Origin of the sequence: Kitasatospora sp. NPDC087315 (assembly GCF_044744345.1) — a bacterium.
In the GTDB taxonomy this organism is placed as follows: Bacteria; Actinomycetota; Actinomycetes; order Streptomycetales; family Streptomycetaceae; genus Kitasatospora.
In genome coordinates this window covers 81,383-137,407 of record NZ_JBIUYD010000024.1, presented here as the reverse complement: position 1 = coordinate 137,407, position 56,025 = coordinate 81,383, and the positions used below count along the sequence as shown (strand labels likewise).

Genomic DNA, 56,025 nt, shown 5'->3' with positions numbered 1-56,025 from the left:
TACTCGGTGGTGGTGATGCCGCCGCCGGGGGTGGCGGTGTTGACCTCGCGCCCGGAGGCGTTGGTGTAGGTCAGCGAGGCGCGGGTGTACGCGTTGGTGCCGAGCGCCTTGCCGTCGTGGCTCGCCGGAACGGCGTCCGGCGGCAGCACGGCGGTGGCGTCGGTCGGGGCGTCGCTCTGGCCCCAGGCCGCGACGTCGGACGGGCCCAGCGGGTACGGCGCGTTGGCACCGCTCAGCGGGACGTCGTAGACGACGGAGGTGGTGGCGGTGCCGCTGGTGACGTCCTTGCTGCCCTGCTTGAGGGCGGGCCGGGAGGCCGCGAGCAGCATGCCGTCGCCGGCCGTGGCGGCGTTGCCGGCCTTGCCGTACTCCAGCGTCCACGGCAGCTCGCCGGGCCCGGTCGTGGTGGTGACCCGGCCGGCCGCGTCGTAGCCGTACGCGGTCTTCAGCGCCGGGCTGATCCGCGGGTCCCAGACCTCGCGCAGCCGGCCCGCGTCGTCGTACGCGTACTGGGTGACCACGACGGGGGTCGCCGCGGCGGCGCCCGGGTCGGTGGACCAGAGCCGGATCTGCTTCACCTGGCCGGTGACGTCGCCGAGCGTGGCGGAGGTGGCGGTGGTGGCGGTGGCGTAGACGTACTCCAGCACCCGGCAGCCGGCCGTGGCGGGCACGGCGGCGCAGGTGGCGGAGGCGGCCGCCGAGGTCGGCGCGACCACGTACTTCGGGCGGGCCAGGGTCTTGCCGCCGGTGACGACCTTCTCCGAGACCACGCTGGTGGTGGAGTTCTCGCTGGGCAGCGAGGAGCCGGTGGCCTGCCAGGTGGTGGCGGCCGGGTCGACCTTGGCGAAGGTGACGGTGGTGCCGGCGGTGTCCTTCAGGGTGAAGGAGCCGGTCAGCGCGCCGGTGAGGGTGAGGTCCTCGGCGCCGGGCTCGGGCTTCCAGCCGCCGGCGCCGGTGGCGGTGAAGCCGGTCTCGGCGCCGTCGGCGGAGACCACCGCGAGCGAGGTCGGCGACGTCTGACGGACGTACCGGTAGGCGACGTCGGTGATGTCGGCGGTGGTGCCGGAGCTCCACTGCGGGCCGAAGATCGCGGCCTGGCCCTCCTGTGCCGAGCCGTTGGCGGGGCGGCGGGAGGAGTAGGAGCGCTCGGCGGAGAGGCCGAAGCCCGCGGCGTCGGTGGCGGCGAGGGCGAGGTCACCGGTGAGGGTGTTGACCTTGCCCGGGCCGACGGTCGTCTCGGGCGCCGTGCCCGCGTTGCGGTCCACCGTGACGGTGTTGGGCTCGGTGGCGTCGGTGGCCGTGCCGTCGGTGAACACCGCGCGGACGTCCACCGGACCGTTCTCGGCCAGGGTGTCGGTGATGTTCCAGGTCAGCGCGGCCGGCTTGCCCGCGGGGGCGGCGAACGGCCAGCCGGTGACGGCCTTGCCGTCGGTGGTGGTGACGTTGGCGGCCGGCACGTCCTTCCAGGCGTCCGTCTCACCGCGCCGGTACTGGTAGCGCACGCCGGTGTAGGTGCTGTTGCCCTCCGCCTGGAGGGAGGTGCGGCGGGCCGGGCGCTCGCCGGCGCCGGGGGCGACCAGGGCCGAGCCCTTGCCCGCGTAGAAGGTGTACGTCTTGTCGGCGGAGACGTTGCCCGCCGCGTCCCGGGTGTGCGCGGTGACGGTGTGCGCGCCCGCCTTGAAGCCGAGCGTGGCCTTCACCGGGGCGCCGGTGGTGGCGACGGTGACCCAGGCGCCGCCGTCCAGCCGGTACTGGATGTCCTTCACGTCGCTGGTCGGCGGGGTGAAGGTGAAGGAGCCGCTGTAGCCGCCGTTCGCGTCCGGGGTGCCCGCCCACTGGCCGGCCGGGAAGTCCCCGGAGGAGACGGTGGTCGTGCCCGGCGCGGTGGTGTCCACGGTGAACGAGCGGAAGCCGGACCAGGCGCTGTTGGCGGTGCCGTCCCAGGAGCGCGAGCGCCACTTGTAACCACCGGGCGCCAGCGCGGTGGTGGGCGACCAGGTGAAGGTCGAGCCGGAGGCCGCGTACGGGGTGTTGCCGGCCTGGAGGGCCGCGGTGCCGTTGGCGGCCCAGACCTCGAAGTCCAGCTTGATGTTGCCGCCGTCGGGGTCGGTCGCCTTGGCGGACAGGGTCGGCTTGGCGTCGCCGGTGAGCGCGCCGTCGGCCGGGCTGAGCAGGGTGGAGACGGCCGGCGGGGTGTTGTAGGTGACCGACAGGTACGGCGTGTTGGAGGACGCGTTGCCGGAGTTGAACTTCTTCCAGCCGTACGGGTCGCTCTCGTCGGTGGCCCGGATGCCCAGGGTGTTGCTGGCGTTGCCGTTGCCGGCCCAGGCCTGGACGAGGGCGGTGATGTCCTGGTTCACCCAGCCGTCGTTGCAGGAGCTGGAGTAGCCCTTGGTGGCCGTGGAGGTGGCCCACTTGCGGTTCCAGCCGGGCTGCGCCGTCCAGCGGGTGCTGGTGCTCGCGCTGCCGGTGTCCCAGACCTCCCAGCCCTTGGCGGTGCAGGACCAGGAGTGGAAGTTCCACAGGTTGAGCTTGCCGCTGGTGATCTGCTTGCCGCTGATCTTCGCCATCGGGAACTGCAGGAACGAACGGGCCTTCTGGCCGGAGCCGTTGTTGCCCAGCTTCAGCTCGGTCTGGGAGGAGACGTCGGTGCCGTACCCCTCCTGGACGAAGGTGTCGAAGCCGACGCCGATGTTGACCGCCGGGTCGATGGTGACGGGGTACTTGGTGTTCGGGTCGTTCAGGAAGGCCGCGTCGGGGGTGAGCGTCAGGTCGACGTCGTCGCCCCGCTGGGTCACCTTCAGGGTGACCGGCGCGGTGCGGGTGTGGTCGCCGCTGCGCTCGTCGACCTGGGCGTCCCACATCACCGGCGCGGGCAGCTGGCCGGCCTCCTGACCGGTCTTCGGGTCGAGGAAGGAGACCGAGTTGTCGGCGTTGTGCCGGGCCTGGAGGCCGGCCGCGTTCAGGGTGAGCGTGACGCTGCCGTTGGCGGCGACCGCCGAGCGGTCCTTGAGCTCCAGGAACTGCTCGAAGCCGGTCCGGGTGGACTCGATGACCAGGTCGGTGGCGGTGAGCGCGTTCTCGTACCGGGCCTTGGCGCCGTCCACGGTGGGCGCGGGCAGGGTGCCGCGCCAGGACAGCGACATCGCGGTGCCGGCGCCGTTGTCCAGCGAGAGCAGCGGAGTCGCCGGGGCCTGCTGGTCGCCGGCCGGGGCGCCGGCCGCCTTGAACCCGGACACGGCGGCGGGCGGGGTGGCGCCGGCCAGGGCGAGGTTCAGCGGGTGGCCCTTGGCCTTGACGCTGCCGTCCGCCTGCCGGGCGAGGTTCACGTCGATCGGCTGGAGCTTTCCGGACTTGTCCTTGTAGCGGACCGGCCCGGTGGCCATGTCGAGCGTGGTGGTGCCGTCCGGGTTGATCCAGGTGGTGGTGGACTCGGTGCGCTCGTCCGTCACCTCGATCCGGCGGTTCTCCAGCCGGGCCTTGAGGTGGGCGGTGGCGAGGTCCGGTGCCTCGGCCGGGCCGAGTGCCTGGGCCTGCCGGGGGGTCGGGGCCTGCGGGGTGACGGCGACGGCCTGGCCGGTCGCCATGATGACGGCGGCGGACTCGGCGGCCAGGACGACGGCGAGCGCGACGGCGGTCTTGCGCAGGACGCCGTTGTGGCGGCGCCGGGCGGTCGGGGGCGGTGCGGCGTCTCCGGCTCCTGGGCGGGGGAGTGCGCCGTGGGGGTGTGGCATCGGGCTCCTTTGAGGGTCTTGACGGCTTCGACGGGCTTGTTTCCGGCGGGCTCGACGGCTCGGCTCCGGCGGTCGGCTCCGACGGCTGGCGGAGCATGCCGACGGAGCTGCGCACAGCTCACGTGATGTGGCCATGCCAGTCATGAGGGGGTAAAGCGATCGATATGAATCGGCCAAAATGGCGGGGGACCGGGATGGGGGGAAACCCGCCCGGAAGATCAGAAAGCGCGCACGGTCGCGGAGTTACCCCAGCGGCAGTGCGAAGCGACCGGACGGCCCGGCCGCCAGGGCCCGGTCGAGCAGGGCCTTCGCCCGCAGCTCGGCCACGGCCTCGTCCGGCGCCCGGACGTACAGCACCAGACCGACGCCCTCCGGGACGGCGCGGGCACGCACGTGTTCCAGGCCGTCGCCCGGGCCTGCGGACCCCCACAGGGCGGCCTGGATGTCGGCGGCCCCGGCCTCGCCCGGCGGGGTGGCGGAGACGTCCAGGAGGGTCAGGTGGACGGCGAACACCGGGAGGTCAGTCCCACCCGATGGTGCCGCCGTCGACGGGGGCGCCGTCCCAGCCGACCGGTCCGGCCGGCGGGGTGTCCCAGCCGATGCCGCCGTCGTCGGCGCCGCCGGCGGCGGTCACGGTGACGGCGGCGGTGGCGGGCGCGGCGGGGGAGGGCTGGGCGACGAAGGCGGGTGCGGCGGCCGCGGCGAGGGCGAGGGCGAGAACGGTGACGGCGAGCGGGCGGACGGTCTTGGGCACGACGGTTCCTGTTCTGTGCAGGGGAGGTGCGGGGCTGTTCGGGCTCAGGGCTGTTCGGGCCCGGGACCCGGCCGGGTTCAGGGCTCGGCCGGGCTCTGGGACGAACGGAGGCGAACGGGGCTGAACGGAGGTGAGGGTGGGTCACGAGGATGGCTGCGCGCAGGGTGAATCCTCCCGGCGTCCGCCCGGCGGCGGGAGGGGCAACCGCGGGCAGCATCAGGACAGGCAGCTTGCTGCAACCCCCGCCGGGCGCACCCCGCCGGGCGGCCGCGCGGGGCCGCCCGGGCGCTTGACCGGATCATGTCTTGTGGCGGCGCCGCGGCGGCGGAAAGATCGAACCGGTGGGCCGACCGGACATCCGTTCGACTGATCAGGGGTCGCTGAAGTGCTGGAGCTGCTGGGGCTGGACGCGACCGCCGAGGCCGTCTACCGGGAGATGCTGACCGACCCCGAGGGTGGCGTCGCCGAACTCTGCGAGCGGCTCCGACTCCCCGAGGCCGCCGTCCGCGAGGCCCTGGACCGGCTCGCCGACCTCACCCTGCTGCGGGCCTCCCGTGACCGCCCCGGCGCGTTCTGGCCGGTCAGCCCGGAGCGCGGCCTGGAGCTGCTGCTGCGCCGGCAGGAGGAGGAACTCGCGCGCCGCCAGCAGGAGCTGGCCGTCTCCAAGGCGGCCGTCGCGCGGGCCGTCGCCGAGTACGCCATGCTGCGCACCAGCACCCTGGTGGACGGTGGCGAGCGGCTGGTGGGCCTGGACGCGATCCAGGCCAAGCTGGAGGTGCTGACGGCCCGGCTGGCCGGCGAGTGCCTGGCGGTGATGCCCGGCGGCGCGCAGTCCGCGGCCAGCCTGGCCGCCTCCCGGCCGCTGGACGAGGACGCCCTGCGGCGCGGGATGAGTCTGCGGACCATCTATCAGGACAGCGTCCGCAACGACCCGGAGACCTTCGCCTACGCCCGCTGGATGACCGGCCTCGGCGGCAAGGTGCGCACCGCACCCGTGCTGCCGCCCCGGATGCTGGTGTTCGACCGGCGCGCGGCCGTGGTGCCGATCGACCCGGAGAACACCCGGCTCGGCGCGCTGTGCACGGAGGAGCCGGGCATCGTCGCCTCGCTGGTCGCCCTCTTCGAGCAGACCTGGGAGACCGCCGTCCCGCTCGGCGACGACCAGCCCGAGGACGTCGGCACGGGCCTGAGCGCCGGCGAGCGCGAGCTGCTGCGGCTGCTCTCCACCGGGCTCACCGACGACGCGGCGGCCAAGCGGCTCGGCGTCTCGGTGCGGACGGTGCGCCGGCAGATGGCCGCGCTGATGGAGCGGCTGGACGCGGCGAGCCGGTTCGAGGCGGGTCTGAAGGCGGCTCAGCGGGGCTGGCTGTAGGGCTTCGTGCGGGCCGGAGACCTGGGCGGCGGTACCGAAAGTTCACCACCGGGGTCTTGTCGCGTCATTTTCTACGCGCGTATCTTGAGCGCTGCGGGGGACGGCCGTCCGGCTCCCGCGGCTGTCTTCTACGCGGGTAGCGCGCTGTCCGCGCCTGCCTGACCCACCCTCACGGCCCGGCGGTCCCACCTGCGCCGGGCGAACGTGCCACCCCCGTCCGCCGTGTCCCGACCGTGCCGCACGGCTGAGCAAGGAGTCCTGCCCCGGTGACCACGCCCCCCGCTCCCCGCCCCCGCTCCCGCCGGGCCCTGCTGCGCGCCACCCTCCTCCCGGCCGGGCTGGCCGTCTCGCTGGTGCTCGTCCCGCTGCCGGCCGCCGTGGCCGCGCCCTCCGCCGACGCGGTGATCTCCGAGGTGTACGGCGGTGGCGGCAACTCCGGTGCCACCCTGAAGAACGACTTCGTCGAGCTGGCCAACAAGGGCGGTGCGGCCTTCGGCCTGGACGGCTGGAGCGTCCAGTACATATCCGGGACCCCGGGCCCGGCCTCCCAGTGGGGCGTCACCCCGCTGACCGGCTCGATCGCCCCCGGCGGCCGCTACCTGGTCGGCGAGGCGGCCGGCGCCGGCGGCACCGTCGACCTGCCGACCCCGGACGCGGCCGGCTCGCTGGCGCTGTCCGGCACCAGCGGCACCGTCGCCCTCGTCCGCGGCACCGACCCGCTGACCTGCAAGACCGCCGCCGACTGCGCCGCCGACCCGCGCGTGCGCGACCTGGCCGGCTTCGGCACCGCCGTGATCCACGAGGGCTCGGCCGCCGCCGCCGGGGCCTCCAACACCGCCTCGGTGGCCCGCCGGGCCGACCTCGCCGACACCGACGACAACGCGGCCGACTTCACCGCCGGCGCCCCGACGCCGACCAACAGCAAGGGAGAGGTCGCCGAGGGCTCCACCCCGACCGGCCCGGCCGAGCCGGGCAGCGTCCGGATCCATGACATCCAGGGCAGCACCCGCCTCTCGACCCGCACCGGTGCGACCATCGCGGGCGTGCCCGGCATCGTCACCGGCGTCCGCGGCTACGGCTCCAAGGGCTTCTGGATCCAGGACCCGAACCCGGACGCCGACCCGGCCACCAGCGAGGGCATCTTCGTCTACACCGGCAGCGCCACCCCGACCGTCAAGGTCGGCGACTCGGTGCTGGTCACCGGCAAGGTGACGGAGTACTACCCGAACTTCAACAGCGGCTCGCAGTCGCTCACCCAGCTCACCAACCCGGCCGTCACCGTGGTCTCCTCCGGCAACCCGCTGCCGGCGCCGGTCGTCGTGGACACCCGCAACATCCCCGGCACCTACACCCCGCAGGCCCCGGCGGGCGGCACCATCGAGTCGCTCCCGCTCCAGCGGGAGAAGTACACCCTGGACTTCTTCGAGTCCCTGGAGGGCATGCTCGTCCAGGTCAAGGACGTCCGGGTGATCCAGGCGACGGACAAGTACAACGAGCTCTGGGTCGCCGCCGACAAGCAGGACCAGAAGAGCGCGCGCGGCGGCGTGCTGTACGAGTCGTACGCCGAGCCCAACGTCGGCCGCCTGATGGTGCAGCAGCAGGCGCCGGTCTCCCAGCAGCCGTTCCCGGTCGCCAACGTCGGCGACGTGCTGACCGGCACCACCACCGGCCCGCTGGACTACAACGCCTTCGGCGGCTACACCCTCGTCGCGGGCACCCTCGGCGCGCTCCAGGACAACCACCTCCAGCGCGAGGTGACGGCCCCGACCGCCGACCGCGAACTCTCCATCGCCACCTACAACGTGGAGAACCTCGCCCCCGGCAACCCGGACGCCAAGTTCGCCGAGCTGGCCCAGGGCGTCGTCACCAACCTGCGCTCGCCCGACATCGTCGCCCTGGAGGAGATCCAGGACAACAACGGCGCCACCAACGACGGCACGGTGGACGCGAGCGAGACCGTCGCCAAGTTCATCGCCGCGATCAAGGCGGCCGGCGGCCCGGCCTACGAGTGGCGCTCGGTGGACCCGGAGAACAACAAGGACGGTGGCGAGCCCGGCGGCAACATCCGCCAGGTCTTCCTGTTCAACCCGCAGCGGGTCTCCTTCACCGACATCCCCGGCGGCTCCGCGACCTCCGCCGTGGACGTGGCCGGCAAGGGCTCCGCCGCCTCGCTGACCGCCTCGCCCGGCCGGATCTCGCCCACCGACGAGGCCTGGGCCAACAGCCGCAAGCCGCTGGTCGGCCAGTTCGACTTCCGCGGCAAGAAGGTCTTCGTCATCGCCAACCACTTCAACAGCAAGGGCGGCGACCAGGGCATCGACAGCCGCTTCCAGGCCCCGGTCCGCAGCTCCGAGGTGCAGCGGATCAAGCAGGCCACCGTCGAGCAGGCCTTCGTCGCCAAGCTGCTGGCCGCGGACAGGAACGCGAAGATCGTCTCGCTGGGCGACTTCAACGACTACCAGTTCTCGCCCGCGCTGGCCGCGCTCACCAAGGACCGGGTGCTGCGCGACCTGGTGAACGAGCTGCCGGAGAAGGAGCAGTACTCCTACGTCTACCAGGGCAACTCGCAGGTGCTGGACCACATCCTGGTCAGCCCCGAGGTCGGGTACGCCAAGTACGACGTGGTGCACATCAACAGCGAGTTCGCCCAGCAGGCGAGCGACCACGACCCGCAGGTGGTCCGCATCAAGCCGTAGTGTGCGAGACCGAGGGGGCGCGACCGGGGTTCGGTCGCGCCCCCTCGGGCGCTTTCCGGGTCGGCTGTCCGGGCCGGCCGGCCGCCCGGGCCGGCGTCAGCGCAGGGCGGCGAGCACCGCGTCCGCCATCACCTTCTCGCCGGTCGCGTTCGGGTGGAACGGCACGGCGGGGGAGCCCGGCAGCGCGCCCTCGATCCAGCGGTCGGCGGAGCAGACGTCGTGGCCGGCGGTCGGGGCCGCGGTGTCCACGTAGGTGGCGCCGCCCGCGGCGGCGGTCGACCGGAGCATGGTGTTCAGCCGGCCGAGCACGCCGTGCAGGTACTCGACGTCCCCCGGGGTGATGGGCTGGCGCAGTACGCAGGCCGCCCCGTCGGCGGGCAGCACGGACGGGTAACCGACCACCAGCACACGGGCGTTCGGCGCCTTGGCGTGGATCCGCCGCAGTGCGTCGGCGATCTTCGGCCCGGCGGCGGCGATCCGGTCGGCGAGGTCGTCGTTGCCGTACTGCCAGGACCAGCTGCTCCAGTCCCAGTGGCCGTGGTTGTAGACGTCCCGGCAGGGCGTGCCCAGCGGGTTGACCACCGCGCCGGCGAGGCAGGTGGCGATCACGTCGCCGACCCCGAGGTCACTGGTGCCGAGGTCGTTGCCGCCGATGCCGAGGGTCACCAGGTCGGTGTCGGCGGTGACGGCGTCCAGTTGCGGGTCGTTGACCCGGAGGAAGGCGTCGTACTGGGGCTGCGTCATCGCCTTCACCTTGGCCGCGGCGCAGGTGACATCGGTGTACGCGCCCGCCTTGAGGGCGGCGGCCACCAGGTGGCCGTAGTTGCGGTCGGAGCGCAGGCAGAGGCCGGCCGACTGACCGGGCACACCGGCGCCGGCGGCGTACGAGTCGCCCAGCGCGACGTAGTGCCGGGGGGTGGCGGTGGCGGCCTGCGCGCTGGTGGAGGTCAGGGCGAGCGCGGCGCCCAGGGCGACGGCGCCGAGCAGGGCGGACTTCTCGGCCGAACGGGATTTCCGGGCAGGGCGGAGCACGGTTCCTCCTGGGGGGAGAGAAACGGGTGGGGGGCGTGCGAGCCGGGCCACAGCTACTGCTACTGGCAGGTAAGTTACTGCCAGGTTTCGCCTCCGTCCATGCACCGGGCGGAATTTCCCGAAAAACCGTCAGGGATATTCCCGAATAACGCTCCACCGGGTATCGGCGGTATTTCCGGTACACCGCGGAGCGGAATTCCCGCCGCGGCTTGTTACCGACCGGTTGACTGGCCCCGCCGCAGGCCGCAGTATCGGGCGCACAGCGGCGGCGCCCCCTCGCCGCCCGGACGGCCGATGGAGGACCCGCATGGCCCTGGACGCCGACGTCATCGTCATCGGAGCCGGACTCGCGGGGCTCGTCGCGACCGCCGAACTCGCCGACGCCGGACGGAAGGTGATCCTGCTCGACCAGGAGCCCGCGGCCTCGCTCGGCGGTCAGGCGCACTGGTCCTTCGGCGGCCTCTTCCTGGTCGACTCGCCCGAGCAGCGCCGGATGCGCATCCGCGACTCGCCCGCGCTCGCCTGGCAGGACTGGCTCGGCAGCGCCGGCTTCGACCGCCCCGAGGACGCCTGGCCGCGCCGCTGGGCCGAGGCCTACGTCGACTTCGCGGCGGGGGAGAAGCGGGCCTGGCTGCGCGCGCAGGGGGTGCGGTTCTTCCCGGTCGTCGGCTGGGCCGAGCGCGGCGGGCTGCTCGCCGACGGCCCCGGCAACTCCGTCCCCCGGTTCCACATCACCTGGGGCACCGGGCCCGGGCTGCTCGAACCCTTCGTCCGCCGGGTCCGGGCCGCCGCCGGGCGCGGCCTGGTGGACCTGCGTTTCCGCCACCGGGTCACCGGCCTGTCCGCGCACGCCGGGGCGGTCGACACCGTCAGCGGCGAGGTGCTGGTGCCCAGCGGCGCCGTGCGCGGCGCGGCGAGCTCCCGGGAGGTGGCCGGCGCCTTCGAACTGCGCGCCCAGGCCGTGATCGTCACCTCCGGCGGCATCGGCGGCAACCACGACCTCGTCCGCAAGGCCTGGCCCGCCCGGCTCGGCACCCCGCCCGCCCGGCTGCTCTCCGGTGTCCCCGCGCACGTGGACGGTCTGATGCTGGAGATCACCGGCGGGGCCGGCGGCAACCTGATCAACGGTGACCGGATGTGGCACTACACCGAGGGCATCGAGAACTGGGACCCGGTCTGGGCCCGGCACGGCATCCGCATCCTGCCCGGCCCCTCCTCGCTCTGGCTGGACGCCCGCGGGCGGCGGCTGCCCGTGCCGCTCTTCCCCGGCTTCGACACCCTCGGCACGCTCGACCACATCATGTCCACCGGGCACGACCACACCTGGTTCGTGCTCAACCAGAAGATCGTCGAGAAGGAGTTCACCCTCTCCGGCTCCGAGCAGAACCCCGACCTCACCGGCCGCTCCCTGCGCGGCGTCCTCGGCCGCGCGCTGCCCGGCGCGCCCGGTCCGGTCCGGGCGCACCTGCGGCACGGCCCCGACTTCGTGGTCGCGGGCAACCTGTCCGACCTGGCCCGCGGCATGAACGCCAGGACCCGTCAGGCGCTGATCGACCCGGACGAACTGCGCCGGGTCGTCGAGGCCCGGGACCGCCAGCTGGCCAACCCCTTCGCCAAGGACCTCCAGGTCACCGCCATCCACGGCGCCCGCCGCTACCTCGGCGACAAGCTGATCCGCACCGCCGCGCCGCACCGCCTCCTCGACCCGGCCGCCGCCCCGCTGATCGCCGTCCGGCTCCGCGTCCTCACCCGCAAGTCGCTCGGCGGCCTGGAGACCGACCTCTCCGGCCGCGTCCTGCGGCCCGGCGGCGAGGTCCTGGAAGGCGTGTACGCGGCTGGCGAGGCGGCCGGCTTCGGCGGCGGCGGTGTGCACGGCTACCGCTCCCTGGAGGGGACCTTCCTCGGCGGCTGCCTCTTCTCCGGCCGCACGGCGGGCCGCGCGGCGGCGGCCGCGACGGCGTAGCGGCGAGGCGTGTCGGCCGGCATCGACATGGCACTCCACCTGGTCGAACGCCTCGCGGGGGAGCAACTGGCCCGCACCGTCCAGCTCTTCATCGAGTACGGCCCGCAGCCGCCCCTGGGCGGTATCGACGGGAGCCCGGCCGACCTGGACTCCTTCAGGCCCCAGGCACGCGCCATGCTCGATTCGGCGCCGGCGGACCACCCCGAACTCCTGGCCCGCCTGACGGACCGACACCGCGGCCCCGCCGCCGGGCCGGTGTCAGCCGGTGAACGCGCCGGCCCGGCGGCGGGAGCGGAGCACGGCGGCGGCGACGAAGCCGATCACCCCGGCGACGAGCAGCAGCCCGCCCCCGCCGACCGCGGCCAGCGGGGCGACCAGGCCGACCGGCAGCGGCTCCGAGCCGCCGCTGTGCCAGACCACCCGCTCGCGGACGTCCGCGGCGGCGACGGTGCCCTGCTGGTCGTCGAGGAACATCCGGGAGTCGACCGATTCGGCGCGGTAGTCGCCGAGCAGGAAGACCCGCCCCGGCGGCACGGTCGCGGTGTACGCGGGGAAGTTCCCGTTGGGCGAGCCGTCGTAGGTGTAAGGCTCGGTCAGTGGCTGCCCGTTGACGGTGACCGGCCCGTCGGCGCGGCAGGTCACCCGGTCACCGCCGAGGCCGACGACCCGCTTGACGATCAGGCCCGACATGGTCCACGGCGACTCCACGAGGACGACGTCGCCCCGCCGTACCTCGGAGGCCCGCACCGTCTCGGTGAGGATCCGGCCGCCCGGCTTCAGCGTCGGGCTCATCCCCCCGCTCTGCAGGGTGCGCGGCGAGTAGTCGAACGCCACCAGCACCAGCCCCAGCACCGCGGTCAGCAGCCCCGCCGCCGCCACCCCGGCCGATGTCCAGAGCGGCCACCGCTTCGGCCGTCCGGATCCCGGTCCCGTGACCAGCGCCATGCGTCGCTCCTCTCGCACCGCGCGGACACCCCGCGCGATCGCGGGACACCTTAGCGGTCGTGATCGCGGGACGCCTCAGCGCTCGTCGGTCAGGCCGAGCCGCAGGTGGTCCACGTGGTAGACGGCCTGGTCGAGGAGGGCGGCGACATGATCGTCGTGGAGGGAGTAGACGACCGAGCGGCCGCGGCGTTCGCCGACCACGAGGCCGAGGTTGCGCAGCAGGCGCAGCTGGTGGGAGCAGGCGGACTGCTCCATGCCGACGGCGTCGGCGAGTTCGGTGGCGGCGCGCGGGCCCTCGCGGAGTTCGGCGAGTATCAGCAGCCGGGAGGGGGTGGCGAGGGCCTGGAGGGTGCTCGCCACCTTGGCCGCGTTGGACGCGTCCAGACGCATCCGCGGCACGGCGTTCTCGGCGGTGGCGTGTCCCATGGGGGCATCCTACGGTGGCCGTGATGAATGAAAGCTTGTTCATGTGTTCCTGTATCGTGACGCCCATGTCCGCCACCGTGCTCACCCGTCCGGCCCCCGCCGCCCCCGCGGCACCGCAGCCGCGCCGCACCCGCGTGCTGGCCCTGCCCGAGGCGCGCTGGGCGGCCGCCGCCACCGTCGCCTTCCTGGCCGCGCTCGCCGTCCACCTGCCCGGCGGGCCCGCCTGGGCGTACGGCCCGCTGTACGCCGTCGCCTACCTCGCGGGCGGCTGGGAACCGGCCTGGGCCGGACTGCGGGCGCTGCGCGGGAGGACCCTGGACGTGGACCTGCTGATGGTGGTCGCCGCGCTCGGCGCCGCCGCCATCGGACAGGTGCTGGACGGTGCGCTGCTGATCGTGATCTTCGCGACCAGCGGCGCCCTGGAGGCACTGGCCACCGCCCGCACCGCCGACTCCGTCCGCGGCCTGCTCGACCTCGCCCCGGCCACCGCCTGCCGGTTCACCGCCGACGGCCGGGAGGAGACCGTCCCCACCGCCGAACTCGCCGTCGGCGACACCGTGCTGATCCGCCCCGGCGAGCGGATCGGCGCCGACGGCCTGGTGCTGGACGGCCGTAGCGACGTCGACCAGGCCACCATCACCGGTGAACCGCTGCCCGCGGCCAAGGCCCCCGGCGACGAGGTGTACGCCGGCACGCTGAACGGCGCCGGCGCGCTGCGCGTCCGCGTCGGGCGCGACGCCGCCGACACCGTGATCGCCCGGATCGTCGCCCTGGTCGAGGAGGCCTCCGAGACCAAGGCGCCCACCCAGCTCTTCATCGAGAAGGTCGAACAGCGCTACGCCGCCGGCCTGGTGGCGGCCACCCTGCTGCTGTTCGCCGTCCCGCTCGCGTTCGGCGCGGAGCTGACCGGCACCCTGCTGCGCGCCATGACCTTCATGATCGTCGCCTCGCCGTGCGCCGTGGTGCTCGCCACCATGCCGCCGCTGCTCTCCGCCATCGCCAACGCCGGACGGCACGGCGTGCTGGTCAAGTCGGCGGTGGTGATGGAGCGCCTCGGCCAGGTGGACGCGGCCGCCCTGGACAAGACCGGCACCCTCACCGAGGGCACCCCCCGGGTCACCGAACTGCGCCCGTCGGCCGGCCTCACCGAGGACGAACTGCTGGCCCTCGCGGCCGCCGCCGAGCACCCCAGCGAGCACCCGCTGGCCCGCGCGGTGGTCGCCGCCGCCCGCGAGCGCGGCCTCGCCGTCCCGGCCGCCGCCGACTTCGTCTCCACCCCGGGCGTCGGCGTCCGCGCGGTGGTCGGCGACGCGGTGATCGCGGTCGGCGCGCCGGGCCCGCACCGCGCCCACCCGCAGGTCGTCGAACTGGAGGAGGCCGGCCGCACCGCCGCCGTGGTGCTGCGCGACGGCGAACCCGTCGGCGTCCTCGGTCTCGCCGACCGCCCGCGCGAGCAGGCCGCGGCCGCCGTACGGGGCCTGGCCGCGCTGACCGGGCGGCCCCCGGTCCTGCTCACCGGGGACAACCCGCGCGCCGCCGCCCGGCTGGCCCGGGAGGTCGGCCTCACCGACGTCCGGGGCGGGCTGCTGCCGCAGGACAAGGTGGCCGCCGTCCGTCAACTGGCCGACGGGGGCCGCCGGGTGCTGATGGTGGGCGACGGCGTCAACGACGCGCCCGCGCTGGCGGCCGCGCACAGCGGCATCGCGCTCGGCCGGGCGGGCTCGGACCTCGCGCTGGAGACCGCCGACGCGGTGGTGGTGCGCGACGAACTGACCGCCGTCCCGGCCGTGGTGGCGCTCTCCCGGCGGGCCCGCCGGCTGGTGGTGCAGAACCTGGTGATCGCCGGGGCGTTCATCACCGCCCTGGTGGTCTGGGACCTGGCGGGTACGCTGCCACTGCCGCTCGGTGTCGCCGGGCACGAGGGCTCCACCGTGCTGGTCGGCCTCAACGGCCTGCGGCTGCTGCGCGAACGGGCCTGGCAGCGGGCCCTGGAGAACGAGTAGGGCCCTGGACCACGAGGAGAGCTGATCCGATGAGCCGTCGAGACCGCGAGCGCAGGCCGGCGCCCGCAGCCCCGGTGACCGTCACCGTCTGCCGGGGCTGCTGCTGCGGCACCCAGGAGAAGCACCCGGGCGTCGACCACGCCGGCCAGTACGAGCGGCTGCGCGAGGCGGTCGGCGCCGCCGGCAAGGTCCGGGCGGTGAAGTGCCTGGACGCCTGCGCGCAGTCCAACGTCGTGGTGGTCGGCCCCTCCGGCGAGGGCCGGCTGGCGGGCGGCCGCCCGGTCTGGCTCGGCTGGGTGCTGGCCGAGGACATGATCGACGAGATAGCCGAGTGGGTGCACGCCGGTGGCCCCGGCCTGGCCGACCCGCCCGGTCTGCTGGACCTCCAGCAGATCACCGTCTCCCGCCGGGTCCGCGACGGTCTCCCGGGCTGATCCGGACCGCGCCGCCGGGCACTACCATTTCCAGCAGTGCCGGCATGGGAGGAATGACGACGTGACCACGGTCTGCCGCATCTGTGCGGGCACCGGCCGCACCGCCGGCCTCAGCTGCCGCACCTGTCAGGGCACCGGCACCACCGAGGTCGGCGGCGGTGGCGGCAACTGCTTCCTCTGCGACGGCACCGGCGTCTACGTCCGTTACCGCGTCGACGCCACCGGCGCCAAGCACGCCTACCGCGACGAGATCTGCCGCACCTGCGACGGCACCGGCAACCGGGCCCCCTCCACCTGGGACGACCCGGCCTCGTAGACGCCTGCCCGTGCCACGGCCGCGAGCCGGCGCGCCCGGCGGCGCACCGCGGCAGGGGGAACGGGCGGTCCTGGTGCGTCGGCAGCGGTCAGGGCGAGATCCCCAGGTGCCGCAGGCCGCCCAGGAGGTGGGTGCGGAAGGCGGGGTCGGCGTAGGCCTCGGGGGAGTGGCCGAGGGAGGTGTAGAAGGTGGGGGCGCCGTCGTGTTCGCCGCACCAGGCGAGCGGGTGGGCCGGGCCCCGGCCCATGGTGGCGCCCCGGTAGTCGGCCTCGTCGACGGTGAGCAGGACGCGGGCGCCGTTCTCGCGCGGGTCGGAGCGGAAGTCGTACCACTCGTCGGTCCACTCCCAGCGGGCCGGCAGATGGGCGGTGGCCGGGTGGCCGGGGTCGGCGACGCGGACGGGGGCGGCCTGGATCGGCGGGTGGCCGGCGAAGCGGGCGCCGACCAGGCCCTCGAACCAGGGCCAGTCGTACGCGGTGGTGGACGCCGCGTGCACGCCCAGCCAGCCGTGACCGGCGGTCAGGTGGGCGCGCAGCGCGTCCTGGCCGGCCTCGTCGAGGACGTCGCCGCCGGTGGAGAGGAAGACCACGGCCGCGTACCGGCGCAGCGCGTCCGGCCGGAAGGCCGCCGGGTCCTCGGTGGCGTCGGCCGTGAAGCCGTGCCGCTCGCCGAGTTCGCGGAAGGCCCGGGCGCCGTCGACGGCCGAGGCGTGCCAGAAGCGCAGGTTGCGACTGTAGATCAGGATCCGGGTCATGACGGATGATCCTGCCAGGTACGCATACGCACCGGCCCTTTACCGAAGCATGGTCGAACGTTGGCGTTCGACTGACCGGCGCGCTGCGGCTCGTTCACCGCGCGTCCGCGTGCGGTCAACGCGTCGCTGGAAGAGTCCCGCCCATGGATATTCCGAACATGGGCGTGCCCGCGAAGCTCGCCGACCGCATGAGCATGGCCGAGCAGCACGAGTACCTGCGGGCCCGTCACTCCCGCCGCCGGATGCTGCGGGCCGGCGCCGTCACCGTCGGCGCGCTGGCGGTGGGCGGTGCGCTGGGCACCGGCACCGCGACCGCGGCGCCGGCCGGCCCCCAGCTGCTGACGGGCGGTGTGGCGGACGGCATCGACGGTTCGCTGGTCGCCCCGATCGGGCGTCACCTCTCCTTCGGGCCGGAGCCGGACACCCAGTTCCGGGTCTCCTGGCAGGTCCCGGCCCCGGTGAAGAAGCCGTACCTGCGCTTCGGCAAGCAGCCGTGGGACCTCAGCCACAAGGTCCAGGCCGAGGTGCGCGCCCTGCACACCCCCGCGCTGACCCCGACCGGCCAGCCGGTGGACCAGTACTACCTGCACGTCGCGCTGGAGGACCTGCAGCCCGACACCACCTACTACTACGGTGTCGGCCACCAGGGCTTCGACCCGGCCTCGCAGCAGGCGATCTCCACCCTGAGCACCTTCCGCACCGCGCCCTCGCGCGACCACCGCTGGGGCAAGGTGTACGAGCCGTTCACCTTCACCGCCTTCGGCGACCAGGGCGTCAGCTCGCACGCGGCCGGCAACGACCACATCATCCTGGCCCAGAACCCGGCCTTCCACCTGCACGCCGGCGACATCTGCTACGCCGACCCGGCCGGCTCCGGCCAGGACTCGGACAAGACCTCCTACAACGCCCGTACCTGGGACGCCTTCCTGGCCCAGACCGAGACGGTGGCGTCCAAGGTGCCGTGGATGGTCTCCTACGGCAACCACGACATGGAGGCCTGGTACTCGCACAACGGCTACGGCGGCGAGAACACCCGCTTCTTCCTGCCGGACAACGGCCCGGACCCGCGCACCGTCCCCGGCGTCTACACCTTCCGTTACAAGAACGTCGGCGTCATCTCGCTGGACGCCAACGACGTCTCCTACGAGATCCCGGCCAACCTGGGCATCTCGGCGGGCAAGCAGACCAAGTGGCTGCAGCGCACCCTGAAGGACCTGCGCAACGACGAGACCATCGACTTCGTCGTGGTCTTCTTCCACCACTGCGCCTTCTCCACCACCCACCAGCACGCCTCCGAGGGCGGTGTCCGCGAGGCGTGGGTGCCGCTGTTCGAGAAGTACCGGGTGGACCTGGTGATCAACGGCCACAACCACGTCTACGAGCGCACCGACGCGATCCTCGGCAACAAGGTCTCCAAGGCGGTGCCGAGCGGCGCCACCATCGAGCCGGCCACCGACGGCGTGGTGTACGTGACGGCGGGCGCGGCCGGCCGCAGCCTGTACTACTTCGACGCGCCGGACACCTACGAGGGCCACGAGAAGCGGCTCGACTCGGTGAACACCTACCACTTCGCCAAGGGCGGCGTGAAGGTGACCGAGACGGTCGAGTGGTCCCGGGTGCGCTACACCGGTTACTCCTTCATCAAGGTCGACGTCACCCCGGCCCACCTGGGTCAGAAGTCGGCCATGAAGGTGACCGCGCTGGCCGAGGACGGCACGCAGGTCGACCACTACACGATCCTGCGCAAGGTCGGCGAGGGCTGGGACAGCACCACCGACGACGACGGCCACGGCGGTGGCTGGGGCTGGTAACCGGCCCGGCGGGGAAGCGTGTTGACGGGCCCCGGCGCCGAAGGGGAGCCCCCGGTGCCGGGGCCTCAGCGCCGGGGCCCGTACATGATGACGGCGACCCCGGCCAGGCAGATCAGTGCCCCGGCGACGTCGTAGCGGGTGGGCCGGAAGCCGTCCACCGCCATGCCCCAGAGCAGTGAGCCGGCCACGAACACCCCGCCGTACGCGGCCAGTACCCGGCCGAAGTGGCTGTCCGGCTGGAGCGCGGCGACGAAGCCGTAGCCGCCGAGCACCACCACGCCGACCCCGGCCAGCCACCACGGCCGGGCCTCGCGCACGCTCTGCCAGATCAGCCAGCAGCCGCCGATCTCGGCGAGCGCGGCGAGGGCGAACAGGGCGACGGAACGCAGCACGGTCATGGACGCCGAGCCTACGTCGTCGGTCCCGGGCCGCCGGAACCGCGCCGGCCGGGCCGGTCCGCTCAGACCTGCCGGTACGTGGTGAGGAAGCGGCCGATCCGGTTGATCGCCGTCTCCAGGTCGTCGGCCCGGGGGAGGGTGACGAAGCGGAAGTGGTCCGGGCGCGGCCAGTTGAAGCCGGTGCCCTGGACGACGTGGATCTTCTCGCGGAGCAGCAGGTCCAGCACGAACTGCTCGTCGTCGACGATCCGGTGCACCGCCGGGTCGAGCCTGGCGAAGGCGTACAGCGCGCCCTTGGGCTTGACGCAGCTGACGCCGGGGATCTCGTTCAGCGCCTTGAACGCGACGTCCCGCTGTTCGGCCAGCCGGCCGGTGGGCAGCACCAGGTCGTTGATGGACTGGTGGCCGCCGAGCGCGGCCTGCACCGCGTACTGGGCGGGGACGTTGGGGCAGAGCCGCATGCCGGAGAGCATGGTCAGGCCCTCCAGGTAGTCGGAGGCGTGCTGCTTCGGCCCGGAGACGACCAGCCAGCCGCTGCGGAAGCCCGCCACCCGGTAGGACTTGGAGAGTCCGTTGAAGGTGAGGGTGAGCACGTCGTCGGCGAGCGCGGCCAGGCAGTGGTGCTCGGTGCCGTCGTAGAGGATCTTGTCGTAGATCTCGTCGGCCAGCACCATCAGCTGATGGCGGCGGGCGAGGTCGAGGATGCCCTCCAGCAGCTCCTTCGGATAGACCGCGCCGGTGGGGTTGTTGGGGTTGATGACGACGATGGCCTTGGTGCGGGCCGTGATCCTGGACGCGATGTCGTCGAGGTCGGGGTACCACTCCGCCTCCTCGTCGCAGGCGTAGTGCACCGCCTTGCCGCCGGCGAGCCGGATCACCGCCGTCCAGAGCGGGTAGTCGGGCATCGGGACGAGCACCTCGTCGCCGTCGTCCACCAGGGCGGTGACGGCCATCTGGATCAGCTCGGAGACGCCGTTGCCGAGGTAGACGTCGTTGACGGTGACCCCGTCGACGCCGCGCTGCTGGTAGTACTGCACCACCGCGCGCCGGGCCGGCAGGATGCCGCGCGAGTCGCTGTAGCCGTGCGCGTTGGGCAGGTTGCGGATGATGTCCTGGAGGATCTCTTCGGGCGCCTCGAAGCCGAACGTGGCCGGGTTGCCGGTGTTCAGCCGCAGCACGCTGTGCCCGGCCTCCTCCAGCGCGTTGGCCCGGTCGACCACCGGGCCCCGGATCTCGTAGCACACGCCTGTCAGCTTGCTGGACTGCCGAAACTCCATCTGCGGCCTCCCGACCCGTCACCCGCCGTGGCCGTACGCGCCACCGGCGCGCCGTCCTGGTTGCTTTGTTCTACCAAGTAAGCACTTGGAAAGTCCAACCTTTTGGCTATGCTGATCCACATGTCACGCCGAAGCTACGACCAGTACTGCGCCGTCGCCCGCGCCCTGGACGCGGTGGGGGAGCGCTGGAGCCTCCTGATCGTCCGTGAACTCCTCGCCGGCCCGCGCCGCTACACCGACCTGCACGCCGACCTGCCCGGCGTCTCCACCGACATCCTCGCCGCCCGCCTCAAGCAGCTGGAGGGCGAGGGCCTGGTGACCCGCCGTCGGCTCGAACGACCCGCCAACGCCACCGTCTACGAGCTCACCGGGCGCGGCGCGGCACTGCGCCAGGTCGTCGACGCGCTCGGCACCTGGGGCCTCGACGCGCTCGGCGAGCAGCGGCCGACCGACGCCGTCCGGGCGCACTGGGTCACCCCGCCCGCCGACGACCGGGCGGCGCAGCGGAATTCGGCGGACACCGCGGTGCCGGCCGGTTAGGGTCCTGCCGGTGACGTCCCACGAACTCGCCCAGGTCAACATCTCCCGGATGCTCGAACCCATCGACAGCCCCCTGCTCGCGGGCTTCGTCGCCGCCCTCGGGCCCGTCAACGCGCTCGCCGACGAGGCCGACGGCTTCGTCTGGCGACTCACGAGCGACGAGGGGTACGCGACCGGCTTCCGGATCTTCGACGACGAGTGGCTGCTGGTCAACCTCTCGGTCTGGCGCGACCCCGAGGCCCTGGACGCCTTCGTCCACCACTCCGAACACCGGGCCGTGATGCGCCGGCGCCGGGAGTGGTTCGCCCGGCCCGCCGAGGCGATGACCGCGCTCTGGTGGGTCCCGGCCGGCCACCGTCCCACCCCGCAGGAGGCCCAGCACCGCCTCACCCTGCTGCGCACGGACGGCCCGACCCCGGCGGCCTTCACCATGCGCCGGCCCTTCGCCCCACCGGCGGGGTGACCCCGCCTCCGCCCCGCCTCCGCCCAGGAGTTCAGGAACGCCTGGTCCGGAACGACGACGTCCCGCCCGCGCGGGTGCGTGGGCGGGGCGGAGCGTGTCGGGCCGGTGGGTCAGCCGCGGGCGTTCTTACGGCGGCGGGCGACGAGGACCGCCACGCCACCGAGGGCGATGGCGGCGGCGCCGGTGACGGCGAGCGGCACAGTGCTGGAGCTGCTGCCGGTTTCGGCGAGGCGGCCGCCGGTGGCGGTCGTGGTGCCGGTGCCGGTGCTGCGGGCACCGGCCGGGACGACGGCGCCGGTGGCGGTCGAGGTCGCGGACGGCGAGGCGGACGGGGAGGCGGACGGGGAGGCGCTCGCGGTGGGCGAGGTGCTCGCCGACGGGGAGGCCGTGGCGGTCGGCTCGTCGCGGAAGGTGACGAGACTGGTGGACGATCCGGTCAGCCGGTTGCAGGTGTACTTCACGTTGGTGGGGCCGGCCCCGTACGGGAGCACCTCGGAGGCGCCTGAGACGGAGAGGGTGTAGCCCTGGGCCTTCGCCGCCGGGTCGGCGGAGATCCGGAGCACCACGGTGAACATCTCTTGCGACGGGATCTTGTGGTGACCGAGGGACACCGACCCGGTGGCGGAGTCCGGTGTGACCGGGGCCCAGACGGTGTCGCCCTGGAACTTCACCCCGATCTCGGGCGGGACGGCCCCCGTCGCGCTCCTGATCACGGCGGTGATCCGGAAGTCGGTGAGCGTCGTCGAGCTGCTGTTGAAGAAGGAGACGGCCATGTCCCGGGTGGATCCGTCGGTGCCGAGGGTGACGCCGTGGACCGGCATGCCCTCCTCGCGCACGTACATGCAGCCCTGGGGCAGGGTGGGGGTGGCCGTCGGGGTGGCCGTGGCGGACGGCGTGGTGGTGTCCGAGGGCGTGGCGGTGGCGGTGGCGGACGGGGTGTCCGTCGCCTCGGCGGACGGCGTGGTGGTGACAGGCGCCGACGCCGTCGCAGAGGGGCTCGGTGTGGCGTCGTCGGCGAAGGCGCCGGTGGTCCCGGAGACCATCGCGCTCGCAGTGAGCACGAACAGGGCGGCGGTGGCCGTCAGACGGGAGGTGCGCACGATCACGGCTCCGGCTGTGAGAAGTGATGGGGATGAAGGTCTGATGAGAGGACGTACGAATGATGCGAACGGTTGTACGTGCTCGTCACCCGATCCCCGGAGCAGTCGTCAGCTGTGCGCGCCGATGGGTGCGGGATCGGGCGGCGATCTGCGCGAAGGTGTGGTCGCGCTCATCGTCTCCTGGGCGGTGGTCGCGGCCGCGTTCGCCGTCCACGTCCACCACTTCGTCCACAGCTGCACAGCGGAGGAGGAGGTGCCCGCCGAGCATCTGCGGCGCCGCGGCCGGCACCCCCGTGGCCTGCCGTCGCGGACGCCACCGGCGTGGTGGGGTGGCAGGGCGCGGGCCGAAGCGAGCCGCCGGGAGGGGCGCGCGTACCATCGTCGGGTCATGGAGAACGCCACCCACACCGCGCCCGCCAAGCCCACCGCGCCCACCGCGTACGCCAGTTACGTCGCCATCGGGGACTCCTTCACCGAGGGCATGTGCGACGACCTGCTGCCCGACGGCCACTACCGGGGCTGGGCCGACCGCGTCGCCGCCCGGCTCGCCGCCGAGCGGCCCGCCGAGGAGTTCCGGTACGCCAACCTCGCCGTCCGGGGCAAGCTCATCGGCCAGATCCACGACGAGCAGCTGGCCCCCGCCACCGCGCTGCGCGCCGACCTCGTCACCCTGGCCGGCGGCCTCAACGACGTCCTGCGGCCGCGCTGCGACATCGACCGGATCGAGGACCTGCTCGGCCGCTCCGCCACCGCGCTGCGCGCCACCGGCGCCACCGTGGTCCTGTTCACCAGCACCGACCCCACCCGCCGGATGGCCGGCAGCGCCCGGCTGCTCCCCGCCATCCTGCGGATGAAGGCCTTCGTGCACGAGCTGGGCCAGGACCGGGGCATCGCCGTGGTCGACCTGTTCGCCGCGCCCTGCTTCGACGACCGCCGCCTCTGGGCCGAGGACCGCCTGCACCTCTCGCCCGAAGGCCACCGCCGGGTCGCCGAGGGCGTGCTGGAGGCCCTCGGCCGCCCCGCCGCCTTCGACTGGCGCGCCCCGCTGCCGGCCGCCGCCCCGCCCGGCCGTACCGAGAAGCTGGCCGCCGACGCCCGCTGGCTGCGCACCCACGTCGGCCCCTGGATCGGCCGCCGTCTCACCGGCCGCTCCTCCGGCGACGGCCGGCCCCCGAAGCGCGCGGAGCTGCTGCCGTACGAGCCGTCCGAGCCGTCCGAGCCGTCCGAGTCGTACAAGTCGTCCGAGCCGTACGGGGGCTGAACCGGAGGGTCACCGCCCGGGATCCGGCAGCCGCCGGCCGAAGGGCATCAGGTCCCGCTCCCAGCCGGGTGGCCCGGCCGGCGCGGCGGCGGCCTCCGGGGCTCGCAGCAGACCGCGGTGGCGCAGCAGCTCACGCCGTTCGGCGGGTGTCAGCAGCCGCTCCTCCGGGCTGAGGTTCGCCGGGTGGTCCGGGTGGAGGTCCGGGCTGCCGTCGATCGGGCGGTCCTCCGCCACGTTGAGCAGATCGCCGGCCGGGGTCCGGTAGTCGAGGCGGAGGTCGGTGCACCACTGCGAGTTGCTGCCCCACCCGTGGGAGAGGTCGACCGTCGGCCGGTGGCGCCGCCGGAAGGCCCAGTAGAGCGGCGGGCGGTCGGCGACGCCGCGCTGGGTGTGCTCCACTCCGGCGCGGACCCGGACGCCGGCCCGGCCGAACAGCAGTCGGCCCAGCCGAAGGCCGGGCCGGACCACCCCGGTGAGCTCGATCGGCGTGCCCGGGTCGTCGGCCTGCTCGACCTCGCCGATCTCGTGCCGGAACGGGTCGAAGCCGCCGTCCTTGAACGAGGTCATGCCGAGCGCGGTGAACAGGCCGAGGTACTCGTCCTCCGAGAACCCGAGCCACGGGCCCGGGGCATCGACCCCGTCGCCGGGCGGCTGGAAGGAGAGCAGCAGCAGGTCGCTGACCGCCTCGTACGCCTCCGGCCCCTCGTACGCCGTCAGGGCCTCGTACAGCCCGCGCGCTCCCACCTCGATCGCCATGCCCGGAGCCTGGGGTCTGTGGTCGGCGCGCAGGCGGGAGTTCGACGACGGCCCCAGGACGCGGACGTCCGAACGGGCCGGCCGCTCAGCCGCGGAAGAGGTTGTGGCCGACGTCGCTCGGCACCTCGTCCTGGTAGCCGGTGCTGTCCGGGCCGGGGACGTGCTCGCCCGGGACCGGTTCGGTGCTCTCGTGGTGCAGCAGCACCACGCCGTCCTCGGCCCAGATCTGCCGGTAGCCGTGCGCCAGCAGCAGCTCGATCCGGGCGGCCTGCTCGCGGTCGGTCTTGAACGGGAACGCCCGCTTGTCGGAGCGGATCAGCACGTACTCCCGGCCGCGCGGGGTGCCGTCCACCAGGACCACGTCGGTCCGGGCGGTCAGCCGCGGGGCGGCCTGGTTGTCGGCCTCGACCGTCGCGCCGTCCGGGATCTGCGCGGCGCCCCGGATCAGCGCCGCCTCGCTCGGCTTCGGCTGCCAGTAGGCGGGGACGAACAGGTTCGCCACCCCGAGCGGCAGCGCGGCCGCGACCGTCACGGCGGCGGCCGCCACCCCGAGCCGCCGGGTGCGCACGCTGCCGTGGCAGCGGCCCAGTACCTCCAGCGCCGCGACCAGCAGGATCGGCCAGAGGAACGCGTCGTAGTGCCGGGCGATCGACCAGTGGTTGGGGTTGCTGGAGAGTACCCGCTCCGCCAGCAGCGGCACCGCGCACAGCACCGTCGCGGAGCGCAGCGGCAGGGCGAACAGCGTGCCGAAGAGCCAGAGCAGCAGTAGCGGCTTCAGCGGCGCGTCGAACATCGACGAGACGAGGATCGTCGGGTTGGACAGCACATGGGAGACGGCCGAGCCGCCGTCCTCGCCGAGCGAATCGTAGTTCCAGTAGTAGCCCGGCACCCCGCCCATCGCGGGCACCAGCCAGGCGATCGCGACCACCGAGGCGAGCGGCCCGCCGAGCAGGAAACCGGCACCCCAGCGGACCGTCCGCCGGCGCCGCGCGGTGTCCTCGTCCCTGCGGCCGCGCAGGATCAGCACCAGCCCGTAGGCGCCGACCGCCAGTCCGAGGTCCTCCTTGGTGCAGCAGAGCAGCAGGGCGGCCAGTGCGGCCGTGCCGTACCGGCGGGCCAGGCCGCGCTCCAGCATCAGCAGGGTCAGCGGCACCGCGAAGGCCACCTCGTGGAAGCCGCCGCGCGAGGCCACCAGCAGCGGCCAGCCCAGCCCGTACGCCAGCGCCGCCAGGTCGGCGGCGCGGCGGGCGGTGCGCGGGTCGGCGTCCGCGAAGCAGTGGTCGGCGACCCGGCGGATCAGCGGGACGCCGGCCGCGAAGAGCAGCGCCTGGCCGATCAGCAGCGAGCGCGGGTCGTCCCAGATCCAGTAGAGCGGCGCCATCAGCGCGATCACGGGGGAGAAGTGGTCGCCGAGGAGGGAGAAGCCCGGGGGGAACTCGTGGTGGAAGCTCTTCAGCGTCGACACCGGCAGGCCGAGGTTCGTGTAGCCGCGCACACCCTGGTCGAAGATGCCGAGGTCGAAGCCGCCCAGCTGGGCGGTGGTCCACTGCTGCGCGCCGATGGCGAGGCAGACGGCGAAGCAGAGCAGGGTGAACCCGAGGGTGCGGGTGCGCGCCGAGAGGCGCGGGGCCGAGGCCGTCACGGGCGCGGCGGGCGGGTCGTCCCTGGTGCCCTCGGCGTCCGGGTGTGCCGTGACGTCGTGCCGGGACATTCCTGCTCTCCTCCTGCGTCCGGGGCGGGATCGGCGGACCGAACCGACACCGGCCGACCACACTAACGGACTACGGCCGGGACTCCGCCGGTTCCCGGCCGCCCCTGCGGCCCCGGCCGCCCAGGGCCCGCGAGCGGGATCGGCACGCTCCACATCGGTACGCTCTACTGCGGACCCGGGCCGGCCGGGCGCCGCAGTACGGAGGACTCACAGGTGACCGACAGCACGAGCACTGGCACGAGCGGTGGCACCGGCGCGAGCCCGGGCGTGGCCCTGGCGGCGGACTGCGGGAGCTGCTTCGGGCTGTGCTGCGTGGCGCTGCCCTTCGCGGCCTCCACCGACTTCGCGGTCAACAAGGCCGCCGGCACCCCGTGCCGCAATCTGCGGACCGACTTCAGCTGCGGCATCCACGTCCAGCTGCGGGACCGCGGCTTCCAGGGCTGCACGGTGTACGACTGCTTCGGAGCCGGTCAGCGCGTCTCCCAGGTGACCTTCGGCGGCCGGAGCTGGCGCGAGGCGCCGGAGGACGCGCAGGGGATGTTCGACGTGTTCCCGGTGGTGCGGCAGCTGCACGAGCTGCTCTGGTACCTCACCGAGGCGCTGACCTTCGCCCCCGCCCGACCCGTGCACGCCGAGCTGCGCCGGGTGCTGGAGGAGACCGACCGGCTCGCCCAGGGCAGCCCGGCCGAGATCCTCGCGGTGGACGTGCCGGCCCACCGGCAGCGGGTGAGCGAGCTGCTGCTGCGGGCCGGCGAACTCGTCCGGGCCGCCGTCCCGCGCCGCCGTGAGCACCGGGGGGCCGACCTGTTCGGCGCCCGCCTGCGCGGCGCGGACCTGCGGGGCGCCAACCTGCGTGGCGCCCTGCTCGTCGCCGCCGACCTCGGCGGTGCGGACCTGCGGCTCGCGGATCTGATCGGGGCCGACCTGCGGGACGCCAACCTGGCGGGTGCCGACCTCACCGAGGCCCTCTTCCTCACCCAGGCCCAGCTCAACGCGGCGCGCGGCGACGCCTCCACCCGGCTTCCGTCCGCCCTCACCCGGCCCGCCCACTGGCCGGACACGGCTGCCGGGGCCGCCCCGGCGGCCGAGCGCAGCCGGCCCGGCAAGCCCCAGAGCGGCCGTCCGGCCGGGCGCACCGGCAGGCCGCGCCGCCGCTGAGCGACCGCCGTTGAGGGACTGCGGCTGAGTGACTACCGGGAGCGCTTGCTGCCCGTGCCGTTGTCCGTGCCGTCGGGGATGCTGTTCGCGCAGGGGGCGACGGCGGACAAGGAGCGGGCGATGCGGTTCGACGACGAGGCCGTGCGGGTGGCGGGCGGAGGAGCGCCCGATCAGCCGGCGATGCCCTGGGAGCGGTTCTGGCAGCTGATCGACGGGCTCGGCGGCGCGGCCGGGACCGCGGACTGCCAGGGTTTCGATGACGCCTGCGCCCGGCTGACCGAAGTCCTGGCAGAGCGGCCGCTGGAGGAGATCATCGGCTTCGGCGAGCGGCTCGCCGAGGCCCTGTACCGGCTGGACCGGGAGGACTTCGGCAGGCTGCCCGTGCTCGGGATGGAGCTGCCCGACGGCTCGCCGTTCCCCCAGTCGGACGACGGCTTCCTGTACGCGCGGGCCGCCGTGGTGGCCGCCGGCCGAGAGGTGTACGAGGACGTCCTCGGCCATCCCGAGCGGTTCGCGCCGTTCACCGCGAGCTCGTGCGAGTCGCTGCTGTACGTGCACGAGGAGGCGTTCGAGCTGGTGACCGGGGCGGAGTGGGACCGCCCGACCCGCTACGACTACGAGTCCTGCTCGAACCGGGAGGGCTGGCCCGGGCGCTGACCCCGGGGCCCGGCGGGAGGACCGGAATGGGAAGTCGGCCCCGTCGACTTCCCATTCCGGGGTAGGGGGCCTGCTCAGGCGAGGACGCGCAGTTCCACCGCCGGGCGGCGGCGCAGCAGGGCGCAGGCCGCGCCCGCGAGCAGGGTGAGCGCCACCAGGGTGAGCGCCTGCGGGGAGTCCCCGGGGTGGAGCGGCCAGGCCCAGGGCTGCGGTCCGCCGCCCCGGCGCCAGCCCGCGGCGGAGCAGAGCAGCGGGACGACGGCGACGGCCGCGGCGGCCGGGCGGTGGCCGATCAGCGGGTGCAGCAGCAGCGCCAGACCGGTGTACCCGGCGATGTTGCGGCCGAGGACGAGTGCGAGGTCGCCCTGTCCGGCCGCGCAGACGAGCACGCCCGCCAGTGCGCCGACGGCCGCGACCGCGAGGGCGAGCCCGGTGTCCAGCCCGCGCAGGAACCGTCCGGCCACCGCCTCTGTCCGCAGGTCGCCCCGGCCTAGCCCGTGCAGCAGGTAGACCGCCGGGAACAGGGTGACGAGGTGCGCGACCAGGAAGTGCCCGGCCTGGCCGCGCAGCGCGGGCACCGGCAGCTCGCCGTCGCCGATGAGCAGGCCCACCGCGAACGTCCCGGCCAGTGCGGCGGCGATGGCCGGCACCGAGCGGGCCTTGCTCCACCAGATCACCGGTCACCGCCGTCGGCGAGCGCGGCCGGTGCGGGCGGGGTCAGCGCGGGTGGCGCGTCGCAGCGGCGCATGGCTTCCGCATTCCGTTGGTACCAGTCGAGTTGGGCCTCCGGAGGGAGCCGCAGTACCTGTTCGGCGAGGGCCACGTCCGCCTCCCCGAACCGTCCGCCCGCGGGGTGCGGCGCGCTGCCGGGTGCTGCCTTCGCGGTGAGCCAGGCGGTCACCGGTCCGGCGGCCACGCCGGCCGGGTACGAGTCCCCGTGCAGGGCGCACGCGGGGACGCGGGGGACCAGCCCGCCGACCACGCCCGGCATCACGTCCGCCGCCCTGGCGGTGGTCGGGATGCCGAACTTGGCCTCGCCAGGGCCTGGTTGGGCCGCCATGGTGAGCACGCCAGGCACCGGTACGCCCCCGGAGGCCAGGGTGGTGACGACCCGCCGGGCCTCCTCGCGGACCGCGCCCGAGCGGGCCCCGCCCAGTTCGGGCCAGAGGCAGATCCTCGGCCGTTCGCCGTCGCAGACCAGCGCACTGGCGGGCCGGGCGAGGACGGGCGTCGGGCCGAGGTCCTGGGCCAGGTGCGCGGCGAGGCCGATCCCGCCGGCCGTCACCGCCAGCCCGGTGGCGAGCGCGATCGGGGCACCGCGCCGACGGATCACCAGGACGGCCGCCGCGGACACCGCGCCGGAGAACGCCAGCGCGCTCAACACGGCACGTTCGTCCAGGACCTGATCCACCGAGCAGCAGTCGGAGAGGCCGCCGCCGACCAGGTGCCGCAGCCAGAACTCGTCGAAGGAGGCCGGATAGGCGTTCAGGACGAAGCTGCTGATCAGCGCGAGCGGCACGGCGAGGACGGACGCCAGGACCCGCCCGACGATCGACCCGACCAGGGTGTTCGCGACGAGGAGCCCGGCCCAGACCGCGAGGACGCCGGGCTGCGGCACCCCGGAGGCCGTGCCGCCGGCCAGCGCCGTGCTGCCGAGCGCGGCGGCCATGCCGAGCGCGCCCATCACGGCCACCGGCAGCAGGACGGGCGCGGTGATGGTCAGGGGGGACCGCACCGGCGAGTGGTCGAAGACCCGCCCCCGGTGCAGCCGGCCCGCCTCCCAGGCGCCCGCGGCCGCGCAGGCCGCGCAGACGAAGGGCAGGGCGAAGGTCGCGTGCCCGGCGGCGGAGAGCCCGTAGGCCGGGGTGACCCAGGCGGTGAGGTCGTCGCCGAGGGCGACCAGGACGAAGCCGACGAGGAACGGCAGCGCGCGGGTGGCGGCGGAGGTGCGCAGAACGGTGCGCAGCAGCATGGTCAGGCCTCCCGTTCGACCAGCCGCGTGTACGCGGCCTCGGCCCGCTCGCGCGGCGAACCGCTCGCCCCGGCGGCGAGCGCGTGGAACTCCTCGGTGCCGCCCTGGAAGCGGACTTCACCCTGGTCCAGCACCACCACGTGCCGGTAGGTGTCGGCGAGGTCCTCGGTCTGGTGGGTGGAGACGATCACATGGACCTCGTCGGCCAGGTCCTCGACCAGGCTGCGGAACATCCCGCGCTGGGCCGGGTCGAGCCCGGCGGTCGGCTCGTCCATCAGGATCAGTTCGCTGTGGTGGGCCAGGCACCCCGCGATGCCCATCCGGCGCAGCTGGCCGCCGGACAGCTGGTGACCGCCGCGGTCGGCGAGCTGGGCGAGCCCGACCCGCTCCAGCGCGCCCGCCGAGGCGTGCCAGGCGGCCCCGCGCGACATGCCCTTGAGCCAGCCGGAGTACGCGACCTGCTCGCGCACGCTGAGCCCGGGCACCGGGGTCACCTGTTGCGGCAGCCAGGCCACCGCCCGCCGGTAGGCGGCCAGTTCGCCGCGCCCGGTGGCGGTCCGGCCGCGCCAGGAGACCGAGCCGTGGCCCGGCGTCAGCTGGGTGGCGGCCAGGGCCATGAGAGTGGACTTTCCGGCGCCGTTCGGCCCGAGCAGGACCGTGGCCGGATTGTCGATCCGTAAGGCGAGGCCGGTGAACAACTGGGCCTTCTGGGTGTACTGGAAGTCGACGCGGTGGAATTCAAGGGTCATGGCGGGGGCTCGACGCATTTCGCTCGGTGAGGTGGCGGGTCCGGGATCCGGGGTTCGGGGTCCGGAGCCGGGATCCCGGTCCGGGATCCGTGAGGGGAGAGCGGAGGAGCGGGGAGCGTCCGGGGTGTTCCGGCGGGAGGGGGCTTCCGCCGGAACACCCCGGACGCCCGTCGCGGGCGGTGGCCGGGGTCAGTACCGGACGCTCACCGAATCCACCCAGAGCTTGCCGCCGGAGCGCACCCCCTCCAGTGCGAAGTAGTAGTCGCCGGCGCTCTGGTCCCCCCAGGCGGACAGATCGCAGTGGTTCAGCCGGTAGCCGTAGGCCTTGTCGGGGCCGAAGACGTCCTTGTACAGCTGGAGATCGGCGTTCTTGAAGTCGTTGTTGTCGGTGGTGCAGCCCTGGAACGCCACGGTGGTGACGGTGTCGTCCCGGTCGCTGTCCCCCCAGCGGCGGGACTCCGAGCCGGGCCCCCAGTTGCTGATGTGGGACGTCCAGGAACCCTCCGCCAGGGCCGGCGTGGCCCCCGCGAACCCGAGCATCGCGGCGGCCACCAGAATGCCGCGAACGAGCTTGCGATTCTTTGCGTGCATATTCGTCCGATCTTTTCGGTGACGCCGTGCGGGCGCCATGCAGGCAAAAAGAAATGACCGGCGGTTCGACTACCGAGCTCACCCCGGTCGGACGATCCCCCCGCCGGGGAAGACATTAGCGTGCACGAACCGGCGGGGAGCACCATTTATTTCGGCCATTCGGCAGGCCTTGCCGCAGGATCGTTCGCGCGCAAGAGGGCGGACGAAAATGATCGCAGATTTAGCGTGTTCGATTGATTGCAGCATGACGGGTCGGAAAATGTCGCTGTTTGATCGAAATGGCTGACTGCTTGTGTCCGTTCGAGCTGGGCGCCGAGCGCCGGTCTGGCTGGTTCCCGACCCCCGGTCGGCTATCCGGTCAGCAGTCGGGCGCGCAGCTCGCCGATCAGGTCGTCACCGAGGCCGAGTGTGTCGGTGACATAGGCGTGGACGGAGCCGTGCGCGGCGGTGAGGTCGGCGAGAGCCAGCCGGATCACGGTCTCGGGGGCGCGCCCGAACCCGGGCCAGCGGAGCTCGCGGCCGGGGTTGGCGGCGTGCCACCGCGCGACCAGCCGGGGCGTGGCGAGTTCGGTGAGCGCGAAGTCGGCGGCTATGTCGTCCTCGGAGACGCCGAGGAGGGAGAGGACCAGCGCGGCGATCAGGCCGGTGCGGTCCTTGCCGGAGGCGCAGTGGAAGACCAGCGGTTCGTCGGCGCCGGCGATCAGTTCCAGCACTCGGCGGATCTCCGCCCCCCCGTCCTCGGCGACCTCGGCGAAGCGGTCGGCGAGATAGCGCCAGGGATCGAGGGCCGGGTCGATCTCGGCCTGGTCGTACGGGCGGTGCTCGATGGAGAGGTTGTGGTAGCTCAGGCCGTCCAGCTCCGGCACGCGGCCCGTGCGGGCCGTCTCCCACGGGTAGCGGAGGTCGATGACGGTGCGGACGCCGAGCGCCCGGAACCGTTCGAGATCGGCGGGCGAGCCGAGCCGGCCGAGCGAGTCGGCGCGGTAGAGGCGCCCCCAGCGGACCGACCGGCCGTCGGAGGCGGAGTAGCCGCCCAGGTCACGGAAGTTGTGCAACTGGTCGAAGACGATGTGTCGTGTCATGCGCGCACTCTAGGGCGTCGCCGTGGCCGCCCGGCGGCATGCGGCTGCCCCGGACCGGGTGGTGGTCCGGGGCAGCCGGGGGCGGGCCGGGTCAGCCCACGTGGCCGGGGCTGATGCCGGTCTCGGTGAAGTTGCCGCCGACGCCGTTGGCGCCGATCGCCAGGGCGGCGCTGAGGAAGGAGGCACCGCCGGGGCCGAAGTCGACGTCGGTGAGCTGGGCGGCGCTGCCGTTCGGGCCGACGGCGAACGCGCCCTGGTCGAAGTTGGCGTTGGGGACGGGGGAACCGTCGTGAGCCGAGGCGATGGTCGCCCCGCCGATGACCAGCGGGAGCGCGATGGCGGAGACGGCCAGGACGCGGTGCACAGTGCGCATGAGGAAAAGCCCTTCCAGGCATTGAAGGTGATGGTTCGGTCGGCCGCCGTGACGAAGCGGCCCTTCACCATCAACACACGCGCGCTCACGCACTGCCACCGGAGGCGGGCGTCCGGGGGGCAAGGTCACCCGGACGGCCACACGGCGCGGGGGCGCCCCCGCGCCGTGTGGCCGCGGTGTCACTCGGGCAGGCCCTTGAAGCTCGGCAGGATCGCCTTCATGGCCGTGTCGGTGTCCTCCTCGGCGTCGGCCTCACCGTAGACGGCGTTCCACGGTCGTGAGACCTCCAGGGCCTCGACCAGGATCCGGCCGTTGATGCCGTACCGGATGACCTGGGTGTAGGTCGGCGTGGAGGCGCCGGCCGTGGTCAGGTCGGCCGTGCTGGTCACCGCGAGTCCTTCGCCCCCTTCGCCCAGGGTGGGGCGGGCGGTGGTCCCGACCGGAGTGTCCTTGGCCCCGGAGGCCGTGACGGTACGGGTCTCGCAGGCCCGGGCGGCCGCCGCCAGCTCGGCGAACACCTTCTGGGCGTCCGGCTTCGGCGGCAGCAGGTACGCCCGCACCTGGAGGCCGTTCGTGTATTCGCGGATCAGCGCCGAGTAGCGCACGCCCAGGCCCACGGTCGGCCGACCGGTCTGACCGCCTCCGGTCGGGGTGAGGCTGCCGCTCTTCTCCGGCACCTCCAGACGGCACGGCGACACTTGCACCGGCTTTGTCCGGGAGGTGTAGTCGATGCCCGCGCCGTGCAGGCCGGCCAGCCCGGGCACGTAACCGGACTGCAGGATCTGCGCGATGTGCCGGGCGTTCAGGTCCGGGTGGTCCGAGGCCGGATCGTCCGCGGGGGCGGTGGTGCTGGACGACGAGGCGGAGCCGCCCGCCGAGCAGGCCGCCAGGAGAAGCGCTCCGGCGGCCAACACCACTGGAATCAAACGGCGTTCGGTCGTCTGCATGGCTCGCACCGTACCGTCCCGGCGGGCCCGGAGGGAGGCGATCGGCCGCACTGGCCGGCGGCGGCCCGTGCGGGGGCGGTGCAGGTGTCGTGGACGGCCGGGCGCGGCCGGTGTGTCAGGACCGGCCGGCGGTCTCGTCCGCCGTCATCCAGACATAGCCGAACCCGTTCGCCCACACCGCCGGTGGCCGGGCCGGACCGTACCCGCCGTCCCCGGTGGGCGAGTTGTGGCGCCGACGGCGCAGTCCGTGCAGGAAGGACGGCAGATTCGCCGCCCACAGCACCGCCGTCGTGATCAGGCCGGCCCACAGGAAGGTGCCGAAGCCCTCGATGCCGAGGGTGGGTCGCATGGCCGTGCTCAACCAGGACAGCAGCCAGAGCGTCAGCGCGATGGCGCAGACGCCGAAGGCGGCGACGAAGGGCAGGCCCGCGAGCAGGAGCGAGCGCAGGTGCGGCCAGCCGAAGTCGCTGTACACCGTGGCGCCGAGGCCGGCCAGGGCGAGGAGGAGGACGGCCAGCGCCGCCATGGTCGCCGTCGACCGCCACCACTCGTCGGCACCGAGACGGCCGATGCCGAGCCCCGAGGTCAGGAGCCACAGCGCCCCGAAGCACGCGACCAGGCGCGTGAACCGCCCCACCGACCCGGTGGCCCGCCCCTTGCGGGTGAGGCACGCGCCCGGCATCGCCAGGGCCACCGACAGGAGGAGATCGACCAGGGGGGCCACCACGAACGGCCAGAAGCCGGAGATGTGCAGGGGGAGACCGAGGTGGTCGCAGAGGACTTCCGTCAGCCACCACTGCACGGGCCCCAGTGTCACCGCGCCGATCAGCATGCCCAGGGCGGCGATACAGGAGACGGCCGCAGCGGCACCCTCGCTCCACCGGACGCGCCTCAGCAGTCGCTTCGCCAATCGGCCAGCCCGGATGGGGAGTTGGGACAGTACGAGGAAGACCAGCGCGACCGCCGCCTGCCGCCCCGCCGGTCCGTTCAGTTCGACGCCGCCGGTGATCTGTGCGGCGGTCCAGGCGGTGAGACCTCCCGCGCCGGCCCGGAGGACCTGTGTCGTTGCCGCGCCGGCCCGCCCTGCGGCTGTGGCGGTCCCGGCTTCCTCCGCGCTGCCTGCCGTCATCCGCGCATCGCCGCCCTTCACCCCCGGCCACCGCTCTGCCTGGCGCGGTGGGCCGCTTGTGAACTTGTACCCCGGGGCCGTGATGGTCACTCGGCCCGCCCCGGCCCCGCGAGTTCAGGGTCCGCGGCACGTCCGCCCGGTCGAGTGGGGGGCGGCTGGTTCGCCGGAACTCCCGGCGGCCGGGGCGATGGCAGAATGGACAAATGACGACGGACTATGGGAATTCCTCGCACCCCGACGCGGACTCCGAGCCGTGGTCCGCCGGAGACGTGGTCCATGAGGACCTCCTCGCGGCGAAGGCGCTGGTGTACGACCCGAACGGGTTCAGGTGCTCACGGCCGGTGGCCGAGGCCGAAAGCGCCGATTACGGGGCGTTCGGCTTCGTTCTGGACGGCTACTCCGTCAGGTTCCGCGCGGCCAGGACGACCCCGACCAAGGTCGGCCAGTTCGTCACGGTGTGGAAGAGGTCCGGCGACGGCCCGATCCAGCCCTTCGACGCCGAGGACGCCGATGACCTCTTCGTCATCAGTACCCGTGACGGCCGGGACTTCGGACAGTTCGTCTTCCCCCGTGAGGTGCTCTGCGAGCGGGACATCGTCGCGAGGAACGGCACGGGCGGGAAGCGGGGGTTCCGCGTCTACCCGCCGTGGGTCACCACGACGAACCGCCAGGCCCGCGGTACGCAGACCTGGCAGCTGAACCACTTCCTGCCCATCGGCGAGGACGGGCCGATCGACGCAGCCCGCGCCCGGGCGCTCTATCACCCGTGAGCCACTGACCCCGGCGTCGCACGCGTACCTCGCCCAACTCTGCCGGCGCGACCTCACCGCGCCGGGGACCACGCACGTCCCGGTCCCGCAGGAGCTCTCCCGGGAACATCCCGGGAATGTGGGATGTCGCCGCACCGACCGCCACTGCGAGGATGCGGCACGCGGAGCCGCACCACCGACCGGGTGCCGAACCACGCAAGCCGTCTAGGAACCCAGGACACGGGGCCTGGTGTCCCGCCTGCCGTTCCGCGCGTGCGCACTGGCTCCGGGAAAACTGCCATGCTTCTAAGGAGAGTCGACGCTCTATGAGAATCCGCCGAATGGCCACCGCAGCGGCCACCGTAGCTGTGCTGGCGCCCCTGCTGGTCCTGACCGCCGGGACCCAGGCGAACGCCGCGCCGACGGCCGTGGTCTACACGTCGCTCGACCCCGGGGTTGATCAGCCGTCGAAGACCGACCAGTGCCTGGCGGCCTACAACGTCAACTACTGGGCGGGGGGCGCCTCCTTCGCTCTCGGCCAGCTGCACGCCTGCCTGGGCGACTGACCACCCCCGCGGGGCGTCAGCCGTTCAGCTGCCGCAGCACCAGGTCGCGGTACGGGATCGCGACCGTCGGGTTCCCGATGATGCCGAGAGCCTTCTCGGTCTCCTCGATGAGCTCGGCGGCCCCGGCAGCCGTGGCCCGGTTCACTTCGGTCTCGATGAAGGTGCCGACCCCGGCCACCGTGTCGATGCTGACTGTCACACCGGCGGTATCCGGATGCCGGTAGCTGGTGCGTGTCTTCTCGACCCTGACCAGCTCCCGCATTCCGATGCAGTCGGGCAGCCGTTCCGCCGTGGAGGCCTGCCCGCCGTCGCGGAGAACGACGTTCGTCTCGACCTTGGACACCACGTCGTCACTCCCGTGCGTCGTCGGGTTGGACGCGGGCTTGTACGTGATTTCTGCGAAGTCGCCCCGGTGCCGCACCCGTAGGCACTCCACGGTCGCCAGGTAGTCCACATCGGGGCGGCTGTAGTACGTGTCGATCTCGGTCACCGGCGCGCTGCCCACACAACCGAGTTCGGCAAGCAGGGGCCGAACGCCCGCACCGCCGTCCGGAAGCTCCCGCTTCCGCTCCACCTCGATCGTGCCGTCTTCCATGTCACCCTCCCGTGTTGACCGCCGAGTACACGCGGGCCGGATTGCTGAATGGAAATGCACAGCCGACCCCAGGGCGGCCCGACGATCCTCCGTATGGGAGGGAGTTCGGGGCTCTTGGGTCAGTGTGGGTGACTGTGGACGTGCCCGAGGCCGGCCGTGGAGCAAGGCCCGGCCTCGGTGGGGTGGGCTGAGGTGGAGTCAGCAGTTGGGGGTGGGGAATTCGTTGGCGCGGATGGCGTCGACGAAGGACTGCCAGGAGTTGGGGGAGAAGGTGAGGACGGGGCCTTCGGGGTCCTTGGAGTCGCGGACCAGCTGGCCGGGGTGGCCGTCGGCCACCTCGACGCAGAGACCGCCGTTGTTGTCGCTGTAGCTCGACTTGCGCCATGGAGCCTTGGAGGCATTGGCCTTGATGGGTGCCATGTTGAGAAGTCCTTCCCTCACACTGCGGATCAGGGCGGCGCTTTCTCGGGGAGACAGCGCGTTCGCCTGGAGGAGATCATAAGTCCGCTGCGTGCGTTGGACCTCCCTTGGATCCTCGATGAAGTGTCCATAATCCAGGCTTTCGGAGTAGATCCGCGTCTTGCCGTCAGGCGACGTGATCAGCGACATGGGAGTGCCGAACGGGGCGCGTGCACCGAGAGTGAATGGCGCGATCTGGTGCACGATGTCGGGGAGTTCCCCCATCCGCAGCAAGTGTCCGAGTTGCTCGTACATGACCTCGGGGCCGCCTACCAGCGAGCGGATGGCTGCCTCGGAGTGCACAACCATGAAGAGAGGCCCGTCGTCAGGACTGGTCAGCCGGTGTTGACGAGCGAGCCGGGACGTCACCCGCTCCTCGATCAACTCGGGGTTGCCTGCTGCGCTTCCCGACTCGAACAGAGCTCGGGCATAGGCCTCTGTCTGGAGGAGACCTGAGATACGTGCGATCTGGAACTCGCAGATCGTCGAGGCCTTCTCCTCGAAGCCCGCGTAGCGCCGGAACCAGTCCGGGTGATCCACCCGCGCGTACCAGTCGATCTCCTTCCACAGCGCCATCAGCTGACCGCCTGTCTCCAGCAACTCGTCGGCGGTGATGACGAAGTCCTCCGGCGGGGTGCGCGTGCCGGCCTCGATCCGGGAGACGTGGGGGCGGCTGCACGGGACGAGCGCGGCCAGTTCGCCCTGGGAGACGCCCTTGGCCTCCCGGAGGCGGCGCAGGACGGCGCCGAACACGGCGCCCGCGCTCGATCGCAGGTTCGGGTTCGTGGACTTCTTGCGGGTCATGGTGCGAGCCCCCTGTGTCATGGCGTGCCTTGGAACTGGCTGATCCCTCGTCACCCGATCCGGAACAGCCGATGCTTAATCATGGAACTGCCGGACGTACTTGCACTAGTGAGTGCACGAAGCGCCACGCCCGCGCGCGGAAACCCCCATGCATCCAGAAGGTGGCACATCCATGCCCGAAGCCCTTGACAGAATCCTCGGTGACCAGTTCTGCTCGCTGCCCCGCCACCCGACCTCGGCTGCGGCGGCGCGCATACTCCTCCGAGGGTTCCTGTCCGACTTCAAGGGCGGCGAACACTACATCGAGGACGCAGAGTTGATCATCACCGAGCTGATCACCGCCGCCGTGCTGCGGCCCTGGAGACCCGAACACCTGCCCATTGACGTGGTGTTCGACCACTCCGCCTTCACCGGGCTGCGGATCGAGGTGTGCGACACCGGCCTGCCGGTCCGTGAACGCCTCCCGGTCGGCGGCGGGGGATCCCCGGGCCTGCGGCTGGTCCGCGAGCTGTCCGCCGACTGGGGCCACGAGTTGGTCGAGTGCGGCACGGTGACCAGCCGCTTCTGGGCGCACCTCGCACCGCCGCCACCCCTCTGACGCGGACGGGCCCACACCCGAAGGGGCGGCGGCGCCATCCGCGCCGCCGCCGCTCTCAGATGCCCAGGGACTCCAGCACCCGGCGGACCGCCTCGATCACCGGGACGCCCGCCGTGACCATCGACGCGACGCCGTTGATGTTCCTGAGCGCCTGCCGCAGGGTGCCCGGCGGCACGTTCTCGCCGGTCCCGATGGCCTCCAGGGACTCGTCGATGACCTGCTGGTCCTCGGCCGGCACCTGGTTGCGCAGGAACTGGACGGCGGTGATCATCTCCCGCATCGCGGCCCGGGGGTCGGCCGGGGCCTGGTTCTTGATGATGCCGACGTTGTGGTCGCCGTGCTGGGTGACCGAGTCGCCGATGTGGAAGCTTCCGCTCACCAGTTGACCTTCTTTCCGGTGTTGTTGTCGCCGAACTGGTTGATCTGGTCGCCGATGTGGACGTTCTCCACCTGGAGCTGGAACTCGGCCTGGGGGTTGTCGATCGCCTCCATGATCAGGCCGATGAGATGGTTCACCTCCTTGACGTCGGTGCTCACCACCGCCGTGTCCGACGAACTGGAGGTCTCGATGACCAGTTGGTGCAGTATCGGCCGGCGCAGCCGCCTGACCAGCTTGACGATGTTCAGCACGAACAGCGCCAGCACCACCAGCGCCGCGAACGTGGCCAGGCCGGACGGCGACGACGAGTCGCCGATGTTCTCCGTGATCGCCAGGGCGACCGCCCCGAGGACCACCACCAGGATCTCGGCCTTCAGGAAGGCCCGTACGGCGTACCCGCGTCTGGGCACGATCTCGAACCGCCGGGCCCGCGCGATGTTCTGCAGCGGGTAGGCGTCGGCGCCCACCCAGAGAACCCGCCTGCTCACTCTGACGTCGATGACGTCGCGTCTCCGTGCCATGGGACACGTTCCCCCGATCCGTCCCGCCACCCCGCCGGCGGCCCCGCAGACCTTGCGGAGGAGCAGCACCTTAGCAACAGCTTCCGCTGCGGGGACTGCTCTCTGCGGAAAGGTTATTGACGGAACGACAGAGCATGCGAAAGGGCTCCCGAACGGATGTCCGTCCGGTCCGGACGTTCCGGCTTCACGCGCTGCGGCCGGCGAGGACCTCGCGGATCACCGGGCGGGCGCGCCATGGGCCTCGGGGGTCAGGATGCGTCGAGACCGGCCAGCCGCTGGAGGGCGTGGCGCACCTGATCGACCGTCTGCGGGCGGGTGTCCAAGGTGAGGTGTGTGGACGCACCCTCGATGTACGTGTTGATCGCGCGGGCTGTCTCCTCGTCGAAGTAGGTCCGGAGTGCGGTGAATCCGGCGTCGATCATCTCGTGGACCAGCGGACGGAATTCGGAGCGGTGAGAGGCGATGGCGTAGAGCTCGTACGTGAGGTGGTAGATGTTCTGGTCCACGCCGAAGTCGTCGTAGATGAGCGCGATCACCGCATCGATGGCGTCGGCGGGTTCCAGGGTGCGCTCGAACCTCTTCTGGACGAGGTCGCGGATCCGCTGGGTGAAGCGGTGGAATGCCTCGTAGAGGAGTTCGTCGATGCCGGAGAAGTGATACGTCATCGAGCCGAGCGGGACTCCGCAGCGCTTGGCGACCACCCGGTGGGACGTTCCTGCCACGCCCTGTTCCGCGATGCAGTCGACGGCGGCGTCGATGATGCGGTCCCGACGTCCCGCGTCGACTTGATTGGCCATCGATTCCGCCTCCGGACTGCGTATGGGCTGCGCGTTGTACAGGGATGATCGTACGCGAGCCGACACAGCGGGTGGCGGCCCTGTCGGGCGGCCACCCGCTGGCCTATTCCGCCAGCCAGACGGCGCAGTCGGCGGGAAGGAGGTCCGTCACGCCGTCCGCGCTCGCCACGAGCACGCGCGCGCTCGCGGGAATCGGCCAGGGCGCGGAGCCGAGGTTGAGCACGATCCGGGTGGCTCCCCGGTCGTTGGTGACGTCCAGTGCCACGAGATCCGGTCCGAGGTCGACGAGCGCGAGCGACCCGTTCCCCAGCCGTCGCTGCCGTCGTACGGCGAGCAGGCTCCGGTAGAGCTCCAGGGTGGAGCCGTCTCGGCCGTGTTGCCGGTCCACGGCGTAGTCACCGAAGTCGGCGGGCTGCGGGAGCCATGAGGCGCCGGTGTCGTTGAAGCCGAACGCCGGGGCGTCCTTCTTCCAGGGGATCGGCACCCGGCATCCGTCGCGACCGAGGCGGTGCCCGCCCCCACGAAGGAAGTCGGGGTCCGTGCGGGCGTCGGCGGGGAGCTCGATCACCTCGCGAAGGCCGAGTTCCTCGCCTTGGTACAGGTACGAGCTGCCGGGGAGGGCGAGCATGAGCGCCGTCGCCGCCCGCGCCCTTCGCAGCCCGAGTTCGGTGTCCGGCCGGGGCTCGGTGGCCTCGAGTATCCACGGTGCCATCGTCGGGTCGGCCCGCACGAGCCGGGTCGCGTGACGAATGACATCGTGGTTCGAGAGCACCCAGGTCGCCGGCGCGCCGACGGAATCCGCGTTCCGCAGCGTGGTCCTGATCTGTGCCCGCAGGGCTTCGGCATCCCAGGTCGCGCGCATGTAGTCGAAGTTGAACGCCTGCTGGAACTCGTCCGGTCGCACGTACAGGGCGAGCCGGTCGTGGGGCGTCACCCAGGCCTCCGCGACCATCGCCCGCTCCCCGGGGTAGCTGTCGAGGATCGCCCGCCACTCCCGGTAGATGTCGTGCACGCCGTCCTGATCGGCGAACGGCACGGCGTTGGTGGGGAGCGCGCCCCTGTTGTACGCGTCCCAGTCGGCATCGAAGTCGGAGAGGCCGGGCGCCTTGACCAGGTGGTGGGCGACGTCGATCCGGAAACCGTCGACGCCCCGGTCCAGCCAGAACCGCAGTGTCCCCGCGAACATCTCCCGGACTTCGGGATTCTCCCAGTTGAGATCGGGCTGCTTCCGGTCGAAGAGATGCAGGTACCACTGTCCGTCCGCCACCTGCGTCCACGCCGGTCCGCCGAACTCGCTGGGCCAGTTGTTCGGCACCCCTGGGGAATCGACGAACCAGTACCGGGCACGCTCGGGAGAACCCGGGCCGGCCGCGAGTGCCGCCTGGAACCAGGGATGCTCGTCACTCGTGTGGTTGGGCACGATGTCGATGATCACCCGGATACCGAGCGCGTGTGCGGTCGCGATCAGGTCGTCCGCATCGGCGAGCGTTCCGTACATCGGATCGACGTCGCGGTAGTCGGCGACATCGTATCCGCCGTCCGCTTGCGGAGAAGGATAGAAGGGAGAGATCCAGATCGCGTCGACACCGAGGTCCCGAAGGTAGGCGAGGCGGTGCTTGATGCCGCCGAGATCGCCGTTCCCGTCGCCGTCCGAGTCGGAGAACGAGCGCGGGTACACCTGGTAGATCACCGCGGTGCGCCACCATTCCGCGGTGTCGAGAGCATCGTGCACGTGCTCGACGGCGGAACCGGTCATCGCGTGGTGCTTTCGCAGGCTCATGCCTCGCCCTCCGGTGCGAGAGAAACGGACTCGGCACGACGCCTCCGCAGGTCAGCGAGGATCTGCGGATGCTCCTTGTCGAGGTGGTAGAAGGCCAGGACGGCGGCCATCGCGATGGCGAAGATCAGGGGCAGCCAGATGAAGACGAAGTCGATCGCGCTGATGGCGGATGCCGGCTGAGTCGCGCCACCGCCCTCTCGGAATCCGCCGAATCCAAGCATCCAGCCGATGGAGACACCGCCGAGGGCGCCGCCGATCTTCTGCCCGATGGTCGCACCCGCGAAGACGAGCCCCTCGGCGCGAAAACCGCTGCGCCACTCCTCGTACTCGATCGTGTCGGCGACCATGCCGAACAGAACCGCGAACATGCTTCCCACGCCGACGCCGCCGACCGAGAGACCGGTGAGGACGACCGGAAGCGACGCGGGAGCCACCGCGATGACCAACTGCCCCACGACCATCGCGACGCATCCCAGCAGCGAGATATTGCGCTTGCCGATCCGTCTCACCAGGGGGATCGCAAGGAACACACCGGCGAATTCGACGATCGTGCGGAACGTGAAGAGCATCGTCGCGAGGTTCTCGTCACCCAGCGTGTACTGGGCGTAGTACGGGTAGACCCCGACAAGGCCGTACGCCGACAGCAGCAGGATTCCGAGGAGCGTGAGCTGGAGCCAGTACTTGTTGCGCAGCAGCGACGCGAGACCCTCACGGGTCGTGAACGGGCGGCCCACCGCCACGACGGGGGTCACCGCGTCGGATGAACCGGCCTCGTCCGGCGCGCGGGACGAACCGACGCGCTCCTTGCAGAACACGAACACGATGAAGAAGAGGACAACGGCAAGTCCGCCGTACAGCGAGAACGTCAGCGTCCACGCACTGGCGCCTCCGCCGAACGCATCGACGAGCGGCATGGTGAGCGCGGCGACGATGAGTGTCCCCACATAAGCACCGACCATTCGGAACGTGCTCAACAGGCCACGATCCCCGGCGTCTTCGGTCATAAGAGCGCTGAGAGCCCCGTAGGGGATGTTCATCGCGGTATAGATGACGACACCCGAGAGCATATAGGTCGCGAATGCGTAGACTATTTTACCGGTCTCACCGAGGTTCGGAGCCGAGAACAGAAGTGCCGCACTCGCGCCATAAGGAACGGCAAGGAAAAGCAGCCACGGCCGGGCCTTTCCGAACCTTGAGCTGAGCTTCTCCATCAGCACGCCGACAACGAGGTCCCATACTCCGTCGAGCAGACGGGCCACCAGGAACATCGTGCCGACGGTTGCTGCCGGAATTCCGACGACCTCAGTGTAGAAGAACATGAGGTACGTGCCCGTCGCGACATACACGAGGTTGAACGCGAGGTCACCGCTCGAGTAGGCGACTTTTTCCGGAAATGGGACGCGAGCTGTCACCGAGCCGCTGGTTCTTGGCATCACAAACGGTCCTTTCGAGGCTCCGGCAGAGCGCCTCGTCGCTGAGGTGAGGAAAGGCATGCGTTGCGTGCGCACACCGCTTCACGGGCGGCGCGCGGAGTCGCTGTCGTCGGCCGATCGCCGAGATGATGTACGACCGTACACCACGACGTGTACGACCGTACACCCGGCGTTCGACTTGCTCCACCCTGATGCTCCCCGAGCCGATGCGGCTTTCGTCCAACGCCTCGATCCGGCGCCGGGAAGCTGTCGATCGGTGCCGTGTCGCCCCGTCGTGCGGAACTCGGCCCAGGGGATCTCCGCACCGCGAGCGGTCCGGGCGAGGCATGGCTGCACGCGGACGGCGCAGGCCTGTACGTGGACATGCGCGAGCAGGAGGCGATCAGTCCGGCGATCGCCTCTCGCAGACCAGGGGTCTCCGGTGGCGAGGTGCGGGGGGCGGGTTCGTCGGCGGGGCGGTGGGGTGCGGCGCTTTCGTCGGGCGCCGCACCGTGGGCTCGGCCCTTCGCGCCTCCAGTGCCTCGGCGACCGCCCGCGCGGCGGCTGGTCGGTGATGGTCAGGGTCAGCACCGCCCGCGCCGAGGTCTCCAGCGCGTCCGTGCGCCCCGGCGGGTCCGCCTTCTCCAGGTGCAGCACCAACGGCAGCACGTACTGCGGATTGGCGTCGCGGTCGGTGGGGGCGCCGACTGGGCTCGGGGCGTCGAAGGGCTCGGAAAGTGAGGCAACCGTGACAGGCTACCTGCGAGTTCTATTCGGACCTTGGACGGCTTGAAGCCCCGCCCGTGCGCTGCTGAGGCGCACACGGGCGGGGCGGGTTCAGGGGTCCCACCCACGCACCGTGGGATGTACGCGGGCGGGACCAGGGGGCCCGGGCCGGGAACCCCTTCCCGGTCCGGCACGGGGGCTTGTGGGCTGCTCCGGCGGCTCTGCGACCGCAACCGTCACGTGCACGGCGGTGAACTGCGCGAACCCCGCGTGACCTGTCTCCCGGGTGTGCTCGGCCATGTCGAGCGCGAGCAGGTCAGGAAGCGTCCAGTGCCGGGGCGATGACGGCGAAGGCCCGGGCGGTCAGTTCGGCGGGATCCTCGCTGCCGTCGCTGTCGCTCCACCGCTGCAGCACGGCGTCGAAGGCGGTCAGTGCCATTCCGGCGGCCAGTCGCGGATAAAGGTCGGTGTCGGGGTCGAGCCCCTGGCGGAGCGCCAGTTCTGCGGTCAGCTCGTCGCGCCATCGCGCCTGGCGCTCCAGGAAGCGGGCGAGCAGGGCGGGGGTCCGCAGGATCAGCTGCACCACCCGCAGGGCCCGGTCGGCGTGGTCGCCGCAGGCCCTGACGGGGACCGAGACGGCGTGCAGCAGTGCCACGGAGGGCCGCTCCCCGACGGGGCGGGCTGCCAGTCCGGCGCGCATGCCGGTGCCCAGGTCGGCCAGGAACTGGACGACCACGTCCTCCTTGGACGCGAAGTACCGGAAGAACGTGCGCTTGGACACGCCGGCGGCGGCCGCGATCTCGTCGATGGTGACCACGTCGAACCCCTTCACCGTGAGCAGCTCCAGCGCTGCCGCGGTGAGCTCGTCCGAGACGAGTCGGCGTTTGCGTTCGGCCATGGTGAATTCGGGGCGGGTGCTCACCGGCCCATGGTAACGCCATGCCTTCCGCGGCACTCGGGGGCATCTTGACACCGAGTGACACCAGCGACAGCATGTGCCGAATGACGCAGAAACAGCGCTGGACGATCGATCAGATCCCGGACCAGACAGGGCGGGTGTTCGTCGTCACCGGAGCCAGCAGTGGCCTCGGCCTGGCGACCACCCGCGCACTCGTCCGCAGGGGCGGGCACGTGATCCTCGCGGTGCGGGACGTGGGGAAGGGGGACCGGACGGTCGCGGAGATCACCGATCAGCATCCGGGCGCCGGTCTTGAGGTGCGCCACCTCGATCTGGCCGATCTCGACTCCGTCCGGTCCTTCGCCGACCAGGTGCGCGCCGATCATCCGCGGCTGGACGTGCTCGTGAACAACGCGGGCGTGATGGCGCCGCCGCGATCGCTGAGCGCGCAGGGCCATGAGCTGCAGTTCGCCGTCAACCATCTCGGTCACTTCGCGCTCACCGGGCTGCTCCTCGACCTGCTGGCCGTCGGGCGCGATCCCCGCGTGGTCACGGTGAGTTCGCTCAGGCACCGGAACGGTCGCCTGCGCTTCGACGACCTCGCGGGCGGGCGCGGCTACTCGCCGATGGCCTTCTACGACCAGTCGAAGTTCGCCAACGCCGTCTTCGGCCGGGAGCTTCACCGACGGCTGGCCGAGGCCGGCAGCCCGGTGCGCAGCGTGCTTGCCCATCCCGGCTACACCGCCACCAGCCTGCAGACGAGTGGGCCGGTCGGCCTGTGGCGGGTGGTGTTCGGCAGCATCGGAAACCCTCTGCTCGCCCAGGCCCCGGACCGCGGCGCCCTGCCCCAGTTGTACGCGGCGACCGAGCCGACGGTGGAGGGCGGGCAGTTCATCGGCCCGGACGGACCGGCCGAGCTGCGCGGCGGACCGACGCGGGTGCGGTTGTCGGCCGGGGCCGCCGATGAGGGGACCGGCCGCCGTCTGTGGGAGGTGTCGGAGCAGCTGACCGACGTGCGGTTCGCGTTTCCGACCCCGGCCTGACGACGGATCCGGCCGGACCGGTGGGGGCGGTTGAACAGGAAGTCGACGGGCCCGGCTTCCTCTGCTCATCCGGTGCTCTTCCGGTGCTCTTCCGCCGTGCGTGGTGCCCGAGCCGGCCGCCGATGTCCTGGTGGCTCACCGGTGGCCTCCCCCGATCGGGGGAGCGTTTTCTCCCGCCTTCCCGCGATGCGCGCCCGATACCCCGGAGGCGAGGATCGTGTCCTGCTCAGTCGACGAGAGGACGGTTGTTGAACACGCAAGGCAGCGAGACGTGGGCCACGGGGACGGACCCGTACTCCCCCCGCTCCCAGGGTCCCGGTCATGGCATGCGGTCCCCGGTCGGCAGGAACGGCCTGGCCGTGGCAGCCATGGTGCTGGGTGTCATCGGTCTGATCACCTCGATCATCTCCGTCGGCGGCCTGTTCGGCGTCATCGGCCTGATCCTGGGCATCGTGGCCCTGACGAAGGCCAGGCGGAGCGGCGTCGGCCGGGGCATGGCCATCACCGGAGTGGTGGCGTCGTTCCTCGCGATCGTGGTGTCCGTCCTGGTCGCCGTCTTCATGGTCTGGTACGCCAACAACACGCAGGAGTGCTACCGGCCCGACAGCCTCCGGCAGTACCAGCAGTGCGTCCACCAGCAGCTCACCGGGCACTGACCGGGGCCGGCCCCGTCCCCGGGCGGACGCCTCTCCCGTCGGCTCCGTCGGCGTGAGGGCTCAGCTTCGTGCGCAGGTGTCCTGGTAGGGCAGCCCCTTGGCGTAGGTGAGCTCCCAGTCGCCGCGCGAGAGGCCGCCTCCCGCGATCCGGCAGGCCAGACCGACGGGGTCGGCGGTGATGGCGGGAAGGGCACCGAGATCCCAGAGCTGGCCGGAGCCGTCGTCGCGGACGACGAACAGGGATCTGCGGTTGGGGCTGAAACGGACGTCCGCCAGGTCGGTGGCGGAATCGGGCAGGTCGGCGGCCCAGCCCGGCACGGTCGGATCGGCCGTCTCGTAGAGCCGGACGACACCGTTCCGCTGGCCGAGGGCGATCAGCCCACCGTCCGGGTGGTAGGCGACCTGGACCAGCTCCGCGGTCACCGGGATGGTGGCCAGCGGGGCCGGTCCGATGCTCTGCCCCGACTGCCAGAGGCGGACGCCGTCGAGGCCGTCGTCCGCCAGGACTGTTCCGTCCGGTCCGAAGGCCGCGGCGGACGTGCCGGACAGCGGCCTGGTGATGCCGGCCAGCAGGCCGGCCAGCGGGTCGGCAGGTTTGGCGACGGGCACCAGAACCGGCGCGGCGGGATCCGAGACGTCCCAGAGCGATCCCGGAAGGATCAGCCGCCGCCCGTCGGGGCTGAACACCGTCGGCGTGTGCTGAATGGAGGGCAGGGGGTCCGGAAGCGTGACGAGGGGTCCGCCGCCGGAGCCCGTCGGGGCCGTCAAGGAGTTGACCAGCGGGCTGAGCCGCTCGATCAGTTTCAGCTGGACGGGGGCGGAGGGATCGTCCGTGTCCCAGAGGCCCACCCAGGAGTCGGCCCAGTCCTTGCCGCCCGTGACGGCGAGCACTCCGGACCGTGGGCTGAACGCCAGCGATCCCACCCCCGACGGCACCGCGAGAGTGGTCAGCCGCCGGGGGTGGCCCTGGTCGGACACGTCCCAGAGGGTGACCTCGCCGCCCTGCCCGGAGGACACTCCGTACCGCGTGCCGACCGCCACCACGGTGGAGTCCCGGTTGAACCCCACGGCCACGGCCTGCCACCCGGCGCGGCCGGGAAGCACCGCCAGCTCCTGCGGCCTGGCCGGGTCGGAGGTGTCCCAGAGGTGCGCGTCACCCGACCGCCCGCCGACGACCAGTCGGCGGCCGTTGGGGCTGAACGCGGCACTGCGCAGATCCGTGCCCGGAACCGGGGCGATCACGGCCGGGGCCGGGCGGCCGCCGACCAGCCACTGGGAGACCGTCCCGCCGCCGTCGACCTGGAGGACCCGTTGGCCGTCCCCGCTGAACGCGACGGACTCGATCCGCCGGAAACTCCCGGCCCGGGTCTGCTGGTCGAGCTCGTTCCGGGAGGCGGCCACGGCGCCGTGCGAGCCGACCAGGGGCGGCTGGGGCCGGGGGTGCGCCGGGTCCGTGAGGTCCCAGAGCACGGAGCCGCCGTCGGAGGAGGAGGTGATGAGGGACCGGCCGTCCGGCCCGAACGCGAACGCCGAAACGTCGTCGGAGTTGTTGAGGGCCGCCAGTTTCCTCGGCGAGCCCGGGTCGGTGAGGTCCCAGAGGAGGACCGTCCGCCTCCAGCCCGTGGCCAGGACCGGGGCGGTCGGGCTCAGGACGACCGGCCCGTTGATCAGCCGCTCTTCGGCTGTCGCCCTCGGGGCCGTCGGGTCCGTCACGTCCCAGACCTGCCAACCCGTCCCGTGGGTGACGGAACCCGGGGTGCCCGACTCGTCCTTGGCCTCGAACGTTCCCGAACCGGTGACCAGGAGGCGGCCGTCGGCGCTGAATGCCGCGTACTGGGCCTGCGTGGCCGCGACCGGGCCGGCGAGCCGGCGCGGGGCCGCGCCGTCGCCGACGTCCCACAGGGTCAGCGTGCCGGTCGAGCCGCCGGCGAGGAGGGCCAGCCTGCGACTGTCCGGGCTGAACACCGCGGCTTGTACCCGGTCGCCGACCTCGGCGTCGAAGGCCATCCGCCGCGGGTGGTGGCGGTCCGTCAGGTCCCACAGGATGACATCGCTGTCGGCCGGCTTCTCGCCTGCGGCCGCGCCATCGGGGGTGGGGGCCGCAACGGTGACCAGTCGGCGCAGGTCAGGGCTGAAGGCCACCGCCTGGGCCTCGTTGGCATGACCGGTCAGGGTGGCGAGCAGACTCGGGTACCCGGCATCGGTGGTGTCCCAGAGCCGGACCGTCCCCTTCTCCTGGCCCTTCGCCCGCCCGACGGCCAGCATGCCGCCGTCCCGGCTGAAGGCGGCGGTGTCCATGAGCGATCCGACGGCGCCCGGCTGTGAACCGCCGTCGAGACGGGTCTGCTGAAGGGTGGTGATCAGCCCGGTCCGGGCCTCCTGGGTCGGATGGAGGCGCAGCGCGGCCAGGCTCAGCTGGAGCGACAGCTGGGGATCGGTCCCGCGCAGATTCTCGGCCCGGGCCTGGAGCAGGCGTTCCATGGCGAGGTTGCCCTGTTCCACGGCCGTCCGGCGCTGTTGATCGGCCACTTTCTTCTGGTCCCGGGCCGACTCCGCGGCCGTCATGGCGATCAGCGAGAGCGCGATCAGCAGTGCGACGGCGGTGCGGCGGGTGAGGGTAGTGCGTCGTCTCAGGCGGATCGAGGCGTCCAGGAAGGCCGAGGCCGTGGCGCCGAGACCGGCCCGCCCGGTGCGGGCTGCCCAGGCACGGGCGGCCTCCAGCCGGCTGCCCCGGTACAGCAGGGCGGGGTCGCGGCGGGGCGTTCGGGCCCAGGCGGCGGCCGCCTCCTCCAGCTGCTGGCGGAGGAGGTTGTCGGCGCGGTCGGTGTCCACCCAGGCGCGCAGGCGGGGCCAGGCGTGCAGCAGGGCCTCGTGGGTGATCTGTACGGTGTCACGGCTCCGGGTGAGCAGCCGGCGGCCCGTGAACCCGGCGAGCACGGCCTCGGCCGCAGCGGGGACGAGCCCTTCGGTGAGCCGCTCCTCCGTGACCGCGCGCCGGGTGTCCTCCGATCCCTCGCCGATTCTGACGAGACGCCGGAAGAGCACCTCGGCGGCTTCCCGCCCGGCTGTGTCGAGCCCCCGGTAGATGGTCTCGGCGGTGTCCGAGACGGCGCCCTGGATCCGGCCGGACGCCTTGTAGCCGTCGACGGTCAGGGTCGAACCGTGTCTCTGCTGCCAGGTGGTGCGGAGCGCGTGGGCCAGCAGGGGGAGGCGTCCGGCCTCGTAGCCGCGCCCGGGTGCCGAGGGCTCCGCGCTCCCGTCCTCCTCGGGCCGGTGGAGACCGCCGGCGGCGACGCCGAGGTCGCTCAGGAGCAGTTCGACCAGGCCCTCTTCGAACTCCAGCCGCTCCCGCTGCGCGGGGAAGAGGATCGCCTCCCGGAGCTCGGTCTCCGACATCGGGCCGATGAAGACCTGGCGGCGCTCCAACGCCTCGTGGACGGGGCGGTATTGGGCGAAGCGGGCGTAGAAGTCCGCGCGGACGCCGTAGACGACCAGAGCCGGCGGGCCGCCGGTGGACGGGCCGGGGGAGTCCGTGAGGCGGGCGAGCGCGGTGATGAACCGTCGTCTCTCGTCCTCCGAGGCGGTCTGGGTGAACAGTTCCTCCGCCTGGTCGACGATCACCATCAGCCGGTCGGCGCCCCGGCTGCGGAGCGCGCCGCCGAGCCGGTCGGCGAGGGCCCGTGGATCGCCGTCCAACTCGCCCTCGACGTCGTCGGGTTCGCTGTCGGTCAGCGCGGCCAGGTGCCTCGTGAGCGCGGCCACGGGGTGGGCGCCCGGCGTGAACAGCAGGCAGGGCCACCGGCGCGAGCCGGGCAGCGTCCCACGGGCGAGCGCGGGCACCAGACCGGCTTGCAGCAGCGAGGACTTGCCGGTGCCGGAGGCCGCCACCACCGCGACCGCCCCGCCGTCCCGCAGGCACTCGTCCAGCCGGCCGGTCAGCTTGGCGAGGGCTCTGTCCCGGCCGAAGAACCACTTCGACTGCTCCGCTCCGAAGGCGGTCATGCCGGGGTACGGGCAGTCGTCGCCGCTCTCCGGGTGGGACTCGATCCGGCGGACGCGGTGGACACCGTCCCCGTGGTGCACGTGCAGGTCACGTACGGTGATGTGCTGGTCCCCGGCGGCCAGGTAGATGGTGCCGTAGCCGGATGCGTAGGCCTCCAGCCGGAGCCCCGGTCCACTCACTGGCCGGTGATGTGCATGTCGTTGCCGGACATGAAGATCTTCGCCTGGTCGGAGGCGGTGGCCCGCATGGTCACCCGGTTTCCGCCGGCGCCGGACTCGGGGCTCGCGCGGTCGAGTTCGGTCAGCATCCCGCGCAGCTCCGTCGCGAGCGAAGGGTCGGCCCTGAGCGCGTCGCGCAAGCGGGTGCGCCACTCGACGGCCAGTTCCTGTTCCACCTGCCGGTCGCCGGAGAGCCGGGCGGCCAGCAGTTCCTCGCGCGTCTCGACCAGCCGGGCCTCGACGGCCTCCGTCTCCTCGGGCCGGTCCGGGTGCCGGCGCCGCCAGAGCGCCTCGAGCGCCTGCTTGGCCTGCTCCCAGCCGTCGGTGGCCAGCCGGCCGACCAGCGCGGCCGCGGCCGTCGAGGCCAGCGCTACCAGTTCGGGATCCATCTCCAGCCCGCCACCTTTTCTATGACGTCACATCAGATGCGTATGCCACCACATTTTGAGACCGGACCGGCGCCCCGGACAACCCGCCCGGCGGTGAGGCCGTGGCGTGGCACCCCGGGCGAGGGGGCCCGAACGGTCGTGTGCGAGGTCGGGCGCCCGGCTTCAGACGCTGCGGTCGGCGAGGACCTCGCGGATCACATGGCGGGCGTTGGCGGCCAGGGCGGGGTTGGTGTGGCGGTAGTAGGGGAGTTGGATCAGGGCGATCGACAGCGCCCAGGCGCGGCCGCGGGCCCAGGCGGCCTCGTCGGCGGCGAGGGCGGTCCGGAACGCGGACCGGGCGATGCCGGGCAGCAGGTTCCAGGCGACGATCAGGTCCACCGTCGGATCGCCGACACCGATCAGGCCGAAGTCGATGACGGCGCCCAGCCGCCGCCCGGCGAGCAGGACGTTCCCGGGGGAGAGGTCGCCGTGCACCCAGACGGTCGGGCCGGCGTGCTCGGGCAGGCGGAGCGCCTTGTCCCAGACCGCGGTCGCCGCCTCGGTGTTGATCGCGCCGTCCAGCCTGGCGATCGCGGCGCGGGTGGCGCCGTCCCGGGAGGCCAGTGGGACGCCCCGGGAGGACGGCGGGCCGTCGGCCGGGTCGACCGCGCGCAGAGCGGTGACGAACCCGGCCAGGTCGCGGGCGAGTTGGACCGGCTCGGCGATGCTGCCGACGATCGGGTTGCCGCCGCCCAGCCAGCGGATCACCGACCACTGCCAGGGGTAGCCGGAGCCGGGCCGGCCCTGCGCGAGCGGCGTGGGGATGGGCAGCGGCAGCTGCGGGGCGAGCCGGGGCAGCCAGTGCTGTTCGCGGTCGACGCTCTCGGCGGCCCAGCCCACCCGGGGCAGCCGCACGGCGAGTTCGGGCCCGAGCCGGAACATCGCGTTGTCCGTGCCGGAGGAGGCGACCCGTTCCAGCGGCAGGGACGCCCACTGCGGGAACTGGACGGCGAGCAGTCGCCTGACCAGGGCCGCGTCGATGTCCGGCTCGTCGGGATGCATCCGCGCGGCAGCACACATGGCGGGCAGCCTATAGCGGATCTCCCCGACCCTCAGCCGGATTTCGAACACCAGGGTGTGGGGATGAGAAGGGGATGAGAAACAGGCGGGAGCGTTGGGTCCTGTGGGGGGCGCTCGGCGGAGTGGCGGCGCTGGCGGTGGCGGCGGTGACCGGGCGGTTCAGCCGGCGGTCCGGTGGGCTGCTGGTGCTGCGGGAGTGGCTTGACGAGCCGTTGCTGTTCGGGACGCTGATCCTCGTGCTGCTCTTCGTCGCCCTGGTGTTCTCGACCGGCCAGGTCCACCTGATCGACCTGGCCGAGTCGGGGGAGCCCCGCTCGTCGGTCTCCCCGGCCTGAACGGGCCGGGGAGGTGCCGGGCGGGCCTGAGCAGGCCTGAACGGGCCTGGCTCGAACGGCCCGCCGGATCAGTCGAGTTCGAAGGCCGCCCGGTAGGCCTTGATGACCTCCGGGTCGCCGAACACCTCCAGCCGGTCCGCGTCGCGCCGGCCCCAGAGCATCAGCAGCAGGTCGGAGGCCGTGCCGCGGACCGCCGCCGCGGCCTTGCCGTGTTCCCGTCCGAGCTGCCAACTCCCGCCCACCGCGCGGAGGGTCCACTCTCCGGCGCCGCCTTCGGCATCCGTGGCGTGCAGGTGCAGGCCGGCCTCCGGGAGGCCGTCGGGGGCGGCCCGGGGGAGGAAGAGGGTGAGCAGTTCGTCGATGCCGTCCAGGGCCAGCGTCCGCTCGACGGGCTCGTCCCGGCCCACCGCGTTGACCGCGTCCCAGCAGTGCACGGCGATCTCCTGGGCCATCCGCCGCTGGATGAAGCCGGCGTTCGCCTGCGTCGACCAACTCCACCTCGGCTCCGCCGGGTCGAGCCGCTCCAGCACCGCCGCGCACTGCTCGGCGCCCTCCGCGAACCAGCCCGGCAGGGCGTCGTCGGCGGGCCGCTCGGGCTCGGTGTACTGGGTGTGCGGGTCGGTGATCTCCCCCTCGGCCACCCTGGTCCAGAACCGGTACACCTCGCCGACGTGCCAGAGCAGGTCGGCCACCCGCCACCCCGGACAACTCGGCACGGTCAGGCCGAGATCGCCGGTGACGGCGGTGAGGAACCGGGTGGTGTCACGCCGCATCGCGGCCGCGTAGTCGCTCTTCTCCATACCGGCGGACGCTACCCCGCGCCGGTACCGCCCGCCGAACCGATTTCGGCTGACGCGGGGGCGGGACGGAGACGGCGGCGGAGGAGGCGGCGCGGCCGGGAACGGAGCCGGGAACGGAGTCGCGCCACGCCCGGCGCGCCCGGGGGCGTCCGGGACCGGTCACCGGTACCTGCCAGAATGCAGGGCGTACGGGGAACAACGGGGACAGCAACTCTGGAGAAGGTGACCGGCTTCGTGAGCACGTCAGCCGAACAGGTGGTCAAGCAGGCCCAGCAGGCCATCGAGCGGCAGATCGCCGAGGAGCTGGGCGTCCGCGAGGGGCAGGTGAAGGCGGCCGTCGACCTGCTCGACGGCGGCTCGACCGTGCCCTTCGTGGCCCGCTACCGCAAGGAGGTCACCGGCTCCCTCGACGACACCCAGCTGCGCACGCTGGAGGAGCGGCTGCGCTACCTCCGCGAGTTGGAGGAGCGCCGCACCGCCGTCCTGGAGTCCATCGAGGCGCAGGGCAAGCTGGACGACGCGCTGCGCGCCCGCATCCTCGCCGCCGACTCCAAGGCCCGGCTGGAGGACATCTACCTGCCGTACAAGCCGAAGCGGCGCACCAAGGCGCAGATCGCCCGCGAGGCCGGCCTGGAGCCGCTCGCCGACACCCTGCTCGCCGACCCGGTGCAGGACCCGGCCGCGCTGGCCGCCGGCTACCTGAACGAGTCGGTGGCCGACGCCTCCGCCGCGCTGGAGGGCGCCCGCGCCATCCTGGTCGAGCGGTTCGGGGAAGACGCCGACCTGGTCGGCACGTTGCGTGAGCGGATGTGGACGCGGGGTCGCCTCGTCGCCACCGTCCGGGACGGCAAGGAGCAGGACGGCGCCAAGTTCGCCGACTACTTCGACTTCGCCGAGCCGTACACCAGGCTCCCCTCGCACCGCATCCTCGCGATGCTGCGCGGCGAGAAGGAGGAGGTGCTGGACCTGGAGCTGTCCCCGTTCGACGGCGAGGACGGCGACCTGCCCGGGGAGAGCGACTACGAGCAGCGGATCGCCGCCCGGTTCGGCATCGCCGACCACGGCCGCCCGGCCGACAAGTGGCTCGGCGACACCGTCCGCTGGGCCTGGCGCACCCGCATCCTGGTCCGGCTCGGCATCGACCTGCGCGGCCGGCTCCGGCAGGAGGCCGAGGACGAGGCCGTCCGCGTCTTCGCCGCCAACCTGCGCGACCTGCTGCTCGCCGCCCCGGCCGGCACCCGCGCCACCATGGGCCTCGACCCGGGCTTCCGTACCGGGGTGAAGGTCGCGATCGTGGACGACACCGGCAAGGTCGTCGCGTACGACACGATCTACCCGCACCAGCCCGCCAACAAGTGGGACGCCGCCCTGGCCACCCTGGCCGCGCTGGCGAAGAAGCACTCCGTCGACCTGATCGCGATCGGCAACGGCACCGCCTCCCGGGAGACCGACAAGCTCGCCGAGGACCTGCTCAAGCGCCACCCCGAGCTGAAGCTCACCAAGGCGATGGTCAGCGAGGCCGGCGCCTCGGTCTACTCGGCCTCCGCGTTCGCCTCGCAGGAGCTGCCCGAGCTGGACGTGTCCATCCGCGGCGCGGTCTCCATCGCCCGCCGCCTCCAGGACCCGCTGGCCGAGCTGGTCAAGATCGACCCCAAGTCGATCGGCGTTGGCCAGTACCAGCACGACCTCAGCGAGGTGAAGCTCTCCCGCTCGCTGGACGCCGTGGTGGAGGACTGCGTCAACGCGGTCGGCGTGGACGTCAACACCGCCTCCGCGCCGCTGCTCACCCGGGTCTCCGGGATCACCGGGACGCTCGCGGACAACATCGTCGCCCACCGTGACGCCAACGGCCCGTTCCGCACCCGCAAGTCGCTCAAGGACGTCGCCAGGCTCGGCCCGAAGGCCTTCGAGCAGTGCGCGGGCTTCCTGCGGATCCCGGACGGCGACGACCCGCTGGACGCCTCCAGCGTGCACCCGGAGGCGTACCCGGTGGTGCGGCGGATCCTCGCCGCCACCGGCGGGGAGCTGCGGCAGCTGATCGGCAACGGCACCGCGCTGCGGGCGCTGCGGCCGGGCGACTTCGCCGACGACACCTTCGGCATCCCGACCGTCACCGACATCCTCGGCGAGCTGGACAAGCCCGGCCGCGACCCGCGCCCGGCGTTCCGTACGGCCACCTTCAAGGAGGGCGTCGACAAGATCGGCGACCTGGAGGCCGGCATGGTGCTGGAGGGCGTGGTGACCAATGTCGCCGCCTTCGGCGCCTTCGTGGACGTGGGCGTCCACCAGGACGGGCTGGTGCACGTCTCGGCGCTGTCGAAGAACTTCGTCAAGGACCCGCGCGAGGTGGTCAAGCCCGGTGACATCGTCACGGTGCGGGTGACCTCGGTGGACGTGCCGCGCAAGCGGATCGGGCTGACGCTGCGGCTGGACGACGAGGTCGGCCGGGGCGGTGGCGGCGACCGCGGTGACCGGGGCGGTGACCGGGGCCGTGGTGGCGAGCGCGGCGGCGAGCGGGCGGCGCGTCCGCCGCGCCAGGACCGGCGCGGCTCCGGCTCGGGCTCCGGCTCCGGCGGGTCGGCGCCGCTGGGCAACAGCGCCATGGCGGACGCGCTGCGCCGGGCCGGTCTGACCGGTGGCGGCCAGAACAGTGGCCAGGGCAGCGGCCAGGGCAGCGGCCAGGGCGGGTCCGGCAACCGCCGCTCCGGGCGGCGCTGAGCAGACGACGGCGGCGGGGGGGGGGGGGGGGGGGCGGGCCCCGCCCCCCCCCCCCCGGGCGGGGGGGGGGGGCCGCGGGGGGGGCGCCACAAGCTTGGAGGTGGCGGGGGTGTGGA

General features: G+C 72.7%; 50 protein-coding genes and 2 pseudogenes (1 of these 52 running past the window's edge). 19 read left to right on the top strand and 33 right to left on the bottom strand.

Annotated elements, in window-relative coordinates; genetic code table 11:
- The 3 genes from ACIO5D_RS30085 to ACIO5D_RS30075 form a co-directional block, all read right to left on the bottom strand.
- Window positions 1-3,734, bottom strand: partial view of a DNRLRE domain-containing protein gene (locus ACIO5D_RS30085; protein WP_400799013.1) — the 5' portion only. Its footprint begins 2,458 nt before the window's first position; 3,734 of the gene's 6,192 nt are visible here — the first part of the coding sequence; it begins with the start codon at window positions 3,732-3,734; its stop codon lies off the left edge, out of view.
- Between the two features lie 243 nt (window positions 3,735-3,977).
- On the bottom strand, window positions 3,978-4,247 hold the full coding sequence (locus ACIO5D_RS30080; protein WP_400799011.1) for a hypothetical protein: 270 nt from the start codon (window positions 4,245-4,247) through the stop codon (window positions 3,978-3,980).
- A 7-nt stretch (window positions 4,248-4,254) separates the two neighbouring features.
- Window positions 4,255-4,488, bottom strand: coding sequence for a hypothetical protein (locus tag ACIO5D_RS30075; protein WP_400758619.1), 234 nt, complete (start codon window positions 4,486-4,488; stop codon window positions 4,255-4,257).
- A gap of 385 nt (window positions 4,489-4,873) precedes the next feature.
- Between ACIO5D_RS30075 and ACIO5D_RS30070 the strand changes: the two genes are divergently transcribed.
- A complete protein-coding gene (locus ACIO5D_RS30070) occupies window positions 4,874-5,860 on the top strand; it encodes a LuxR C-terminal-related transcriptional regulator (RefSeq protein WP_363613621.1) in 987 nt (328 codons plus the stop codon).
- Window positions 5,861-6,126: 266 nt separating this feature from the next.
- The gene (locus ACIO5D_RS30065) at window positions 6,127-8,556 is read left to right on the top strand and encodes a lamin tail domain-containing protein (RefSeq protein ID WP_400799008.1); all 2,430 of its coding nucleotides are present in this window, start codon (window positions 6,127-6,129) and stop codon (window positions 8,554-8,556) included.
- Window positions 8,557-8,652: 96 nt separating this feature from the next.
- Here the strand turns inward: ACIO5D_RS30065 and ACIO5D_RS30060 are convergent, their stop codons facing one another.
- Window positions 8,653-9,588, bottom strand: coding sequence for an SGNH/GDSL hydrolase family protein (locus ACIO5D_RS30060; protein WP_400799005.1), 936 nt, complete (start codon window positions 9,586-9,588; stop codon window positions 8,653-8,655).
- Between the two features lie 307 nt (window positions 9,589-9,895).
- Here ACIO5D_RS30060 and ACIO5D_RS30055 point away from each other — a divergent pair, with 307 nt between their 5' ends.
- The gene (locus ACIO5D_RS30055) at window positions 9,896-11,551 is read left to right on the top strand and encodes an FAD-binding dehydrogenase (RefSeq protein WP_400799002.1); all 1,656 of its coding nucleotides are present in this window, start codon (window positions 9,896-9,898) and stop codon (window positions 11,549-11,551) included.
- Window positions 11,552-11,809: 258 nt separating this feature from the next.
- Here the strand turns inward: ACIO5D_RS30055 and lepB are convergent, their stop codons facing one another.
- Both lepB and ACIO5D_RS30045 read right to left on the bottom strand, forming a co-directional pair.
- Complete coding sequence (gene lepB / locus ACIO5D_RS30050) at window positions 11,810-12,496, bottom strand: signal peptidase I (protein WP_363613613.1); 687 nt, start codon at window positions 12,494-12,496, stop codon at window positions 11,810-11,812.
- Between the two features lie 75 nt (window positions 12,497-12,571).
- Window positions 12,572-12,922 (bottom strand): metalloregulator ArsR/SmtB family transcription factor, encoded by a 351-nt coding sequence (locus tag ACIO5D_RS30045; protein ID WP_363613611.1) that lies wholly within the window; start codon window positions 12,920-12,922, stop codon window positions 12,572-12,574.
- Between the two features lie 65 nt (window positions 12,923-12,987).
- Here ACIO5D_RS30045 and ACIO5D_RS30040 point away from each other — a divergent pair, with 65 nt between their 5' ends.
- The 3 genes from ACIO5D_RS30040 (at window position 12,988) to ACIO5D_RS30030 (ending at window position 15,675) form a co-directional block, all read left to right on the top strand.
- Window positions 12,988-14,925 (top strand): heavy metal translocating P-type ATPase, encoded by a 1,938-nt coding sequence (locus tag ACIO5D_RS30040; RefSeq protein ID WP_363613609.1) that lies wholly within the window; start codon window positions 12,988-12,990, stop codon window positions 14,923-14,925.
- Between the two features lie 29 nt (window positions 14,926-14,954).
- A complete protein-coding gene (locus tag ACIO5D_RS30035) occupies window positions 14,955-15,359 on the top strand; it encodes a (2Fe-2S) ferredoxin domain-containing protein (RefSeq protein ID WP_363613607.1) in 405 nt (134 codons plus the stop codon).
- A gap of 61 nt (window positions 15,360-15,420) precedes the next feature.
- Window positions 15,421-15,675 carry a hypothetical protein gene (locus tag ACIO5D_RS30030; protein WP_363613605.1) on the top strand — a complete coding sequence of 85 codons (255 nt, stop codon included), beginning with the start codon at window positions 15,421-15,423 and terminating at the stop codon, window positions 15,673-15,675.
- A gap of 88 nt (window positions 15,676-15,763) precedes the next feature.
- On the opposite strand, the gene ACIO5D_RS30025 is transcribed toward ACIO5D_RS30030, so the two are convergent.
- Complete coding sequence (locus ACIO5D_RS30025; RefSeq protein ID WP_400656514.1) at window positions 15,764-16,429, bottom strand: ThuA domain-containing protein; 666 nt, start codon at window positions 16,427-16,429, stop codon at window positions 15,764-15,766.
- Between the two features lie 143 nt (window positions 16,430-16,572).
- On the opposite strand from ACIO5D_RS30025, the gene ACIO5D_RS30020 reads away from it, so the two are divergent.
- Window positions 16,573-18,240, top strand: coding sequence for a metallophosphoesterase family protein (locus ACIO5D_RS30020; protein WP_363613601.1), 1,668 nt, complete (start codon window positions 16,573-16,575; stop codon window positions 18,238-18,240).
- Window positions 18,241-18,305: 65 nt separating this feature from the next.
- Here the strand turns inward: ACIO5D_RS30020 and ACIO5D_RS30015 are convergent, their stop codons facing one another.
- Entirely contained in the window at window positions 18,306-18,638 is a 333-nt protein-coding gene (locus ACIO5D_RS30015) for a YnfA family protein (RefSeq protein WP_363613599.1), read from the bottom strand.
- A 62-nt stretch (window positions 18,639-18,700) separates the two neighbouring features.
- Window positions 18,701-19,915, bottom strand: a complete 1,215-nt coding sequence (locus tag ACIO5D_RS30010; protein ID WP_363613597.1) for a pyridoxal phosphate-dependent aminotransferase — start codon at window positions 19,913-19,915, stop codon at window positions 18,701-18,703.
- A gap of 120 nt (window positions 19,916-20,035) precedes the next feature.
- Here ACIO5D_RS30010 and ACIO5D_RS30005 point away from each other — a divergent pair.
- Window positions 20,036-20,398: pseudogene (locus ACIO5D_RS30005) on the top strand (winged helix-turn-helix transcriptional regulator); the annotation flags it as partial.
- Window positions 20,399-20,465: 67 nt separating this feature from the next.
- Entirely contained in the window at window positions 20,466-20,918 is a 453-nt protein-coding gene (locus tag ACIO5D_RS30000) for a DUF3291 domain-containing protein (protein WP_400656511.1), read from the top strand.
- Between the two features lie 110 nt (window positions 20,919-21,028).
- Here ACIO5D_RS30000 and ACIO5D_RS29995 read toward each other — a convergent pair whose 3' ends face one another.
- Complete coding sequence (locus ACIO5D_RS29995; protein WP_400656509.1) at window positions 21,029-22,018, bottom strand: LPXTG cell wall anchor domain-containing protein; 990 nt, start codon at window positions 22,016-22,018, stop codon at window positions 21,029-21,031.
- Window positions 22,019-22,406: 388 nt separating this feature from the next.
- Between ACIO5D_RS29995 and ACIO5D_RS29990 the strand changes: the two genes are divergently transcribed.
- Entirely contained in the window at window positions 22,407-23,279 is an 873-nt protein-coding gene (locus ACIO5D_RS29990; RefSeq protein WP_400656558.1) for an SGNH/GDSL hydrolase family protein, read from the top strand.
- A 9-nt stretch (window positions 23,280-23,288) separates the two neighbouring features.
- Here the strand turns inward: ACIO5D_RS29990 and ACIO5D_RS29985 are convergent, their stop codons facing one another.
- Together ACIO5D_RS29985 and ACIO5D_RS29980 are read right to left on the bottom strand one after the other, a co-directional pair.
- Entirely contained in the window at window positions 23,289-24,035 is a 747-nt protein-coding gene (locus ACIO5D_RS29985; protein ID WP_400656507.1) for a hypothetical protein, read from the bottom strand.
- An 85-nt stretch (window positions 24,036-24,120) separates the two neighbouring features.
- The gene (locus ACIO5D_RS29980) at window positions 24,121-25,746 is read right to left on the bottom strand and encodes a DUF2079 domain-containing protein (RefSeq protein WP_400656505.1); all 1,626 of its coding nucleotides are present in this window, start codon (window positions 25,744-25,746) and stop codon (window positions 24,121-24,123) included.
- 213 nt (window positions 25,747-25,959) lie between these two features.
- On the opposite strand from ACIO5D_RS29980, the gene ACIO5D_RS29975 reads away from it, so the two are divergent.
- Both ACIO5D_RS29975 and ACIO5D_RS29970 read left to right on the top strand, forming a co-directional pair.
- Entirely contained in the window at window positions 25,960-26,904 is a 945-nt protein-coding gene (locus ACIO5D_RS29975) for a pentapeptide repeat-containing protein (RefSeq protein WP_400656503.1), read from the top strand.
- Between the two features lie 54 nt (window positions 26,905-26,958).
- A complete protein-coding gene (locus ACIO5D_RS29970; protein WP_363613587.1) occupies window positions 26,959-27,561 on the top strand; it encodes a DUF4240 domain-containing protein in 603 nt (200 codons plus the stop codon).
- A 74-nt stretch (window positions 27,562-27,635) separates the two neighbouring features.
- Here the strand turns inward: ACIO5D_RS29970 and ACIO5D_RS29965 are convergent, their stop codons facing one another.
- The 8 genes from ACIO5D_RS29965 to ACIO5D_RS29930 form a co-directional block, all read right to left on the bottom strand.
- Window positions 27,636-28,238, bottom strand: a complete 603-nt coding sequence (locus ACIO5D_RS29965) for a hypothetical protein (protein ID WP_363613585.1) — start codon at window positions 28,236-28,238, stop codon at window positions 27,636-27,638.
- A complete protein-coding gene (locus ACIO5D_RS29960) occupies window positions 28,235-29,533 on the bottom strand; it encodes a hypothetical protein (RefSeq protein WP_363613583.1) in 1,299 nt (432 codons plus the stop codon). Before ACIO5D_RS29960 ends, ACIO5D_RS29965 begins: the two co-directional genes overlap by 4 nt.
- A 2-nt stretch (window positions 29,534-29,535) precedes the next feature.
- A complete protein-coding gene (locus tag ACIO5D_RS29955; protein WP_363613581.1) occupies window positions 29,536-30,282 on the bottom strand; it encodes an ATP-binding cassette domain-containing protein in 747 nt (248 codons plus the stop codon).
- A gap of 189 nt (window positions 30,283-30,471) precedes the next feature.
- On the bottom strand, window positions 30,472-30,873 hold the full coding sequence (locus tag ACIO5D_RS29950) for a hypothetical protein (RefSeq protein ID WP_363613579.1): 402 nt from the start codon (window positions 30,871-30,873) through the stop codon (window positions 30,472-30,474).
- Window positions 30,874-31,223: 350 nt separating this feature from the next.
- A complete protein-coding gene (locus ACIO5D_RS29945; RefSeq protein WP_400798998.1) occupies window positions 31,224-31,955 on the bottom strand; it encodes a tyrosine-protein phosphatase in 732 nt (243 codons plus the stop codon).
- Between the two features lie 91 nt (window positions 31,956-32,046).
- The gene (locus tag ACIO5D_RS29940) at window positions 32,047-32,328 is read right to left on the bottom strand and encodes a hypothetical protein (protein ID WP_363613575.1); all 282 of its coding nucleotides are present in this window, start codon (window positions 32,326-32,328) and stop codon (window positions 32,047-32,049) included.
- 179 nt (window positions 32,329-32,507) lie between these two features.
- Window positions 32,508-33,275, bottom strand: a complete 768-nt coding sequence (locus ACIO5D_RS29935; protein WP_400656497.1) for a hypothetical protein — start codon at window positions 33,273-33,275, stop codon at window positions 32,508-32,510.
- A gap of 115 nt (window positions 33,276-33,390) precedes the next feature.
- The gene (locus ACIO5D_RS29930) at window positions 33,391-34,404 is read right to left on the bottom strand and encodes a hypothetical protein (protein ID WP_400798996.1); all 1,014 of its coding nucleotides are present in this window, start codon (window positions 34,402-34,404) and stop codon (window positions 33,391-33,393) included.
- Between the two features lie 203 nt (window positions 34,405-34,607).
- Between ACIO5D_RS29930 and ACIO5D_RS29925 the strand changes: the two genes are divergently transcribed.
- Both ACIO5D_RS29925 and ACIO5D_RS29920 read left to right on the top strand, forming a co-directional pair.
- The gene (locus ACIO5D_RS29925) at window positions 34,608-35,174 is read left to right on the top strand and encodes a MepB family protein (RefSeq protein WP_400798993.1); all 567 of its coding nucleotides are present in this window, start codon (window positions 34,608-34,610) and stop codon (window positions 35,172-35,174) included.
- Between the two features lie 320 nt (window positions 35,175-35,494).
- On the top strand, window positions 35,495-35,719 hold the full coding sequence (locus tag ACIO5D_RS29920) for a hypothetical protein (protein WP_400798991.1): 225 nt from the start codon (window positions 35,495-35,497) through the stop codon (window positions 35,717-35,719).
- Between the two features lie 16 nt (window positions 35,720-35,735).
- Here ACIO5D_RS29920 and ACIO5D_RS29915 read toward each other — a convergent pair whose 3' ends face one another.
- Both ACIO5D_RS29915 and ACIO5D_RS29910 read right to left on the bottom strand, forming a co-directional pair.
- On the bottom strand, window positions 35,736-36,314 hold the full coding sequence (locus ACIO5D_RS29915) for a class IV adenylate cyclase (RefSeq protein WP_363612341.1): 579 nt from the start codon (window positions 36,312-36,314) through the stop codon (window positions 35,736-35,738).
- 198 nt (window positions 36,315-36,512) lie between these two features.
- A complete protein-coding gene (locus tag ACIO5D_RS29910; protein ID WP_363612343.1) occupies window positions 36,513-37,577 on the bottom strand; it encodes a Scr1 family TA system antitoxin-like transcriptional regulator in 1,065 nt (354 codons plus the stop codon).
- 172 nt (window positions 37,578-37,749) lie between these two features.
- Here ACIO5D_RS29910 and ACIO5D_RS29905 point away from each other — a divergent pair, with 172 nt between their 5' ends.
- On the top strand, window positions 37,750-38,175 hold the full coding sequence (locus tag ACIO5D_RS29905) for an ATP-binding protein (RefSeq protein ID WP_400798988.1): 426 nt from the start codon (window positions 37,750-37,752) through the stop codon (window positions 38,173-38,175).
- A 55-nt stretch (window positions 38,176-38,230) separates the two neighbouring features.
- Here the strand turns inward: ACIO5D_RS29905 and ACIO5D_RS29900 are convergent, their stop codons facing one another.
- From ACIO5D_RS29900 to ACIO5D_RS29870, 7 genes and pseudogenes are all read right to left on the bottom strand, one after another.
- Window positions 38,231-38,554 carry a hypothetical protein gene (locus ACIO5D_RS29900; protein WP_400656486.1) on the bottom strand — a complete coding sequence of 108 codons (324 nt, stop codon included), beginning with the start codon at window positions 38,552-38,554 and terminating at the stop codon, window positions 38,231-38,233.
- Window positions 38,551-39,042, bottom strand: a complete 492-nt coding sequence (locus ACIO5D_RS29895) for a DUF6232 family protein (RefSeq protein ID WP_363612349.1) — start codon at window positions 39,040-39,042, stop codon at window positions 38,551-38,553. Before ACIO5D_RS29895 ends, ACIO5D_RS29900 begins: the two co-directional genes overlap by 4 nt.
- 281 nt (window positions 39,043-39,323) lie before the next feature.
- Window positions 39,324-39,872 carry a TetR/AcrR family transcriptional regulator gene (locus ACIO5D_RS29890; RefSeq protein WP_400656481.1) on the bottom strand — a complete coding sequence of 183 codons (549 nt, stop codon included), beginning with the start codon at window positions 39,870-39,872 and terminating at the stop codon, window positions 39,324-39,326.
- Window positions 39,873-39,975: 103 nt separating this feature from the next.
- A complete protein-coding gene (locus tag ACIO5D_RS29885) occupies window positions 39,976-41,628 on the bottom strand; it encodes a glycoside hydrolase family 13 protein (RefSeq protein WP_400799046.1) in 1,653 nt (550 codons plus the stop codon).
- 20 nt (window positions 41,629-41,648) lie between these two features.
- Entirely contained in the window at window positions 41,649-43,085 is a 1,437-nt protein-coding gene (locus tag ACIO5D_RS29880) for an MFS transporter (protein ID WP_400656479.1), read from the bottom strand.
- A 558-nt stretch (window positions 43,086-43,643) separates the two neighbouring features.
- A pseudogene (locus ACIO5D_RS29875) lies at window positions 43,644-43,787 on the bottom strand (peptidyl-tRNA hydrolase); the annotation flags it as partial.
- Window positions 43,788-44,106: 319 nt separating this feature from the next.
- On the bottom strand, window positions 44,107-44,688 hold the full coding sequence (locus tag ACIO5D_RS29870) for a TetR family transcriptional regulator (protein ID WP_400656554.1): 582 nt from the start codon (window positions 44,686-44,688) through the stop codon (window positions 44,107-44,109).
- Between the two features lie 104 nt (window positions 44,689-44,792).
- Between ACIO5D_RS29870 and ACIO5D_RS29865 the strand changes: the two genes are divergently transcribed.
- A complete protein-coding gene (locus ACIO5D_RS29865) occupies window positions 44,793-45,731 on the top strand; it encodes an oxidoreductase (protein ID WP_400798984.1) in 939 nt (312 codons plus the stop codon).
- 359 nt (window positions 45,732-46,090) lie between these two features.
- Window positions 46,091-46,387, top strand: coding sequence for a DUF4190 domain-containing protein (locus ACIO5D_RS29860; RefSeq protein ID WP_363612355.1), 297 nt, complete (start codon window positions 46,091-46,093; stop codon window positions 46,385-46,387).
- 60 nt (window positions 46,388-46,447) lie between these two features.
- On the opposite strand, the gene ACIO5D_RS29855 is transcribed toward ACIO5D_RS29860, so the two are convergent.
- From ACIO5D_RS29855 to ACIO5D_RS29845, 3 genes are all read right to left on the bottom strand, one after another.
- Window positions 46,448-50,569: a hypothetical protein gene (locus ACIO5D_RS29855; protein WP_400656474.1), complete on the bottom strand. Its 4,122-nt coding sequence runs from the start codon at window positions 50,567-50,569 to the stop codon at window positions 46,448-46,450.
- Complete coding sequence (locus tag ACIO5D_RS29850) at window positions 50,566-50,997, bottom strand: hypothetical protein (RefSeq protein WP_363612359.1); 432 nt, start codon at window positions 50,995-50,997, stop codon at window positions 50,566-50,568. Before ACIO5D_RS29850 ends, ACIO5D_RS29855 begins: the two co-directional genes overlap by 4 nt.
- A 162-nt stretch (window positions 50,998-51,159) precedes the next feature.
- Entirely contained in the window at window positions 51,160-52,056 is an 897-nt protein-coding gene (locus tag ACIO5D_RS29845; protein ID WP_363612361.1) for an aminoglycoside phosphotransferase family protein, read from the bottom strand.
- Window positions 52,057-52,130: 74 nt separating this feature from the next.
- On the opposite strand from ACIO5D_RS29845, the gene ACIO5D_RS29840 reads away from it, so the two are divergent.
- Window positions 52,131-52,391 (top strand): hypothetical protein, encoded by a 261-nt coding sequence (locus ACIO5D_RS29840; RefSeq protein ID WP_400656471.1) that lies wholly within the window; start codon window positions 52,131-52,133, stop codon window positions 52,389-52,391.
- 68 nt (window positions 52,392-52,459) lie between these two features.
- Here ACIO5D_RS29840 and ACIO5D_RS29835 read toward each other — a convergent pair whose 3' ends face one another.
- Entirely contained in the window at window positions 52,460-53,191 is a 732-nt protein-coding gene (locus ACIO5D_RS29835; protein WP_400656469.1) for a maleylpyruvate isomerase family mycothiol-dependent enzyme, read from the bottom strand.
- 234 nt (window positions 53,192-53,425) lie between these two features.
- On the opposite strand from ACIO5D_RS29835, the gene ACIO5D_RS29830 reads away from it, so the two are divergent.
- Window positions 53,426-55,909: a Tex family protein gene (locus tag ACIO5D_RS29830; RefSeq protein ID WP_400656468.1), complete on the top strand. Its 2,484-nt coding sequence runs from the start codon at window positions 53,426-53,428 to the stop codon at window positions 55,907-55,909.
- Window positions 55,910-56,025 lie beyond the last annotated feature (116 nt).

What these genes read in the sequence shown, in the direction of transcription:
- ACIO5D_RS30055 (WP_400799002.1), top strand. Translation starts at nt 9,896, where the DNA reads ATGGCCCTGGACGCCGACGTCATCGTCATCGGAGCCGGACTCGCGGGG.
- lepB (WP_363613613.1), bottom strand. Translation starts at nt 12,496, where the DNA reads ATGGCGCTGGTCACGGGACCGGGATCCGGACGGCCGAAGCGGTGGCCG.
- ACIO5D_RS30045 (WP_363613611.1), bottom strand. Translation starts at nt 12,922, where the DNA reads ATGGGACACGCCACCGCCGAGAACGCCGTGCCGCGGATGCGTCTGGAC.
- ACIO5D_RS30040 (WP_363613609.1), top strand. Translation starts at nt 12,988, where the DNA reads ATGTCCGCCACCGTGCTCACCCGTCCGGCCCCCGCCGCCCCCGCGGCA.
- ACIO5D_RS30035 (WP_363613607.1), top strand. Translation starts at nt 14,955, where the DNA reads ATGAGCCGTCGAGACCGCGAGCGCAGGCCGGCGCCCGCAGCCCCGGTG.
- ACIO5D_RS30025 (WP_400656514.1), bottom strand. Translation starts at nt 16,429, where the DNA reads ATGACCCGGATCCTGATCTACAGTCGCAACCTGCGCTTCTGGCACGCC.
- ACIO5D_RS30020 (WP_363613601.1), top strand. Translation starts at nt 16,573, where the DNA reads ATGGATATTCCGAACATGGGCGTGCCCGCGAAGCTCGCCGACCGCATG.
- ACIO5D_RS30015 (WP_363613599.1), bottom strand. Translation starts at nt 18,638, where the DNA reads ATGACCGTGCTGCGTTCCGTCGCCCTGTTCGCCCTCGCCGCGCTCGCC.
- ACIO5D_RS30010 (WP_363613597.1), bottom strand. Translation starts at nt 19,915, where the DNA reads ATGGAGTTTCGGCAGTCCAGCAAGCTGACAGGCGTGTGCTACGAGATC.
- ACIO5D_RS29990 (WP_400656558.1), top strand. Translation starts at nt 22,407, where the DNA reads ATGGAGAACGCCACCCACACCGCGCCCGCCAAGCCCACCGCGCCCACC.
- ACIO5D_RS29985 (WP_400656507.1), bottom strand. Translation starts at nt 24,035, where the DNA reads ATGGCGATCGAGGTGGGAGCGCGCGGGCTGTACGAGGCCCTGACGGCG.
- ACIO5D_RS29980 (WP_400656505.1), bottom strand. Translation starts at nt 25,746, where the DNA reads ATGTCCCGGCACGACGTCACGGCACACCCGGACGCCGAGGGCACCAGG.
- ACIO5D_RS29960 (WP_363613583.1), bottom strand. Translation starts at nt 29,533, where the DNA reads ATGCTGCTGCGCACCGTTCTGCGCACCTCCGCCGCCACCCGCGCGCTG.
- ACIO5D_RS29955 (WP_363613581.1), bottom strand. Translation starts at nt 30,282, where the DNA reads ATGACCCTTGAATTCCACCGCGTCGACTTCCAGTACACCCAGAAGGCC.
- ACIO5D_RS29950 (WP_363613579.1), bottom strand. Translation starts at nt 30,873, where the DNA reads ATGCACGCAAAGAATCGCAAGCTCGTTCGCGGCATTCTGGTGGCCGCC.
- ACIO5D_RS29945 (WP_400798998.1), bottom strand. Translation starts at nt 31,955, where the DNA reads ATGACACGACACATCGTCTTCGACCAGTTGCACAACTTCCGTGACCTG.
- ACIO5D_RS29940 (WP_363613575.1), bottom strand. Translation starts at nt 32,328, where the DNA reads ATGCGCACTGTGCACCGCGTCCTGGCCGTCTCCGCCATCGCGCTCCCG.
- ACIO5D_RS29935 (WP_400656497.1), bottom strand. Translation starts at nt 33,275, where the DNA reads ATGCAGACGACCGAACGCCGTTTGATTCCAGTGGTGTTGGCCGCCGGA.
- ACIO5D_RS29930 (WP_400798996.1), bottom strand. Translation starts at nt 34,404, where the DNA reads ATGACGGCAGGCAGCGCGGAGGAAGCCGGGACCGCCACAGCCGCAGGG.
- ACIO5D_RS29925 (WP_400798993.1), top strand. Translation starts at nt 34,608, where the DNA reads ATGACGACGGACTATGGGAATTCCTCGCACCCCGACGCGGACTCCGAG.
- ACIO5D_RS29920 (WP_400798991.1), top strand. Translation starts at nt 35,495, where the DNA reads ATGGCCACCGCAGCGGCCACCGTAGCTGTGCTGGCGCCCCTGCTGGTC.
- ACIO5D_RS29915 (WP_363612341.1), bottom strand. Translation starts at nt 36,314, where the DNA reads ATGGAAGACGGCACGATCGAGGTGGAGCGGAAGCGGGAGCTTCCGGAC.
- ACIO5D_RS29910 (WP_363612343.1), bottom strand. Translation starts at nt 37,577, where the DNA reads ATGACCCGCAAGAAGTCCACGAACCCGAACCTGCGATCGAGCGCGGGC.
- ACIO5D_RS29905 (WP_400798988.1), top strand. Translation starts at nt 37,750, where the DNA reads ATGCCCGAAGCCCTTGACAGAATCCTCGGTGACCAGTTCTGCTCGCTG.
- ACIO5D_RS29890 (WP_400656481.1), bottom strand. Translation starts at nt 39,872, where the DNA reads ATGGCCAATCAAGTCGACGCGGGACGTCGGGACCGCATCATCGACGCC.
- ACIO5D_RS29885 (WP_400799046.1), bottom strand. Translation starts at nt 41,628, where the DNA reads ATGACCGGTTCCGCCGTCGAGCACGTGCACGATGCTCTCGACACCGCG.
- ACIO5D_RS29880 (WP_400656479.1), bottom strand. Translation starts at nt 43,085, where the DNA reads ATGCCAAGAACCAGCGGCTCGGTGACAGCTCGCGTCCCATTTCCGGAA.
- ACIO5D_RS29870 (WP_400656554.1), bottom strand. Translation starts at nt 44,688, where the DNA reads ATGGCCGAACGCAAACGCCGACTCGTCTCGGACGAGCTCACCGCGGCA.
- ACIO5D_RS29865 (WP_400798984.1), top strand. Translation starts at nt 44,793, where the DNA reads ATGACGCAGAAACAGCGCTGGACGATCGATCAGATCCCGGACCAGACA.
- ACIO5D_RS29850 (WP_363612359.1), bottom strand. Translation starts at nt 50,997, where the DNA reads ATGGATCCCGAACTGGTAGCGCTGGCCTCGACGGCCGCGGCCGCGCTG.
- ACIO5D_RS29845 (WP_363612361.1), bottom strand. Translation starts at nt 52,056, where the DNA reads ATGTGTGCTGCCGCGCGGATGCATCCCGACGAGCCGGACATCGACGCG.
- ACIO5D_RS29840 (WP_400656471.1), top strand. Translation starts at nt 52,131, where the DNA reads ATGAGAAACAGGCGGGAGCGTTGGGTCCTGTGGGGGGCGCTCGGCGGA.
- ACIO5D_RS29835 (WP_400656469.1), bottom strand. Translation starts at nt 53,191, where the DNA reads ATGGAGAAGAGCGACTACGCGGCCGCGATGCGGCGTGACACCACCCGG.